Raw genomic sequence first — 55,406 nt, 5'->3', positions numbered from 1 at the left:
TATCTCGGCCTGGCGCTGGTCGAGGGCGACGACCTCCTGGTGCGCGACGGCCGCGTGTCGATCCGCACGGTGGCCGGCCTCAAGCGGGTCGACGTGCTGTGGCGGCGCATCGACGGCGACTTCGTCGATCCCCTCGAGCTCAACCCCGCCTCGCGCCTCGGCGCCCCGGGCCTCGTCGAGGCCCTGCGCGCCGGTGCCGTTGCGATGGGCAACATGCCGGGCACCGGGCTCGTCGAGAGCGCCTGGCTCGCCGCCTCGCTGCCGGCCCTGTGCTGGCGGCTGCTCGGCGAGCCCCTGCGCCTCCCGGGCCTGCCGACCTGGTGGTGCGGCGACCCCGCCCGGCGCGCGGCGGTTCTGGAGCAATTCGACTACCTGGCGTTCCGCCCGGCGGCGGCGCCGGCGCAGGGCGCGTTCACCAGCCGGGCCTTCGGGGAGGGCCGCGACGCGGCCGAGACCGCGCGCCTGCGCGCCGTGCTGCGCGACCGGCCCGGCGACCTCGTGGCGCACGAGCCGGTGCGGCTCTCCACCGCCCCGGTCTGGGACGGCACCCGGCTGGTGCCCCGCCCCTTCGTGCTGCGGGTCTTCGCCGCCGCGACGCCGGAGGGCTGGCAGGTGATGCCCGGCGGCTTCTGCCGCATCTCCGAGAGCCCCGACGTGCGCCCGGTGGCGATGGGGGTGGGCGTGCGCGCCGCCGACGTCTGGGTGCTCTCCCCGGGCTCCACCGCCGCGCAGGGGAGCCTGCTGCCCGCCAGCGACCGGGTCACCGTGCGCCGGGTGCCCGGCCTGCTGCCGAGCCGGGCCGCCGACAACCTGTTCTGGCTCGGCCGCCATCTCGAGCGGACCGAGGCGGTGATCCGCCTCACCGCCTGCCTGCTCGACGGCGCCGGCAGCGTCTCGATGGCCGAGGAGGACCGCGCCACCTCCGCCCGCATCCGCGCCCTGCTGCACGCCTGGGGCGCCGTGCCCTCGGCCACAGGGCCGGCGGCGCAGCTCGCCCTGCACGCCCTGTCGGACGGGACGCAATGGGGCTCGGGGCTCAGCCACGCCCTCTCGGCCCGGCGCAACGCCGCGGCCCTGCGCGAGCGCCTCTCGGGCGAGACCTGGCGGGCCTTGAACGCCCTGCGGGCCGTCCTCGAGGCCCCGGCCGAGAGCCCCGATTCCGAGGCCGCCCTCCTCGACCGGGCCGAGCGCGCCCTCTCCCTCACCGCGGCGCTGGCCGGCCTCGCCCAGGAGAACATGAACCGCGCCGGCGGCTTCGCCTTCGTCGACATGGGGCGGCGGGTCGAGCGGGCGATCAACACCTGCCGCTTCGCCCTCGATTTCGGCGCGGCCGGCGCCAGCACCGACGATCTCGGGGTGCTGCTCGAACTCGTCGATTCCCGCATCTCCTACGGCGCCCGCTACATCCTGGGCGTGGCGCTGGCGCCGGTGCGCGACATGGTGCTGCTCGATCCCTTCAACCCGCGCTCCGTCGCCTTCCAGGTCGAGCGGCTTGCCGAGCGCCTGGCCGGCCTGCCGCCCCTGCGCCAGGACGGCGTCGCGGAGGCGCCGGCGCGGCTGGTGGCGGGCTTGTCCGGCGTGATCGCCGGGGCGGAGGCCGGCAGCCTGCCGCTCGAGGCCGTGGCGGAGTGGGAGATGCGCCTGTGGGAGATCGCCGAGGCGATCGGCGCCCGCTATTTCCCGGGCGGGTCGGACGCCGCCCGGCCCGAAACCCTCGCCACCCTGGCGTGAGCCCAAGAATCCGAGCCCAAGAACCCGAGCCCAAGAACCCGAGCCCAAGAACCCGGTTCTCTCGCCGATGCTCTACCGCCTGCGCCACGTCACGGCCTATGCCTACCGCAACCCGGTCAGCTTCGCGCGCTGCGTGCTCCGCCTCGCCCCCGCGGAGGGGCAGGGGCAGACGCCCCTCTCGCACGAGGTCGTGGTCGAGCCCGCACCCCGGGCGGCGGCCGAGCGGACGGACTTCTTCGGCAACCGCACGGTGTCGCTCACCGTCGAGACGCCGCACCGCGACTTCCGGATCGATGCGCAGTCCCGCGTCCGGGTCGAGCGCCCGCCGCTGCCGGATTCGGGGACGGGCCTTGCCTGGGAGGAGGTGCGGGCGCGGGTCCTGACCTATCCGGGCCTCGGGGCCGACGCGCCGCTCCACTTCGCGGGCCCGAGCCGGCGGGTGCCGCTCCTCCCCGAGGTGACCGACTACGCCCGGGCGAGCTTTCCTCCCGGCGGCGGCGCCTATGCGGGGGCCTACGACCTGATGCGCCGCGTCCACGCCGACTTCGCCTTCGACGCCGCGGCGACCGAGGTCGGCACGCCGCTCGCCGAGGCCTTCGCGGGCCGGCGCGGCGTCTGCCAGGATTTCTCCCACATCGTGATCGCGGCCCTCAGGGGCCTGGGGCTGCCGGCCGCCTACGTCAGCGGCTATCTCCGCACCCTGCCGCCGCCGGGCCAGCCCCGCCTCGAAGGGGCGGATGCCAGCCACGCCTGGGTGGCTGTCTGGTGCGGCGAGGGCTGGATCGGCCTCGATCCCACCAACGGCATCGGCGTGCAGAACGACCACATCACGGTCGCCCGCGGCCGCGACTACGCCGACGTGGCGCCGGTCGCCGGCATCATCGCCGGATCGGGCGCGCAGAGCCTCAGCGTCGGGGTCGACGTGGTGCCGGAGGACGAGCCGGCCTGAGGGACGCCGAGGGGGGGGTCGCAGAGGGGGAGGCGGGCCGGGCTGTTGCGCTGAACGCGTGAGGAGGGAGGTCCCGGCCCGCGGGCGCGACACCGGCCGAGTGCCGTCGTTCGGACGGGACAGGGTCGGCGTGGCGAGGGGAAGACTGCGCCCGTTCCCGACGCCCGTCCTCAACTTGGATCAATGATCGGCGATTTCGGGGACGCCGGACCGCGCTGCGTCATTGCGGGTGCTCACGCTCGCGCGTGCGCGGCTGAGATTGGCTCGATGTCTTTCGGCCAAGCACGATTCGCCTCGCCCGCTTGGGAAAGGGGGGATCGACGATCCCGCACGGGCCTGAATGCCTGCCGGAGAATACCACCGGTCCTGAGCGATGCTCCAACCGTCCCGCTGCCAGCACGAAGCTCGCCGACAGTTCGAGCCACTCAATGGCATTGAGAGCCTGTTTGATTGCCGAGAAGGGCGTCGCATGGACCTGACTCATCCCATCCACGACCTCATCCTGAGGTGCGACTGAAAGGAGCCTCGAAGGAGGGCTCCAGAAGGCTCTGCGATCCCTGGAGCCCTCCTTCGAGGTCAGTCGATTTTTAATCGACTGACACCTCAGGATGAGGTTGAGGTTGGGATAAACTTGCCCGCCACGTCAAACAGGCTCTGACACCCACCGTGTCATTCCGGGGCCGCGGAGCGGAGCCCGGAATCCAGAACCGCGAATCGTGCAGGAAAAGGCGGGATGCGTTCCGCTCTCTTTTGGGCGTCCTGAGTATCTGGATTCCGGGCACCGCTCCGCGGCCCCGGAATGATTCGGAGGATTTCAAATCTGCCGTAGAAAACCAACAGGTTCTGACAGACGGGAGAGGGAATGCCGCGCCTCTCGTGATCTTGGTTTGCACAAAGTCATGCTACCCGCGCCTCACCGCGGCGCCCCGCGTCCCGGCTCGCCGGCGCCCGTCGCGCTGCCGCCGGCGCGCTCGCCCGGCGGCACCGCCGCCGCGCCGGTCGTGCCGGTGCCGAGGCTGCTGTGGCCGGCGCCCCTGCCGCTGTCCTGGCTGATGCCCGGCTGGCCGGCGGCTCCGGTGCTGTTCGGGCTGCCGGAGCCCGCGCCGAGCGCGCCGCCCCCGACGCCACCCCCACCGGAACCGCCCGCGCCCTGCGCCGCCGCCAGTCCGGCACCGCCGACGACGAGCGCGATTGCGATCGCCCCGACCTTGGTCATCCTGATCGTCATGCCCGGCTCCTTTCCGCTCGGTCCGCCCGCCTTGGGCGGGGTCGTCGGGTCAAAGGGTGGCAACGGGCGGCGTTCCGGGATGGCAGCCATGCCGGCAGCACCCGAACCAGTCCAGCGCAGCCTCGTTGCCCCATCATGGATCTCACGCTCCAGCCCGTGCGCGTCAGGACGGGGAGCGAGGACGAGCGCGGGTTGCTCGTCTTCGCCGACGGCGCCCTCGTGGCGGTGCTGGTCTGCCTCTCCGACGTGCACGAGGAGGATGCCGGCTTGTGGTTCCTGGAGACGGGGTTCGGGAGCCTGGCTTCGCTCCAGCCGGCGAAGTTCACCGATCTCGACGCGGCCGAGGCCTGGATCCGCCGGCGGCTTGCTCCGGATCTCAGGCCTCGTCGTCCTCCGTGACGGTGTCGGAGAACGGCACCGTCATCACCGGCCGCCCCTGCGCGTCGGTCACCTCGAACGCGCAGGCGAACCAGTCCGGCACGGCGTGCAGCCGCGTGCGGACGATCAGGTCCCGGGCGACGGCGAGCGCGCGGGCGCGGACCTCCGCGGGGCCGGTCAGGTCGTCGCCCTCCGGGTCGCGGGCCAGGCCGTCCGGGCCGGGGCCGTGCCGAAGGTGGAAGAAGTAGCGCGGCATCACCTGCCCTCGATCAGGCGGGCATACTCGGCCTCCGGCACGCCGTAGCTGCCGTTGGTGAGCGCCCTGAGCTTCTCCCGGTCGAGCACCTCGATGCGCCGGCGCTTGGCCCGGATGCGGCCGGCGCCCTCCAGGTTCTGGAGCGTCAGCGTGACGCCCGCCCGCTGGACGCCGAGCATCATCGACAGGAACTCGTGCGTGAGCGTCAGCTCGTCGCCGTCGACCCGATCGTGGCACATCAGCAGCCAGCGCGCGAGGCGGCCCTCGAGGCCCAAGGCGGCGTGGGCGTGGGCGGTCTGCGCGGCCTGGATCATCACCGTGTGGACGTAGCGCAGCAGCAGCCGGCGCAAGGCCGCGCTCGCCTCGACGGCGTCGCAGAACGGCTCCCGGCCGATGCTCAGCACCTCGCCGGAGACCTGCACGAAATGCAGGTGCGGCGTACGGTCGGCGTGAAGCAGCACCGGGGCGGCGCCGACCAGCCCCTCGCGGCCCACCATCCCGACCTCGATCCGGCTCTCGTCGTGTCCGGTGGTGATCGAGACGATGCCGCTCTCGACGAAGAAGAGCTCCTCCACCGGCCGGTCGGGCGCGATCATCGGCTCGCGCATCTGCACGGCCATGGTTTCGAGGTGGGGCTGGAGCCGCGCGAAATCCTCCGGGGCCATGGCCCGGAGAAGACGGTTGCGCACATTGGCCTGCTGCGGCTGCGGCACGGTCTGCTCCTGGGTCGAGAACGACCGTAACCTCCCGCTGGTACCGAAGTTCGAGGTTTCGCGAGCAGAATGTGAGAAAAACTCCAAGAAAATATATCACCAGTCATTTGTTAATAACAAATGATACTAAAAATAACACTCGATGCATTAACGAGAACATATAAATATATTTTGATAATGCGGGAACGTTCGTCTGTTGTGGCCATTGTTCGATACAACACCGAGATACGTCGATCTCTTACGGACGCGTCATGCCGTGCCTATAACCTTCGTGCGGCTCGCATCGGGAGCGACGGAAGGGGAGGGTCGATCGTGCAACAGGACGAGGGCCGGCCGACCGTGCTGCTGATCGAGGACGATCCGCTGATCGGCCTCGATCTCGGCGACGCCCTGGCGGAGGCCGGCTACCGCGTCACCGGCCCGCTCAGGACCCAGGCCGAGGCCGTGGAGTGGGTGGCGCGGAGCGCGCCCGACCTCGCGGTCGTCGATGTCCCGCTCCGGGACGGAGACGGCAGCCGGCTGGCACGGACGCTGCGCCGGAGAGGCATCCCGTTCGTGGTCCACACCGACGATGAGCGCGACGCCACGGCCTGCGCCGACTTACGCGCCGCGCCCCGACTGACCAAGCCGGCCTGGCACCGGGACCTCGTCCTGGTGCTCGACCAGCTCGCCCGCGAGGCGCGACCATGACCCTGACGATGACCCATCTCTCCCCCGCGGCGCCGTCCCCGGGCGGGCACCTGCTCCACCCGATCGTGCGCAAGCTCTCGGCCTTCGGTCGCTTGAGCGCGGAGGAGCGGGCGGCGCTCGCCGGCCTCGGCACCGGCGCGCAGCGTGTCGAGGGGCGGCTCGACCTCCTGGCCGAGGGCGCCGCGCCGGAGAGCGCCGTGCTGATCCTGGAAGGCGTGGCCTGCCGCTACCGGCACCGCCGCAGCGGGGCCCGCCAGATCACCGCCTACCTCGTGCCCGGCGATCTCTGTGACCCGGACATCCTGCATCTCGACCGGCTGAACCACAGCGTCGGCACCCTCGGGCCCTGCCGGGTCGCGCGGGTCCCCCGCGAGGCCCTGGCGAGCCTTAACCAGCAATACCCGGCCGTCGCCCGGGCGCTTCGCCTCGCCAAGCTCGCCGAGGAGGAGACGACGCGGGAATGGGTGATGAATGTCGGCTGCCGCTCGGCGATCGAGCGGGTGTCGCACCTCCTGTGCGAGCTGCACGAGCGGCTGCGCGCCGTCGGGTGGGCGACCAAGGCCGGCTACGACCTGGCGCTGACGCAGCAGGACCTCGCCGACACGACCGGCCTGTCGAACGTGCACGTCAACCGGGTGCTGCGGCAGCTGCGCCTGATGCGGCTCGTCGAGATGGGCGGCAAGCGCGTCGACATCCTCAACCTCCCCGCCCTGCAGGAGATCGCCGAGTTCCAGGCCGACTACCTGCGGCCGGCGGCCGGCTGAGAGCGGCGGTCAGCCGAGATCCAGCTCCACCGTCACCGGCACGTGGTCGGACGGCTTGTCGAGCCCGCGCAGGTGCTTCTGCACCGAGGCCGAGGCGAGGCGGTCGAGTCCTTGCGGCGACAGGAGCAGGTGGTCGATGCGGATGCCCTGGTTCCGCGGCCAGCAGCCGGCCTGGTAGTCCCAGAAGCTGTAGACGCCCGGCCTGCCGTCGCAGGCCCGCAGGGCATCGGTGAAGCCCTCGTTGAGAAGCGCGCGGAACGCCGCCCGGGTCTGGGGCAGGAACAGCGCGTCGCTCGTCCACTCCGCCGGGTTGGCGGCGTCCTCGGGCTCCGGGATCACGTTGTAGTCGCCCGCGAGCACCATCACCTCCTCGCGCGCCCGCAAGCCCACGGCATGGGCGTGGAGCCGGCGCAGGAAGGCGAGCTTGTAGTCGTATTTCGGCGTGCCGACGGGGTTGCCGTTCGGCAGGTAGATCGAGGCGACCCGCACCGGCACGGTCTCGGTCGGGATCACCGCCTCGATGTAGCGCGCCTGCTCGTCGTCGGCGTCGCCCGGCAGGCCGCGGCGGATCTCCTGGAGCGGCAGGGGCCGGCGGGCGAGCAGCGCGACGCCGTTGAACGCCTTCTGGCCGTGGGTCGCCACGACGTAGCCGGCCTCCTCGATCTCGGTGCGGGGAAACGCGTCGTCGACGCATTTCAGCTCCTGCAGGCAGACCACGTCGGGCTGCGCCTCCGCCAGGAAGGCCAGCAGGTGGGGCAGGCGCTGCTTGACCGAGTTGACGTTCCAGGTGGTGATCCGCATCGCGTCCCGCGCCGCTCGAACAGCCGGCGTTCGGCCGGACGGCCCGTCATCGGGGTTTCGCGCCGCCCTGGCAAGCCGCGGGCGGATGGGGCTTGGGGACCGGGCGATGGCGTCGGGATGGTGGGAGCCGGTGCGCGACTATTGCGAGCGCACCGGGCCGGAACTCTTCGCCGAGCCGCTGAACGCGGCCTCGAACGCCGCCTTCGTGGTGGCTGCGATCCTGCTGCTGCGACGCGGCCGGGCGCCGGACTTGGTCGCGGACGCCTTCGCCTGGCTGATCGGCGCCATCGGCATCGGCAGCGCCCTGTTCCACACCCTCGCCGTCCAGTGGGCGATGCTCGCCGACGTGATCCCGATCGCGCTGTTCATCCACGCCTACTTCTTCCTGGCACTCAGGCGCTTCCTCGGGGTCTCGGCCCTCCCGGCCCTCGCCGGCACCCTCGCCTTCGCGGTCGCGGCCGCTCTCTTCGAGCCCGCCCTGGCGGGGCTCGCCGGGCGGCCGCTCGGCCCCCTCAGCAACGGCTCGATCGGCTATGCACCGGCGGCGCTCGCCCTGTTCGGCGTCGGCGCCGCCTCGCTGCGGGCAGGGAACCGGGCGGGACACCGGGACGGCGCCGCCCTGATCGGGCTCGGCGTGCTGTTCCTCGTCTCGCTCACCGCCCGCACCCTCGACCCCGCCCTCTGTCCGCTCCTGCCGATCGGCACCCACTGGCTCTGGCACCTGCTCAATGCCGGCGTCCTGTACGGCCTGGTGCGGGCGGCCCGCCGCGCCGGCCCCGCCCCATGACGTCGCGGGAGCCCGCTTCCTTGCACGGGTCCGGAAACCGTTGCAGAAGAGCGCCGCCGCCGGACCGCGCCCTGTCGGTCCCGGCGCCTGCCTGCCCGGATTGCACGCCATGACACACCCCCTCCGCCTCGGCATCGCCGGTCTCGGCACCGTCGGAGCCTCCGTCGTCCGCATGGTCGCGCGCCGCGCCGAGGCGATCAGCGCCACCGCCGGGCGGCCGGTCCGGGTGACGGCGGTCGCGGCCCGGGACCGCTCGCGCGACCGCGGGCTGGATCTCCAGGGCGTGACCTGGTTCGACGATCCCGTCGCGCTCGCAAGCTCCGCCGAGGTCGATTGCGTGGTCGAGCTGATCGGCGGCGCGGAAGGTCCGGCCCGGGCCACCGTCGAGGCGGCGCTCGTCGCGGGCAAGCACGTCGTGACCGCCAACAAGGCGCTGCTCGCCCGCCACGGCCCGGCGCTGGCGCGGGCCGCGGAAGGCGCCGGCGTCGCGCTCGCCTTCGAGGCGTCGGCGGCCGGCGGCATCCCGGTGGTCAAGGCCCTGCGCGAGGCGCTGGCCGGCAACCGGATCTCCCGCGTCTACGGGATCCTCAACGGCACCTGCAACTACATCCTGAGCCGGATGGAGCTCGAGGGCCTGACCTTCGAGGCCTGCCTGAAGGACGCCCAAGCCCTCGGCTACGCCGAGGCCGACCCGACCTTCGACGTCGAGGGCTTCGACACCGCCCACAAGCTCGCGATCCTGACGAGCCTCGCCTTCGGCACCGAGCTCGACGCCGAGGGCGTCTCGGTCGAGGGCATCTCGGCGATCACCCCCCTCGACCTGCGCATGGCCGACGAGCTCGGCTACCGGATCAAGCTGCTCGGCGTCGCCGAGGCGACCGCGGCCGGCATCGAGCAGCGGGTCCACCCGACCATGGTGCCGAAATCCTCCGCCATCGCCCAGGTGATGGGCGTGACGAACGCCGTCACCATCGACACCGATGCGCTCCGCGAGCTGACCCTGATCGGCCCCGGCGCCGGCGGCGAGGCCACCGCCTCGGCGGTGGTGGCCGACATCGCCGACGTGGCGGCGGGGCGCACGCCCCCGGCCTTCGGCCGCCCGACCGCCGGCCTGACGGCGCCGGTCCGGGCCGAGATGCAGCGCCACGAGGGCGGCTACTACATCCGGCTCACCGTCCACGACCGCCCCGGCGTCGCCGCCGGCGTGGCCACCAAGATGGCCGAGCGCGAGATCTCGCTCGAGAGCATCCTGCAGCGCCGCTCCGAGAGCGCCGCGGCGCGCGACCGCCACGGGCGCTCCGGCCTGCCGGTGCCGCTCGTGCTCATCACCTACGCGGCGACCGAGGCGGCGATCCGCGAGAGCCTCGACGCCATGGCGGCGGACGGGCTCCTGTCCGAGCCGCCCCAGCTCATCCGCATCGAGCGCGAGTGAGGCCGGACGCCGGACCGTCATCGTCCCGTCGGCGACAATTGCCGCTCGCCGCGGCAGCGGATCGATCGGGAAACGATCCTGCGCAATCCACCGGTGAACGGGCGGCCACTGGGCAAAATTCATTTCAGCGGCGCCGGTTTCTCCTCTAAGACCCGGCGCCAGGGACCAGCACGAGGATCACGAACGCATGTCGGACGCCAAGAAGCCGGGACCGAGCCAGGTCATCGAGCGCATCCTGACCCTCGAGCTGGTGCGCGTCACCGAGCGGGCCGCCGTGGCGGCGGCGCGCCTGCGCGGCCAGGGCAACGAGAAGGCCGCCGACCAGGCCGCCGTCGACGCCATGCGCCGCGAGCTGAACCGCCTGCCGATCGACGGCACCGTGGTGATCGGCGAGGGCGAGCGCGACGAGGCCCCGATGCTGTTCATCGGCGAGACCCTCGGCAACGGCTCGGGCCCGAAGGTCGACATCGCGGTCGATCCCCTCGAAGGCACCACGCTCTGCGCCAAGGACATGCCGGGCTCGGTCGCCGTGATGGCGATGGCCGAGGGCGGCACGCTGCTGGCCGCCCCCGACGTCTACATGCACAAGATCGCCATCGGCCCGGGCTACCCGGCCGGCACGGTCCATCTCGACGCCAGCCCTGAGGAGAACATCCACGCGCTGGCCAAGGCCAAGGGCGTCCCCCCGGCCGAGATCACCGCCCTCGTCCTCGACCGTCCGCGCCACACCGACCTGATCGCGGCGATCCGCCGGACGGGGGCGGGCGTGCGCCTGATCTCCGACGGCGACGTCGCCGGCGTGATCTTCACCACCATGCCGGAGGAGACCGGCATCGACATCTATCTCGGCATCGGCGCCGCCCCCGAGGGCGTTCTGGCGGCGGGCGCCTTGCGCTGCATCGGCGGCCAGATGCAGGGCCGGCTGATCCTCGACACCCAGGAGAAGCGCGACCGCGCCGCCAAGATGGGCGTCGCCGACCCGAACCGCCTCTACGCCCTCGACGACCTCGCCCGCGGCGACGTCGTGGTGGCGCTCACCGGCGTGACCGACGGGGCGCTGGTCAAGGGCGTGAAGTTCGGCCGCAGCACGATCCGCACCGAGACGGTGGTCTATCGCTCGCATACCGGCACCGTGCGCCGGATCGAGGCCGAGCACCGCGACTTCGACAAGTTCCACCTGACATAGGATCCTCTGCCGGAGAGCCGCGCGGGAAGGCCGGCCGGCGACCCCTCGGCGTCCTGCCGGGTGCGCGGGCGTGTGTCGGAGGAGGCCGTCGAGGTCGGCGGGGTTGAGACCGGCGAGCGTTCCGCGGGCCTCGAGGCCGTGCCGCCGGTGGGGCGCGCATACCGGTCTGCGGCCGCGCGCGGTCGCCGTGGACGATGTCGAGCACCCGGTGCAGGCGGTTCGGTCTGCCGGTGTCGACCTGTGTCTCGACCCTGCCGATTCATCGCCGGACGGTGCCTCTTCGGCGCGTCGGAGCCGCGGTCGATCGCCCGCCAGTGCTGGCGCGGATCCTCAGGGCTGAGACGTGGTCGAGGATCGACAGCGATGACCGCATGCGGGCCTCGCCGAACGCCAGGCCCCCTGCCAACGACGATCCTGCACGGCGCGTCGCTCGAGCCAGTCCGGGCCCGACGCGATCGCCCTCGGTTTTCGCGCCGGTCCGGTTGACTTTTCGGCCCCTCGCCGGGTAAGTCACGCGCCTCCGCACGGGCGGTGCTCCGCATCGCCCGGCGTCGGCGTTCGTCTTGGACTTTTGCCTCGGGATTTTGTCTTGGGCGTCGTCTGGGGCGTTCGCCGCAAGCCCGTTTTTCCATCCGCGCCCGGGCGTTCCGGCGCACCGACGTGAGACAGACCGATGAAGATCCGCAACTCGCTGAAGTCGCTCCGCGGCCGGCACCGTGACAACCAGCTCGTGCGCCGCAAAGGCCGGGTCTACGTCATCAACAAGACCCAGAAGCGCTACAAGGCCCGCCAGGGCTGACGCCGCGCGGGGCTCGCCGGCGGCTCGGAACCGCGGCAAGCCATCGCGTTGACGGGACTGCGCCGGCGCCGGACAGTGCCGGCATGCGCCGTCTCTCTCTTCCGATCCGCATGATGGCCGGCCTCTTCGGAGCGCCGGCTTTCGTCGTTCTGGCGATGGTGCCGCTGGCGATCGTGCCGGTCGCCGCGGCGCAGGATGCGCCCCGTCAGGACGGATCCCGCAAGGACGCGCCGAAGGACGCTCCGCGGGCGCCCGTCACCCTCGACGACCTCTTCGCGCGCCTCAAGGCTGCCAAGGACGATGCCGAGGCCCGTGGCGTCGCCCAGCTGATCGAGCGCCGCCTCGACCGCTCCGGCAGCGACACCGTCGACCTCCTGGCGAGCCGCGCCGCGGAGGCGATGCAGGCCAAGGACTACCCGCTCGCCGTCGAGCTCCTCGACCGGGTGACGGTGCTGGAGCCGGGCTGGGCCGAGGGCTGGAGCCGGCGCGCCACCGCCTTCTACCTGCTCGAGGACCAGGCGAGCGCGCTCGCCGACCTCCACAGGACCCTGACCCTCGAGCCTCGCCATTTCGAGGCCTGGGCGGCGCTCGCCCACATCTACATGGCGAGCGACGACAAGAGCCGGGCGCTCGCCGCCTTCCGGCGCGCCGAGGCGATCTATCCCCGCATGGGCAAGGTCCACGAGGCGATCGAGCGTCTCGCCCCGGACGTCGACGGCCGCGACCTGTGACCGGCCATCCCTCGGCCCGGCCGCATGCGCCGGCGTGAGCGGCGGATCGCCCGCGTGCTGACCGTGATCGCCGGCCTCCTCGGCGGCCTGGTGCTGGCGCTCGTCGCCGCGGGCCTGCTCGCGACCTGGATCATCACCCTCGTGATCGAGGCGCGCTATCCCCCGGCGGGTCGGCGGGTCGCGGTGGAGGGCGGGCACCTCGCGGTGCTGGAGGCCGGCCCCGGCGAGGGCGCGCCGAGCCGCGGCACCGTCGTGCTCCTGCACGGGGCGTCGGCCAACGCCATGGACCCGATGCAGGCGATCGGCCGGCGGCTCGCCGGCGACGGCTTCCGGGTGCTCTCCTTCGACCGGCCCGGCTTCGGCTACAGCGACCGCATCGCCCCGGACGCCGCCTCGCCGGCGGTGCAGGCGCGGCTGATCAGCGAGGCGCTGGCGGCGATGAAGGTCGGCCCGGCCCTGATCGTCGGCCATTCCTGGTCCGGGGCGCTTGCCACGGCCCTCGCCCTCGATCACCCGGAGCGGGTCGCCGGCCTCGCCCTCCTCGCCCCCGTGACCCACCCGTGGCCGGGCGGCTCGGTCGGAGGCTACGCCGCCTGGTACCGCTCGCTGCCCGGGCGGATGCTGCTGACGCTCGCCACCTACACGGTCGCGGCGCCCCTCGGCCTGGCCTATCTCGACCGCTTCGCCGAGGTGGTCTTCCGCCCGCAAGGCCTGCCGGAAGGCTACATCGACGGCGCGCGGGTGCCGCTGGTCCTGCGCCCCTCGACCTTCGGGGCGAACCTGCGCGACCTCGACGGCCTCTACGCCTTCCTGCAAGCCCAGAGCCCGCGCTACCGCGCGATCACCGCCCCCACCGTCATCGTCGCCGGCGACGCCGACCCGGTGGTCAAGACCGACATCCATGCCGCGGCGCTCGCCCGCGAGGTGCCGGGGGCGAAGCTCGTGGTACTGCCGGGCATCGGCCACATGCTCCAGTACGTCGCCGCCGACACGGTGGTGGCGGAGATCGAGATCCTGGCGGCGCGCGAGCGGGCGGGGGCGGAGTAGGGGGCGTTCAGGCGCCGATGGTCCAGACGTCCAGCGTGTGGCCCGCCCGCGACGCCGTTCCCGTCCGCACGCCTCCGAGCTTCACCGCCACGCGCGCCGACCCGTCGTTGCGCGGGTCGATCTGCGCCAGGACCGGCATCGTCCCGTGGGTCGTGCGGAGCCATCGCAGGAAGGCGCGACCGCCCTCCGTGGCGTAGCCCCGGCCCCAGCCGCGGCGGCACACGGCGTAGACCAGGAGCGGATCCGCCCCGCCGGGCGGGTGAACCAGCCCGAGACGCCCGACGAACCCCTCGGCATCCTCAAGGCCCATCATGCCGTAGCCGCGCAGGCTCCAGTACCGCCGCGCACCCGCCACCCGGGCGGCGATGTCCGCCCTCGACGGCGGATCGCCCTCATGCATGAAACGGCTGACTGCCTCGTCATGCGCGAGCGCGTACAGGTCGGCGTGATCCGCCTCGGCGAGGGCGCGCAAGGTCAGCCGGGCTGTACGGAGGATCGGGATCGCGGTCGTGTCCATCGGTCATCGGGCCTGGGCCACGCGGAAGGCCCGGCGCGGGCGGGTTTGCGGGCCGCGTGGATGCCGTCAGGACAGGCGGCATGCACGATGCCGTCACCACCGCGGTCGCGCCGTTGATCGGCCTGCCGTGCTGGTGCGTCAAGCGCGGGCAGGGGAGCATCCTCTCGTTTCAGTTCGGATCGCCGCGTCTCTCCGTGCGCGAGCCCTATGTCTCGACCTCGTCCTCCGCCAAGCTGCGGCATCTGGCGGCACGGCGCGTCGTCAAGCCGGTCGGAGAGTGGAACCTCTTCGTCTTCTGCTGCCAGTGGCACGTCACCGCCGCCGGGGAGATCCTGGCGACCGATGACAGCCCTGCCGCGCAGATCGAGGCCGCCGCGCATGAGATGGACGGGCAGAAGCTGATCGCATTCACGCTCGATGCCGCCTCCCGGCAAGCCGCCTTCTCGTTCGACCTCGGCGCGACCCTGACGACATGGCCATCACCGGACGAGGCGGACGACGAGGAGCTTTGGTCCCTCTATCTGCCGGACGAGCGCGTCCTGACCTACCGGGCCGACGGCCTCGTCAGCCTTGGTGCCGGCGATGAGGAACCGGAGCAGGAGATCTGGCAGGCCCTCGCGCGGAACGTCGGCATCCCATGACGCCATTGCTCCGCTGGTTCGTCCTTGTCCTGGCGGGCTTGGCGTTCTCATCCCGTCCTCGATCGCCTGGGTGGTCTGGATGATGGGCTATCACTCGTTCGGCGAGATGGACTTCGATGGAGACGGTTCGACCTCCCTCCGCGAGATCTTGACTGCGCTGGACGTGGTGAAGGTTCCCAGCCGGGAGCGGCCCGGCTCCATCGACCATCTCGACGCGAAAGGCGGCACGCACGTCCATGTCGTTCGCTGTCCGCCGGGTCGCTGAGGGATGAAGGCGGCGCCCGGCGGTGCCAGACCGGCAATCGCCGCCCGAACCTCACGCCTTCGCGGCATGCTCCGGCGTCACCGTCGCGATGCGCACCAGGTTCGTCGCCCCCGGCGTGCCGAAGGGCAGGCCCGCCACCACGATCACCCGGTCGCCGACGCCTGCGAAGGCTTCGCGCACCGCGAACTTGCAGGCGCGGAACGACATGTCGTCGATGTCGCTGGCGTCGTTGGTGACGATCGGGTGGGTGCCCCAGGCGAGCGCGAGGCGCCGCGCCGTCTCGCGCTTCGGGGTCAGCGCGATCACGGTGGCGTCGGGCCGGGCGCGGGCCAGCCGCAGGGCCGTCGAGCCGGAAGCGGTCCAGGCCATCACGGCGCTGAGCCCCAGCGTCCCGGCGATCTGGTGGGCGGCCTCCGCGATGGCGTCGGAGGCGGTCGCCTCCGGCACCGTGCGCTGGGCCGCGATGATCGACCAGTAGATCCCGTCGCGCTCGACCTGCTCGGCGATGCGGTTCATCGTCGAGACCGCCTCGACCGGAAAGGCGCCCGACGCGCTCTCGGCCGAGAGCATCACGGCGTCCGCCCCCTCGTAGACCGCCGTCGCCACGTCCGAGACCTCGGCCCGGGTTGGCACCGGGGCGGTGATCATCGATTCGAGCATTTGCGTGGCCACCACCACCGGCTTGCCGAGGCGGCGCGCCCCGCGGGTGATGCGCTTCTGCACGCCCGGCACCTGCTCCAGCGGCATCTCGACCCCGAGGTCGCCGCGGGCGACCATCAGCCCGTCGGCCACCGCCATGATCGCGTCGAGGGAAGCCACCGCCTGCGGCTTCTCGATCTTGGCCATCACCAGGGCCTTCCCTTGCGCCACCGCCTTGACCTCGGCGACGTCCTCCGGGCGCTGCACGAACGACACGGCGATCCAGTCGGCCCCGGCGGCGAGGCCGGCCTCGAGGTCGAGGCGGTCCTTCTCGGTCATCGCCGCGACGGGGATCGTGGTGTCGGGCAGGGACACGCCCTTGCGGTTCGAGATCTTTCCGCCGGTCACAACCCGGGTCACCGCCCGGCCGGGTGCCACCTCGGTCACGACGAGGCGCAGCTTGCCGTCGTCGACGATCACCGCGTGGCCGGGCTCGAGGGCCGAGAGGATCTCGGGATGGGGCAGGTGGACCCGGGTCGCGTCGCCCAGGCCGGGATCGTCGTCGAGGACGAAGGTCTGGCCGTTCTCGATCGTCGCGGCGTCCGCCGCGAAGCGGCCGACCCGGAGCTTCGGCCCCTGCAGGTCGACCAGCACGGCGATCGGGCGCTTCAGCTTCTGCTCGATACGCCGGATCGTCGCCACCCGCTCGCTCAGCCGCTCGCGGGGCAGGTGGCTCATGTTGATGCGAAACACGTCGGCGCCGGCGGCAAACAGCGCCTCGATCACCGCCGGATCCTCGGAGGCCGGGCCGAGGGTCGCGACGATCTTGGTGCGGCGGGCGCGCTTCATGAGGGCAAGGTCCGGGTGTGAAGGGGCGTCGAGGGAGCGCCCCTACCGAAAGCCGGTCGGCGGGCCCGGGTCAATGGGCGTTTCGGCCTCCGCGCCCGGCCGGGCGATCCCGGTCCGGGGATGCCGGCGCGCCGGTCAGTCCCTCTCGCCGGTCCGCGCCGTCAGCTCGTCGATCAGCCCCTGGAGCGAGGCCGGCACCGCATCGGGCACCCGCTCGGCATACATCGCCCGCAGCAGGCGGCCGATCTCGCTCAAGGAGACGCTGCCCTTGACGATCACCCGCTCGGTGTCGCGGCCCAGGCGCTCCTTTTCGGCCGGGGTGATGTCCTTGGCGGTCAGCACCACCACCGGCACGTCGGCGCCGTCGGGCCGGGCCCGCAGCCGCGTCAGGAAGGCGAAGCCGTCCATCACCGGCATCATCAGGTCGAGGAGGATCAGCGAGGGCCGGCCCTCGTCGAGGCGCACGAGGCCCTCGGCGCCGTTCTCCGCCTCGCGCACGGTCCAGCCGTCCCGGGCGAGGCTGCGGCGCAGGCGCTCGCGGGCGTCGGAATCGTCGTCGACGAGCAGCACCGTGCCGGGGGCGTCCGACGGGCGGTAGCGCTCCATCAGGCCCTTGAGGTGATCCCAGTCGATCGGCTTGACCAGGTAGTCGGTGGCCCCGAGCGCCCGCCCGAGGCCCTGCTCGTTGACCACCGAGGTGATGATCACCGGCGTCGCTGCGAGATCCGGGTCGCTGCGGATGGCGTGCAGCACCGACCAGCCGTCCATCCGCGGCATCTCGATGTCGAGGAGGACCGCCCGGGGCCGGAGCGCCCGGGCGAGCGCCAGGCCCGCCTTGCCGTCGCTGGCGCTGCGGACACGGAACCCCTCGCGCTCGAGGAAGCGGGAGAGGAGTTCCCGGGCCGCCGGGTCGTCGTCGACGAGGAGCACCACGTCGTGGCGCTCGGCCTCCTCCCTGGCTTCGGCGAGCGCCCGCACCTCCTCAGGGGTCGGCTCGTCGTCCTGGTCCGTCAGCAAAGCCGGCAGCCGGATGGTGAAGGTCGCGCCCGCGCCGTAGGTCGAGGTCACGGTGATGTCGCCGCCCATGCGCCGGCAGAAGGCGCGGGTGATGGCGAGGCCGAGCCCCGTGCCGCCGAACTGCCGGGTGGTCGATTCGTCGGCCTGGGCGAACCGCTCGAACAAGCGGCCGATCTGCTCCTCGGTCAGCCCGATGCCGGTATCGGCGACCGCGAAGGTCAGCCACTCGGCCGCGCCCTCGTGGTCGCGCCGGGCCGAGAGCGTGATGGTGCCGGCTTCCGTGAACTTCGCGGCGTTGCCCAGCAGGTTGACCAGGCACTGGCGCACCTTGCCCTGGTCCTGGCGCATGGTGCCGAGATCGTCGGGGATGTCGAGCGCCAGGCGGTTGCGCTTCTTCCCCACCAGCGATTCGGTCGCCGCCACCACGTCGTCGAGCATCGCCTGGACGGCGAAATCCTCCGCCGCCACCGTCATGCGGCCGGCCTCGATCTTCGAGATGTCGAGGACATCGTTGATGAGGCCGAGCAGGTGGCGCGCCGAGGCCTCGATCTTGCGCAGGTCCGGCAGAAGCGCGGCCTGGCCGAGATCCTCCAGCTCCTCGGCCAGCATCTCCGAGTAGCCGATCACCGCCGAGAGCGGGGTGCGCAGCTCGTGGCTCATGTTGGCGATGAACTGGCTCTTGGCGCGGTTGGCCGCCTCGGCGGCGTGGCGGGCGCGCTCGATCTCGGCCTCCGCCTCCTTGCGCTCGGTGATGTCGACATGCATGCCGACCCATTCGCGCACGCCGCCATCCTCGGCCGTCACCGGCGCGGCCCGCACCTCCATGTGGCGCCAGGCGCCGTCGCGCCGGCGCAGGCGGTACTCGACCTCGTAGGGCCTGCGCGTCTCGACGGCGCGGGCCCAGGCGTCTGCGGCCCGGCCGCGGTCGTCGGGATGCACCGCCTCGACCCAGCCCCAGCCCTGCGCCTCCTCGTCGCTCTGGCCGGTATAGGCGGTCCAGCGCCACTGGCCGAGGGCCAGCTCGCCGCTCGCATCCGCCGACCAGATGATCGCCGCGGCGCTGTCGACGAGGGCGCGGAAGCGCTCCTGGGCGTGGCGCAGGCGCTCCTCGGTGGCGCGCCGCCGGGTGATGTCGGTGTTGGTGCCGTACCAGCGCACGATCCGCCCGGAGGCATCGCGAAACGGCTGGGCCCGGGACAGGAACCAGCGATAGGCGCCGTCAGCGCCTTTGAGCGGAAACGTGTCCTCCCACGGCTCGCCGCTCGCGAAGGCGCGGCGGATGCGGGTCACGACCCGCTCGACATGGTCCGGGTGGTGGACGGCGCGCCAGCCCCAGCCCCGCATCGCGTCGAGGGTGGTGCCGGTGTAGTCGTACCAGCGCTGATTGTACCAGACGATGGTACCGTCGGCCTCGGCGATCCAGGCGAGCTGCGGCAGCGACTCGGCGAGGTTGCGGTAATCGTCCTCGCGCAGAGGTTCCTCCCTCTCGGCCTCCCCGCTCATCGGATACGGCCGCGGCAGGCGGGTGGGGGCAGGCGGTCAGGCATCGGGGCGCTCCGTCGCGGGCCTCCTCGATGGCCCCGGGACGGATCTATGCGGGGAGGAGCCGGCTTCCAGTGCGGCTTTGGTTCCCCAGGGGGATCAGCCGAACTGCTCGCGCAGGATGCGCTCGTCCATGCCCTGGCCGGGATCGTGCAGCATCACGAGCTCGGTCGAGCGGTCGAGCTGGGTCTCGACCCGGGCGACGCGGCGGAACTCGGTGTGGTCGGCCACCGCCGCGACGGGCCGGTATTCCGGGTCCTTCACCTCGATGCGGATGCGGGCGTGGCTGGGCAGGAGCACGCTACCCTGGCGCCGCGGCCGGAAGGCCGAGATCGGGGTCAGCGCGATGAGCTGGGACGAGATCGGCAGGATCGGGCCGCCGACCGAGAGGTTGTAGGCGGTCGACCCCACCGGCGTGGCGGCCAGCACCCCGTCGGCGATCAGCTCCGGCAGCCGCACCTGGCCGTCGATCGAGATCTTCAGCTTGGCGGTCTGGTGGGTCTGGCGCAGCATGTAGACCTCGTTGACCGCCCGCGCCGTGTGGGTGAGGCCGACCACGTCGGTGGCGATCATCAGGAGCGGATGGACGACGCTGCGCTGCGCCACCTCGAGCCGCTCGATCAGGTCGTCGAGGTGGAACTCGTTCATCAGGAAGCCGACGGTGCCGCGATTCATGCCGTAGATCGGCTTGCCCGTGCCCATGAAGCGGTGCAGCGCCTGCAGCATCAGCCCGTCGCCGCCCAGGCCCACCACCACGTCCGCCTCCTCGGGCGGCACGTGGTCGTAGCGCTGCATCAGGAGTTCGGCCGCCTCGCGGGCGTCGGGCGTCGGGCTCGCGATGAAGGCGATCTGGTTGAAGCGCCGCGCCATAGGGGTGTCCCGACCGCCGAGAAAGGTCCTGCCGCGCCTGGATCCCGGGGCCGCCCCGCCTGTCGGGGGAGCCGCCGCCGGCCGCGTCGGGAGAGGCATAGCATGGAGCGTCCGCTTCTCGTCTACGCCACCGTCCCGGACATCGAGACCGCCGACCGACGGAGAGGCCCTGGCGCGAAAACTCCTCGCCGCCTGCCGCACCGTGCCGGCGAGGATGCGCCCGGTCCTGGCCTGGACCGGGCGCGGCAGGCTAAGGCGGCGATCCTCAAGAAGCGCACCGGCCCGTTGGATTGGAGGCCGGCTCGGGGCGTGGCGCCCGGACGAAACGGGTGGCGCCGGAGCCGGCCCGATCCGCTTCGGCGCCTGAGGGACCGTCGATCGTCGGTACCGCTCGCTGCGGCCGTGTCTCTGCCGCCATGTCTCTGCCGCCATGTCAGCGCGGCGGGGGGTGGCAGGATGCGCTCACTCGTGCGCTCACTCGGGCAGACGGCAGCCCGCACGGGCCAGCATGTCCGCGACGAGGAGCGGCGTGGCGGGCGTCTCGGCGCGGCGCTCCAGCGCGATCGCCCCGAGGACGCGCCGGGCCGCGCCGTCGTCGATGCCGAGCGCGGTTCGGCACAGACCGGAACTCCGCTCGCGCGGGCGGGCCGCCTGCACGACGGCCCCGGTCGCCTCCCCGACCCCTGCGAGATAGGCGGTGAGGGTCTGCCGCGCCGCCGGGTTGTGGGGCGCATCGTCGAGCATGGCGGCGACCTGCGCCACCGAGATGCGGCCCTGCGATGTCGAGGGCGTCCCGGCCGCCGCGAGAGCGCGAGCGACGGCCCGGAGGGCGGCGGAGAGGCAAGAGATGGGGCGCATGACGCCGCCCGACTCCGTCTCCACGCTCCGCCGTCAGCCGAGGCTGCGCCGACTCACTCGCGCGATGGCCGTGCTCTGCCTCGCCCTGTCCGCGGGATTGCCGCTCGCGCTCGCGGCCTTCTGGCTGGTGGCACCGACCCCCGCCATCCTGGCCAGGACGGGCCTCCCGAGCCCGGACGGCGGCGTGCTGGGCCTGACGATCCGGATCACCGCCCTCGCCGTGTCGCTGGTCCCGCTCACGGTCCTGGTGCGCGGCCTGATGCGCGCACGCGCCTGCTTCCGTGCCTTCGCGTCCGGGCGGATCTTCGCGACGGAGGCGGTCGAGAGCCTGCGCGGCTTCTCCGTCGCGGTCTTCGGCGCCACGCTGCTCCAGCCCGTCGCCGGGGCGGCGCTCTCGGCGCTGCTGAGCTGGGGCGGGCCGTCCGGCCGCGGCGCCGTCGTCGTCTCGCTCGGTTCGGACACGCTGCTGTCGCTGCTCTTCGCCGGCACGGTCGCCGTCATGGCAATGGTGCTGGCGGAGGCGCTCGTCCTCGCCGACGAGAACGCGCAGTTCGTCTGATCCGATGGCGATCCGCGTCCGACTCGCCGTGCTGCTCGCCGAGCGCGACATGAAGTCCAAGGACCTCGCCCGTCAGGTCGGCATCACGGAGGCCAACCTGTCACTGCTCAAGCAGGGCAAGGTGAAGGGCATCCGCTTCGAGACGCTGGAGCGGATCTGCCGGCATCTGGACTGCCAGCCGGGGGACCTCCTGCGCTACGAGGAGGATCCCCCGTGAGGGCGTTCAGCCCAGGCCGAGCCCCCATTGCAGCGGCACGAACTCGTAGGTCCCGCCCGCCTTGGCGATGTGCCCGGCGGCCGGGAAGGGGGCGTGATAGAAGGCCACCGGCACCCGCTCGTCGGCCAGCATGGCGAGCGTCTTGTGGCGGGTGGCGCGGGCCTGGTCGGCGTCCATGTCGAACAGGGCCGACCAGTCGGGGTGGCGCACGAACAGGGCCGGGTGGTTGGTGATGTCGGAGGCGATGATCAGCCGCCGCCCGCCGGATTCGAGCCGGAAGGAGGTGTGGCCCGGGGTGTGGCCCGGCGTGCCGAGCGCGGTGAGGCCCGGCAGCACCTCCTTGTCCCACGCATAGCGCTCGACCTTGAGGCCGGAGCCGAAGGTCTTCTGCACCGCGCCGACATTGGCCTTGAGCGCCTCCGGCGGATTGGCCACGCGGCCGTCCTCCGTCCAGAACCGCCACTCGGGCTCCGGCACCAGGACCTGGGCGTTCGGGAAGGTGGGCGTGCCGTCCTTGCGCTTGAGGCCGAGGATGTGGTCGGGGTGGAAGTGGCTGATCACAACCGCGTCGACCGACCCCGGATCGACGCCGGCCAGCGCGAGGCCGCGCAAGGTCCCGCCGGTGCCGGGTGGGCCCTGGTCGGCGAAGCCCGCATCGACGAGCACCCGCTTGCCCCCGAGGGTGAGGAGGAGCGGCGTGAAGGTGATCGGCAGGGTGTCGGTCGGCAGGAAGGCCTGGGCGAGCGCCCCCTGCACCTCGGGGAGGGGCGCATTGCGCACGAAGCTCGCGTCGAGCGGGCGCTTGACCCCGCCCTCGTGCAGGGCGGTCACCGTCGCCTCGCCGAGACCGTAGCGGTAGACCCCTGACAGGTCGGCGGCCGGCGCGCCGGCGGCGCTGGCGGCGCCGGCGAGGCCCGGCGCGCTGGCGAGGACGGGGCCGGCGAGAACGCCTCCGGCCATGAGGGTGCGGCGGGACATCGACATACCGGGGCCTCCCTTTTGCTTCTGACCTGTGCAGTTAGAGCGCGACCGGCGAAAGGGGAGCCGGTCGCGAAAAATCGAAATGCGGCCGACGATGCGGGGCACGGCGGGGTTTCGGTCCGGGCGGGCGCCGGCGCGGGACGTCGACCTCGCGGTACAGCGGCGCGGCGCTCTCGTGTACCGTGGCCGTGACCAACGGAAGGGCCCGCCATGCGCCACAGCTTCGTCTCGATCGGCAGCCGATTCCTCGCCGCATTCCTCGTCGTCTCGGTCCCGCAGGGGGCGGCGGTCGCGGCCTCGCGGGCGCCGGTCGCCGCCGAGCACGGCATGGTGGTCACGGCCCAGCACCTCGCCACGCAGGTCGGCGTCGACGTGCTGAAGCGGGGCGGCAACGCCATCGATGCCGCGGTCGCGGTCGGCTACGCGCTCGCGGTGGTCTACCCGGCCGCCGGCAACCTCGGCGGCGGCGGCTTCATGACGATCCAGCGCGCCGACGGCAGCCGGACCTTCCTGGATTTCCGCGAGAAGGCCCCGCTCGCCGCCACCCGGGACATGTTCCTGGGCAAGGACGGCAACGTCGTCCCGGGCCTCAGCACCAGGGGCTTCCTGGCGGTCGGCGTGCCCGGCACCGTGGCGGGCCTCGAGGACGCCCTGGCGAAATACGGCACGCGCCCGCGCGCCGAGCTGATGGCTCCGGCGATCCGGCTCGCGGAGGAGGGCTTTGCCCTCGAGCAGGGCGACGTCGACATCATGGCGACCGCCACCGAGGATTTCGGCAAGGATCCCGCGGCGGCCAAGATCTTCCTGAAGGAGGGGCGGCCCTACGGCGTGGGCGACAGGCTCGTCCAGCCCGACCTCGCCCGGACCCTGCGGGCGATCGGCGAAGGTGGCCGGGACGGGTTCTACAAGGGCGCGGTCGGCGACGCGCTCACGGCGTCGAGCCGGGCGCAAGGCGGCCTCATCGTCCAGGCCGACCTCGACCGCTACGCCACCCGCGAGTTGCCGCCGATCGAGTGCGACTACCGCGGCTACCGGGTGATCTCGGCCCCGCCGCCGAGCTCGGGCGGGGTGGTGATCTGCGAGATGCTGAACATCCTCGAAGGCTACGACCTCGCCAAGCTCGGCTGGGGCTCGGCGCAGGCGGTCCACTATGAGATCGAGGCGATGCGCCACGCCTATCTCGACCGCAACAGCTACCTGGGCGATCCGGACTTCGTGAAGAACCCGGTCGAGCGGCTGACCGACAAGGCCTATGCGGCGAAGATCCGGGCCGCGATCGACCCGCAGAAGGCCGGCATCTCCGCCGAGCTGAAGCCCGGCGTCCCCCCGCACGAGGGCAGCAACACCACCCACTACTCGATCGTCGATTCGCAAGGAAACGCCGTCTCGGTGACCTACACCCTCAACGACTGGTTCGGCACGCGGCTCGTCGCGGAGGGAACGGGGGTCCTTCTCAACAACGAGATGGACGACTTCACCGCCAAGGTCGGCGTGCCGAACATCTACGGCCTGCTCCAGGGCGAGGCGAACGCCGTCGCGCCCGGCAAGACGCCGTTGAGCTCGATGAGCCCGACCATCGTCACGCGTGACGGCAAGCCCGTCCTGGTGACGGGCACGCCCGGCGGCAGCCGGATCATCACGGTGGTGCTGCACAGCATCCTCAACGTGATCGATTACGGGATGAATGTGCAGGAAGCCGCCGACGCGCCGCGCCTCCACCACCAGTGGATGCCCGACGTCACCAACGTCGAGCGCTTCGCCCTCTCGCCGGACACCCGCAAGATCCTGGAGAGCATGGGGCACACGTTCGGCGCGGCCCAGCCGGCCAACCACCTCGCGGCGATCCTGATCGGCGCGCCGACGCTGGGCGGCAAGCCGGTGGGGCGTTTCCGCTACTACGGCGCCAACGATCCGCGCCGCAACACGGGCAGTGCGCAGGGATATTGAGGGCGGATCGGGGCGGGCGCGTCGCGGGGGGATGGGCCTCCTGCGGCGCGCGGGCCCGGTCGCCGGGACGCCGGTCCGTCCCGGCGGGCTCGGGCCCCGGTCGGTCACAGGCCGATCAGGGCAGCCCCCCGCAATCCGGGCGGGCCGGTGCCCCCGAGGCAGGGACGAGACAGCAACCGCACCCCCGGCACGCGCTCGGGATTCGAGCGCGGCCGGTTTCGGCATCGCGACAGCGACGGCGCGGCTTCTCGCCTGGAGCGATGATCCGGAGACCGCCGGAATGGCATCCGGACGTCAGGGCAGAGCGCCAGGAGCGGACGCACGCCGCTCGCTTGCGGATGCGCCCGCATCACGCGTCGGGGGGAGCCTCGAGCCTCGTTCCATGATCCTGCCCATGATCCTGGCTGATCGCCAGATCGCACACACCGCGGTCGCAGCGTGACCCCGGCCCGGCAGAGCACCGGGCCGCTCCCGTTCATGACGCCGATGGGACCATCCCGCGTCAGGCGAAGACGAGCTGATCCTGGATCTGGGCCACGGTGAAGTTCTGGACGATCACACCGCCATTGCCGCCCAGCTGCGTCGTGCTGACCAGGACGTCATTGCCCTGCTGCGTCACCTGCAGGCTCGACGGCGACATCCTCAGGAACATCAGGGCGTCGGTGTCGCCTGCCGCCTCATGGAAGTCGGTCACCCAATCGAACGCCCCGGCCTGGAAGTCGCTGGCCTGGAACGCGAAGGTGTCCGAGCCGGCTCCGCCGATGAGGGTGTCGGCACCATAGCCGCCATACAGGAGATCGTCGCCGGCCTGGCCGTAGAGCTGGTTGGCGCCGTCGTCGCCCTGGAGGTTGTCGGCGAAGCCTGAGCCGACCAGCCCCTCGATGCTGGTATAGCTGTCGCCGGCTGCCTCGCCGGTGTTGAGGGTTTGATTGTACAGCACCGCCGTGACCCCCGCCGTGGCGAAGTCGTAGCGGGCGAAGTCGAAGCCGGCGCCGCCGTCGAGTCGGTCGCCGGCGTCGCCGCCCCAGAGGCTGTCGCCGCCAGCGCCGCCGAAGAGCATGTCGTAGCCGGCCAGACCGAAGATCTGGTCATCGCCGGCCTGGCCGTAGAACTGGTTGGCGCCGGCGTCGCCCTGGAGGTTGTCGTCGAAGGCCGAGCCGACCAGACCCTCGATGCCGGCGTATTTGTCGCCCGCCGCCTCCCCGGTGTTGAAGCCGGGCAGGTAGAGCACCGCCGTGACGCCGGCCGTGGCGTAATCGTAGCGGGCCAGGTCGAAACCGGCACCGCCGTCGAGGCTGTCAGCGTCCTCGCCGCCCCACAGGTGGTCGTTGCCGGCGCCGCCGAAGAGCGTGTCCTGGCCGGCCAGGCCATGGAGATTGTCGTCGGCGGCCAGGCCGTAGAGCTGATTGGCGCCGGCGTCACCCTGGAGGTTGTCGCCGGAGGCGGAGCCGACCAGCCCCTCGATGCCGGCGTAGCTGTCGCCTGCCGCCTCGCCGGTGTTGAAGCCGGGCAGGTAGAGCACCGCCGTGACCCCGGCCGTGGCGTAGTCGTAGCGGGCGAAGTCGAAGCCGGCCCCGCCATCGAGGCTGTCGCCGCCCTCGCCGCCCCACAGGTTGTCGTTGCCGTCGCCACCCGAGAGAGTGTCCTTGCCGGCCAGGCCATGGAGATGGTCGTCGCCGGCCTGGCCGTAGAGCAGGTTGGCGCCGACGTCGCCCTGGAGGTTGTCGGAAAAACCTGAGCCGACCAGCCCCTCGATGCTGGCGTAGCTGTCGCCCGCCGCCTCGCCGGTGTTGGAGCCCGGCAGGTAGAGCAACGCCGTGACCGCGCTCGCGGCGTAATCGTAGCGGGCAAGGTCGAAACCGGCACCGCCGTCGAGGCTGTCCGCGTCCTCGCCGCCCCAGAGGCTGTCGTCACCATCGCCACCCCAGAGGGTGTCGTTGCCCGCCAAGCCGTGAAGCTGGTCATCGCCGGCAAGGCCGTAGAGCTGGTTGCCGCCAGCATCGCCCTGGAGGTTGTCGGCGAAGGCCGAGCCGACCAGGCCTTCGATGCTGGCGTAGCTGTCGCCCGCCGCCTCCCCGGCGTTGAAGCCCGGCAGGTACAGCACCGCCGTGACCGCGCTCGCGGCGTAATCGTAGCGGGCCAGGTCGAAGCCGGCGCCGCCGTCGAGGCTGTCCGCGTCCTCGCCGCCCCAGAGGCTGTCGCCGCCGTCCCCACCCAAGAGGGCGTCGTCGCCGCCTAGGCCAAAAAGCAGGTCGTTTCCGGCACCGCCCAGGAGGACGTCCATCCCTGCCCCGCCGAGCAGGGTATCGTCGCCATCCCCGCCGTCGATCTGGTCGCCGATCGTGAGTTCCGGGCCGGCCACGATGCGCTCGTCGCCGAGGCCGCCGCTCACCGTCTCGGATCTGCCGCGGGTGAGGGTGACGTCGACGGTCCCGGAGGTCGAGCCCGGGGCGGGATCGTTTCCGCCGCTGCCGGGATGGGCCACGCTGCCGGGAAAGCTCAGGTTCTCCTCGGTCAGGCTGGAGAAAGGGACGCCGGCAAGCGTGACGGTTTGCCCGCCATTTTCGACAATGAGATCGGGCCCTCGTCGAACAAAATTCAGGTTGATCGCAGAATATTCGAAAAGCGACAAAATACCTATCGCGGGGTCGAAGGCGAATTGCTGACCAATAAAACCGCTGAAATTGTACGCGGCCATTTGAGCGCCCTTCGCGAAAAAGACCGAGCCACTCGTGCGTTCAGTTTCGTGGCACGGCTTCTCTCCTCGTTCTAACAAGATATCGAATGTCAGATCAACGTTTTTGCCTCCGACGTTTCAGCCGACGTAGGATCTTCCGCCAGCGGCGCTCAGGGACGGACCGGTGCTCACGGATCGGATGCGGGAGCTGCGACGCCCCGCGACCATGCAGCCCGTCATGGTGGCGCGCGGGTCCGGCCGGGCCTCGCTGGAGCGAGACGGCTGACGCAGAGCGGCCGCCCCCCACCCGGCCGAAGGGCGCGACGATCCGGCAGGTGCGCATCGCCCCGGGTGCCGGCGCGTCGAGCTGCTGCCGCACGATGCGGAGCCGCTGCGCCGACGGACCGTGATCATGGACGAGGGCAGGGATGCACCGACGCGGCGGCTGATCGTCGAGGCCGACGCTCGGGAGACTTCAGGACCGGCGGACAGGCCTACAACGCAAAGCTCGCGACCGGACAGGTGCCGACGATCGCGTTTGCGGCCCGGCAGAGCACCGGGCCGCTCGGTTTCATGACGCCGATAGGACCGTCCCGCGTCAGGCGAAGGCGAGCTGATCCTGGATCTGGGCCACGGTGAAGTTCTGCACGATCACACCGCCGTTGCCGCCCAGCTGCGTCGTGCTGACCAGGACGTCATTGCCCTGCTGCGTCACCTGCAGGCTCGACGGCGACATCCCGAGGAAGAGCAGGGCGTCGGTGTCCCCGGCCGCCTCGTGGAAGTCGGTCACCCGATCGAACACCCCGGTCTGGAAGTCGCCGGCCTGGAACGCGAAGGTGTCCGAGCCGGCCCCGCCGACGAGGATGTCGGCACCCTGGGCGCCATACAGGAAGTCGTTGCCGGCCTGGCCGTAGAGCTGGTTGGCGCCAGCATCGCCCTGGAGGTTGTCGTCGAAGTTGGAGCCGACCAGCCCCTCGATGCTGATGTAGGTGTCGCCCGCCGCCTCCCCGGTGTTGAAGCCGGCATTGTACAGCACCGCCGTGACCCCGGTGGTGGCGTAGTCGTAGCGGGCGAAGTCGAAGTCGGCCCCGCCGTCGAGGCTGTCGCCGTCCAGGCCGCCCCAGAGGCTGTCGCCGCCAGCGCCGCCGAAGAGGGCGTCGCTGCCCGCCAGGCCGAAGAGCAGGTCGTCGCCGGCCTGGCCGAAGAGCTGGTTTGCGCCGGCGTCACCCTGGAGGTTGTCGCCGAAGGCCGAGCCGACCAGCCCCTCGATGCTGGCATAGCTGTCGCCTGCGGCCTCCCCGGTGTTGAAGGCGGCGTTGTTCAGCACCGCCGTGACCCCGGCGGCGGCGTAGTCGTAGCGGGCGAAGTCGAAGCCGTTGCCGCCGTCGAGGCTGTCGCCGTCCAGGCCGCCCCAGAGGCTGTCGCCGCCATCGCCGCCCGAGAGCGCGTCATTGCCGGCCAGACCGAAGAGCAGGTCGTCGCCCGCCAGGCCGAAGAGCTGGTTTGCGCCGCCGTCACCCTGGAGGTTGTCGCCGAAGGTCGAGCCGACCAGCCCCTCGATGCCGGAGTAGGTATCGCCCGCCGCCTCCCCGGTGTTGAAGATGGCGTTGTACAGCACCGCCGTGACCCCGGCCGTGGCGTAGTCGTAGCGGGCGAAGTCGAAGCCGTTCCCGCCGTCGAGCACGTCGCCGTTCAGGCCACCCCAGAGGCTGTCGCCGCCGTCCCCGCCCGAGAGGGTGTCGTTGCCGGCCAGGCCGTAGAGCTGATCGTCGCCCGCCAGGCCGAAGAGCTGGTTGGCGCCGCCGTCGCCCTGGAGGTTGTCGCCGAAGCCTGAGCCGACCAGCCCCTCGATGGCGGTGTAGCCGTCGCCCGCCGCCTCGCCGGTGTTGAAGCCGGAATTGTACAGCACCGCCGTGATTCCGCTCGCGGCGTAGTCGTAGCGGGCGAAGTCGAAGCCGTTGCCGCCGTCGAGGCTGTCGCCGTCCAGGCCGCCCCAGAGGCTGTCGCCGCCGTCGCCGCCCCAGAGAATATCGATGCCGGCCAGGCCGAAGAGCAGGTCGTCGCCGGCCAGACCGTAGAACTGGTTGGCGCCGGCATCACCCTGGAGGTTGTCGCCGAAGGCCGAGCCGACCAGCCCCTCGATGCCGGAGTAAGTGTCGCCCGCCGCCTCGCCGGTGTTGAAGGTGGCGTCGTACAGCACCGCCGTGACCGCTGCGGTCGCGAAATCGTAGCGGGCGAAGTCGAAGCCACCCCCTCCGCTCAGCGCGTCACTGCCGAGACCGCCCCAGAGATGGTCGTTGCCCGAGCCGCCGGTGAGCGTGTCGGTGCCGGCGTTGCCGTAGATCTCGGTGCCGAACGTGGCAGCGCCGACCAGACCGTTCGCTCCGCTGTCGCCGATGACCCGGATGATGTCCGACCCGGTCCAGTCCGTGAAATTGAAGCCTGCGATGGTCGCGTAACCGGTCCCCGAAGACTGAGCATAGACCTCGAGAATATTGGTGCCGCCACCCAGAAATCCGTCGATCAGAAGCCCGCCAGACATCTGGCTGGCATTGAACCGGACGGTGTTGCCCTCTGTGCCGAACTCGATCTCGGAATACGACGTGTACGTGACACTGACGTTGCGGAAATCGTACAGACCCGTCCCGTTGACCAATATCGTATTCGTTCCGCTGGAATCGACGATGGTCTCGCCGGCCTCGATGTCCGTTTCGCTATCGAATCGGAAGATGTCGTTGCCGGCGCCGCCGTTGAGCGTATCCGCCCCCGCACCCCCAATCAGAAGATCGTTGTCGTTGCCCCCGAAGACCGTGTCGTTGCCGGCCCCACCCCAGAGCGTGTCGTTGCCCCAGGACCCGTGCAGGACGTCGCCGCCGCCGTTGCCGTAGAGCGTGTTCGCGATCTCGTTCCCGATGATGAAATCAGACTGCCCGCTGCCGGAACCGATCTCGATGCCGGTCCCGGCCTGGTGCGCCGTGGTCGCGTATTGCCCATTGGCGATAGAATACCCACCCAGTGCCGCTACGCCGCTGTTGTTGTAAACACGCGAGAAGAAGCCGCCGGCGTGATAGTCGTTATTCGACAGATCGTCCTTCAATTCCTGCGAGAGGGCGGAATAGGCAGCCAATGGGGTGATGTCAGAGAGCCACTGCGTGACGCTCGCCGGGTCGCCGTTGACGTCGAGTGTCGCGGCGTTCAAGTTGATGAGCGCGTGGTTCACGCCGGCGTAGGAGATCGTGTCCGTGCCGCCGGTGTCCCAGATGCTGTAGAACGCACGCCCGATCGAGACCGTGCCGTCGCTTCCGTCGAGGTCGCGCCCGATCGTCGCCTGGTCGGTGAGAGCGTAAGAGGTACTGCCAGTATTGTTGGCTTGCGAGCCGTACATGCTCTGGATCGCGGCCACGTCCAGTGCCATCGGCGTGACCGCATAGCCGAAGCTCATGGACTGATTGTTGACGTCTAGCCCGCCGCGCTCATACGACATGACCGTATAGCGGTCGTTGTCGAGCGGGTGCTCGCCGGATCCCGTATTGTTGGCCGTCGTCCAGACGCTCGAGCCGTTGCCGGAATCGTGCGGATGACCGAGCCCGATCGTATGCCCGATCTCGTGGATGACCGTATGCAGCCGGTTGGAGCTGCCGCCCGTTTCCGGGTTCGTCGTCATCGACGAGACGTTGGAGTTGAAGAAGATGTATCCTTCGTAATCGCTTCCTCCCTCCGGACTCACATCCGTGCCCGGGAAGGTGCCCTCGCCGTTGATTCCGGAGAGGTTGTCATACGCGGCGATCTTGATGTCGATGCCGGTAGTCTGGATTGAGCTGTTCTCGGTGAAGAACATGTTCGAGACGGCCGACCAGCCGGCAAAGGCCTGGCGGACGTCCAGCTTCATCGACTGCTCGATCCCGGTGGTCGGCGCGAGCGAACGGAAGGTGCTGCCTGCGAGATCACCCGCGTTGATGCTGTTGTTCTGGATGTAGGTCGCGTCGGAGGTCGAGGTCGCGAAAGCGTAGGACAGGTAGACGCCTCCGGCCTCGGACCACTTCGTCGTTCCGGTAAGACCGGCGACGTAGAGGTTGCTCGGCTTTGTATTCGGCCCCGCCGGATCGTCGATCGATTGGTCATTGGATGACACGTCGTCGGCCTCGGCAGCCGCCACGCCATCGGCCCCCGGCGTTCCTTGCTGCTGGTCGACCGAACGATCGCCGATCGCGTCCGAGGTTTGCGGCGCTCTCGTGCTCACGACATCTCTGCTGGCGAGGGAGTAGCCGCCAAAATCACCCGGGAGCCAGTCGAACGAGATCAAGGCCGAGGTCTCGTCGTCCGTCGAGTCCTGACCGGGGGAGCGGGTGCTTGTCGGGTTCAACTTGCCGCGTGACACACCCATGGCAGCCTCCGAGTTACAAATCAAAGATCAATCAAAACCTGAACGGATTACAATCATTGCGGCATAGCCACGCCGGCGTCAAGGCTATTCCACGCCTTTTTAACAGTTCCTTACAGTTTAGATCGCAATCCTGTCTCCAGAAACATTGATTATATCATTTGGAATTGATCTAGCAAAAATCGAACCGCAAATAAACAGTTGTAATACGAGCTTTTAGAATAATTTAAGTAGATCTTGCCATGACGGATGTCACTGATCCTGTCTTTATCAGCGAGGGCGATGCCGAGGGGATGCTTGGTGTCCGGCACTGGCCGAACCGCGCCCTCTGTTGGCGTGAGAGGCGCCAGGCGACGTAAGGATCGCTGGTTGTGGCGCACACGCGAAGGGGCGCCGTTCACATGTCGTCAGGCGGACCTCCCCGGCCTGGCGCCTTCGCCTCGGAGCCGGCCCATGGGGCGCAACGCCCTCGCGCGGTGAACCGGCAGGCCCGTGGCGATGTTCGCAGCCGGCCCATCGAGGCCAGCTTCATCCGGCCCCTGTCCTCGTCCCGCGCGACGCCCTGCGCGGCCGCGACACCGGAGAGGCGCCCGTCGCGGCAAAGGGCGTCGACCTCGAGGCGGGTCGCCCCGGTCTCGGCCAGCACCCTGCCGGGACCGGGCGTGTCGCGGTCGCGCATCCGGGAACCCGCATCAACTGTCCGACGCAAAGTCCATCGATGCGCAAAGCGGCAGGAGCGGATTGGAGCGGCGCGCTCGTGCCGCCCGATCCCCCTACCGGTTGGCCCGCGCCAGGGCGGCGTGGAGCAGCAGGTTGACGCCCGGCAGGGTCGCCTCGAGGGCGATGTCCTCGGCCTCGTTGTGGGTGATGCCGTCCCGGCACGGGGTGAAGATCATGCAGGCGGGGGCGACGCGCGCGACGTGGTAGGCGTCGTGGCCGGCCTGGGAGCGCAGGTCCATGGTCGGGATGTCGAGGCGCGCGGCGGTCTCGCGCAAGGTGCCGATCAGCCCGTCGTCGAACGAGAAGACTCCGAAGCCCCATTCCTCGGCGATGGAGATCTGCGTGAGCGAGCGGGCGGCGCAGTCGGGCAGGGCGGCGCGCAAGGCAGCCTTCATGGTCTCGAGGGTCTCCCGTTGCGGCGCCCGCATGTCGATGAACAGCTCGGCATATTCGGAGAGGGTGCCGGGGAGGTTCGGCACCAGGTCGAGGCGGGCGGCGGTGGCCTTGGCGTCGGTGTCGGCATGGGCCCAGCCGATGTCGTTGACCGCCACCGCCACCATGGCGGCGCCGACGAGGGCGTTGTGGCGCTCGGCCATCGGGGTCGGGCCGGTATGGGCAGTGGCGCCCTCGACGGCGATGCGCATGCCGCAGCTCGGATAGCCGCCGGTGACGATGCCGACCGGCACGCCCGCCCGGTCGAGGGCCGGGCCCTGCTCGATGTGGAGCTCGAAATAGGCGTCGATGGTGCGGCCGCCGACGGGTTCGGGCCCCCGGTAGCCGATGCCGTCGAGGGCGTCGCCGAAGCGCACGCCGTCGCGGTCGCGCCGGTTCTCGACCCAGTCCGCCGTCGCTTGGCCGGACCAGGCCAGCGAGCACAGCATCGGCGGCGAGAAGCGGGCGCCCTCCTCGTTGGTCCAGTTCACCACCTCGATGGGACGGCGCGTCGCGATCCCGAGATCGTCGAGGGTGCGCAGGACCTCCAGGCCTGCGAGGACCCCGAGGATGCCGTCGAAGCGCCCGCCGGCCCATTGCGTGTCGAGGTGGCTGCCGATCACCACCGGCGGCAGGCCGGGCTCGGTGCCCTCGCGCCGCAGCACCATGTTGCCGAGCCCGTCGATGGTGAGCGGATAGCCGCCCTCGTCGGCCCAGCGTTTCAGCTGGTCGCGCATCACCCGGTCGGGCTCGGTCAGGGTCAGGCGCCGCAAGCCCCCCCGGGGCCCGGTGCCGATGCCCGCCGACACCATCAGGGTGTCCCAGAGCCGGTTGCCGTTCACGGAGAGGTTGGTGGTCATCGCTCGAGGCCTCACGCTGCACGGAAGGAAGCGGGCGCCAGCATGCGAGGGCCGTGCCCGGCGGACAAGCGCCGGGCGCGGGGGTGGGGTGTGCGCGAGGCGTTCGTGGGCACGACGACCGTCATCAGGTCGAGCGGATCGGCGCCGATCCGCTGCGCAGAGGCGACCAGCGAGGCACGGCAGGCGCCGGCTCCGTCGGATCCTGAAACAACGAAGGTCGCCCCAATCGACGCCTTTCAGATCCCGGCGCGCACGCCTGGGGCGGTCGAGAGTTCCGACGGGCCGCCCGTCGGGCCAACCGGCGAAGCGGTCGGCAGATTCCCGCAAGCTATCGATTCCCGCCTGAGTCTGATCGACGACGAACGCGCGAAATTGACGGCGAACGCCTTGGACCGGGCCTCGATGGCATGCGTGACGGTCGGGGTGGCCGGCCGATCGCCGCGTCCCTCTATGGTGTGGGAGCGACGGCGGCCGGGTGCCCATGATATCGTCCTGGCCGTCGGAAGCGTCTTCTGGCTGGTGACCGCCGGTGGGCTGAACGCGATGGCGTGGCGGACGCTCGGGAGGCTGACGCGACGGGACTCCGGCTCTACGCCGACGTGGTGCTGCTCCTCGTCGTCCTCGCCATGGGGTACGGCGCAATGCGCTTCAACGAGCGTCAGACACGGCCCGGTCCGGCCGAGTGATCGGAAGCCGCCGGGATTTGCGGATCGGGAGGGATTTCTCGCCTGAACGCCCCGTGGAAGAGGCTTTGCTGTGATAGGATCTTGAGTGCTGTCGCGGCGTCTCAGAGCCTGTTTGGCTGCCGAGAAAGGTATCGCATGAGTCTGATCTATCCCATCCGAGACCTCATCCTGAGGTGCGACTGAAAGGAGCCTCGAAGGAGGGCTCCAGATACCACAGTGATGGCTGGAGGCCTCCTTCGAGGTCAGTCGATCTTCAATCGACTGACACCTCAGGATGAGGTTGGGGGTGGGATAATTTTACAAGGCACGTCAAACGGGCTCTCAGGGGACTCTCTCGACCCTGTACGCGTGCATCGTCAAGAGCCGGCAGGTGTGACCTGGAGCGTTGCCGGAAACGGACGGTTTGCACTGTCGAGCGCAAACTCCAGCGCCCTCACTCAAGACGACAGCGTGAGCCCGGGAGCCTCAACCCGGCCCGCCTCACGGCCCCGCCCGCCCCGGATCGGTGAGCTGGATGGTCCAGCTCTTCTGCTCGCCGGTATCGACCTCGAAGAAGCCGTTGCGGTCGTAGCCGCGGGCGAGGCAGTCCTCGACGCCCCGGATGGTGAACTCGCGGTCCCGGGTGCACATCAGCGAGCGGCCGCTCCACTCGCCGCCGCGGTCGTAGTCGACGGCGAAGACGTAGTAGTAGCGGGCGGCGAGCGCCCCCTTGAGCAGGGTCTCGCAGCCCTTGGCGGAGAGGTTCCACCAGCCCTCCGTGACCCAGCCGCCGGAATCGCGGTAGCCGAGCGCGATGCCGATGCGGCTGCCGGTCATGTTGCACATCCGCAGGTCCGCCCGCGCCGGCCCGGCGCCGAGCACGGCCAGGAGCAGGAGCAGGACCAGGAAGGCGGCGCGGCGAAGGCGGGAGGCGGGGAGATCAGCCGACCAGGATGATGCGGAGGTCATTGACATTGGTGCGGGTGGGGCCCGGCCGGACGAGGTCGCCGAGCCGGTCGAAGAACGGTGTCGAGTCGTTCTCTCCCAAGCTCGCCCGCGCGTCGAGCCCCGCCGCCGCCGCACGGGCGAGCGTCGTCGGGTCGATCAGCGCGCCGGCCGGGTCGGTGGCCTCGCCGCGGCCGCCGTCGGTGCCGTCGGTGTCGGCCGAGAGCGCCGCGATGCCGGGGGCGCCGTCGAGGGCCAGCGCCAGGGCGAGCGCGTATTCCTGGTTCGGCCCGCCCTGGCCCTCGCCCCGGATCGTCACGGTCAGCTCGCCGCCGGAGATCAGCGCGGCCTTGCGCCCGGCCGCCGCGAGATCGCGGGCGAGGCGGGCGTGCACGGCCGCCACCTCCCGGGCCTCGCCCTCGAGGTCCGCCCCGAGCAGCACCGGGTCGTAGCCGGCCTCGGCCGCGGCGACGGAGGCGGCGTTGAGCGCGTCGATCGGCCGGGCGACGATGCGGAATTCGGTGCGGGCGAAGACCGGATCCCCGGGCTTCGGGCTCTCGTTCGCGGGGTCGCTCAGGAGCGCCTCGGCGGAGGGCGGCAGGGCGATGCCGCGGCGGGCGCAGATCGCCCGCGCGTCGGCCAGCGTGGTCGGGTCCGGCACCGTCGGGCCGGACGCGATCACCGCCGGGTCGTCCCGGGGCACGTCCGAGATCGCGAGGGTCAGGAGCCGGCCGGCGTTGCGGGCGGCCCCCGCCAGCCGCCCGCCCTTGATCCGCGAGAGGTGCTTGCGCACGCAGTTGATCTCGTCGATGGCCGCCCCCGAGCGCAGCAGCGCCCGGGTGATGCCCTGCTTCTCGGGCAGCGTCAGGGCGCCGGCGGGCGCGATCCAGTTCGCCGAGCCGCCGCCGGAGAGCAGCACCAGCACGAGGTCGTCCGGGCCGGCCGAAGCCGCGAGGTCGAGGGCGGCTTTCGTCGCCGCGATGCCGGCCGCGTCGGGGACCGGGTGGCCGGCCTCCACCACCTCGATCACCCCGGCCGGCTCGCCGTAGCCGTGGCGGGCCACCGCCAGGCCTGCGATCCGGGCGGGATCGACCCCGTGCGCCCGGTAGTGGCGCTCGGCGAGCGCCGCCATGCTGGCCCCGGCCTTGCCGGCGCCGAGGATCACCAGCCGTCCGGCCGGCACCGGGGGCAGGTGCGGCACCAGGCAGCCGCGGGGATGGGCCGCCGTGACGCCCGCGTCGAGCAGGCGCAGCAGCAGGGCGCGGGTCTCCGGGGAGGGGGCATCGGTCACGGGGCGGCTCCTCGCTTGCTAAGGTCACGCGGCTCGCTGTGGTCACGCTTCGGGCCGGCTTCGTGCCGGTCTCGTTCTAATCTGTTAGAGCTAGGCATCGCGTGGCGTCCGCCGCGGCCGGGCGGTCGCGATGCCGGCCAGGATCAGGCCGCCGCCGAGCACCTGCAGGGGGCCGAGGGCCTCGCCGAGGAGGATCCAGGCCAGGATCGCGGCGGCGACCGCCTCCAGGAAGATCACCAGGGAGGAGAAGCCGGCGGGCAGGCGGCCGAGCGCCACGGAGAGCAGGCCCTGGCCGCCGGCGTGGCTGACGAGGGCGAGCGCCAGAAGGCCCGCGGCGGCACCGGGGGTCTGGGGCAGGATCGGCCGCGTCTCGAGGAGCGCGACGGCGCCGAGGAGCACCAGCGCGGTGATGCAGGAGGCCACGAAGGTGACGCGGGCGGCACCCAGCCCCCGGGCCCGGGCGCGCTCCACCGTCAGGAAGTAGAGGGCGAAGAACACGGCGGTGATCACCCCGTCCCGGTCGCCGGAGAGGCGCGCCGGGTCGACCTGCACCGACTGCCCGACCAGGGTGGCGCCGCCGACGAGGCAGACGAGGAGGCCGATCAGCGTGCGGCCTGCGGGCCGGCGGCGAAGGCCGAGCCAGGCGAACAGAACCACGAAGACCGGCGCCGTGGTGGCGAAGAAGGTGGCGTTGGCCACCGTCGTGCCCAGGATCGCCAGGTGCCAGAACAGGAGGTCGCCGGAGAAGACGAGGCCGGCGAGCAGGGCCGAGGGGGTGAGGACGCGGCGCAGGTGCGGCGCCCGGGCCTCTTCCCACCGCATCCATCCGTAGAGCACCGGCAGCGCCAGGGCGACGCGCCAAAACGCGCTGGCGAAGGGCCCGACCTCGGGGCTCACCACCCGCACCAGGACCGGCGAGAGGCCCATCGCCACCGCGCCGGCGACGAGGGCGAGGAGGGCGGGCCGGAGATCGGCCGCGGTCCCGGCGGGAGAAGCGGGGGCGCCGGAGGCCGCCAGTTCGGGCAGGGGGGTGCGGGACATCGGCGGGGCCTCGGGCGCTCCCGGTTCGGGGCTCGGTCGACCCCGTCACTATGGCAAGTCGGGTCCGGCGTCACGGACCGGATCCACGCGTGCGGATGGAGGCGGCTCCGCCATTTGGGTATGGAGCAGGGGACCATATCAGCGATCGCCCAATGACAGCCGACGCCTCTCCCCGCCATCCGCCCCAGCCCGTCGAGACGATTCCCGGCGATCCGGCCTGCGGCCTCCTCCTCCTGTGCGACCACGCCTCGAACGCGGTGCCGCCGGACCTCGACCATCTCGGGGTCGCGGCTCCCCATTTCGAGCGGCACATCGCCTACGACATCGGGGCGGCGGCGGTGACGCGCTCGCTTGCCCGCCGGCTCGGGGCGCCGGCCCTGCTCACCACCTTCTCGCGCCTCATCATCGACCCCAATCGCGGCCGCACCGACCCGACCCTGGTGATGCGCCTCTCGGACGGGGCGATCGTGCCGGGCAACGCCCGGATCGGGCCCGACGGCATCGCCGAGCGGCTGGCGCGGTTCTACGACCCCTACGACCGGGCGATCGACGCCGCGGTGGCGGCGGCGATGGCAGCGGGCGCGCCGCCCGCCATCGTGACGGTGCACAGCTTCACCCCGGCCTGGCGCGGGGTGGCGCGGCCCTGGCAGGTCGGCATCCTGTGGGACCGGGACGACCGCCTGGCCGGCCCGCTGATCGCGGGGTTGCGGGCGGATCCGGCGGGCTTCACGGTCGGCGACAACCAGCCCTATGGCGGCGGGCTGCCGGGCGACACGATCGACCGCCACGCCATGGCCCGCGGGCTGCCCAACGCGCTGATCGAGATCCGCCAGGACCTGATCGGCGACGAGGCCGGGGCCGAGGACTGGGCCGCGCGCTTTGCCGCCCTGCTGGGGCCGTTGGTCGCCCGCGCTTGACCGAGCGGGCGCCCGCTCCCCACCTCACGCCAACCGCTTGATCGAGGGACCAAAGATGGACGGCATCGACGAGACCACCCGCACCGAGCTCGAGGCCGCGGTCTTCCGCCGGCTGGTGTCGCACCTCCAGGGGCGCACCGACGTTCAGAACATCGACCTGATGAACCTCGCGGGCTTCTGCCGCAACTGCTTGTCGAACTGGCTCAAGGACGCCGCCGACGCCCGCGGCCTGGCCCTCACCAAGGACCAGAGCCGCGAGCACGTCTACGGCATGCCCTACGACGAGTGGAAGGCGCGTCACCAGAGCGAGGCGACCCCGGAGCAGGCGGCGGCCTTCGCGGCGCGGGCGGAGACGCACTGAGGGCCCGCCCGCGCGGATGCGGGCGGAGACGCACTGAGGGCCCGCCCGCGCGGATGCGGGCGGAGACGCACTGAGGGCCCGCCCGCGCGGATGCGGGCGGAGACGCACTGAGGGCCCGCCCGCGCGGATGCGGGCGGAGACGCACTGAGGGCCCGCCCGCGCGGATGCGGGCGGAGACGCACTGAGGGCCCGCCCGCGCGGATGCGGGCGGAGACGCACTGTAGGCCCGCCCGCGCGGCGCCCCCGGCTCGCGCAAGAACTCGGTAAGGTTGAGCATCTATCAAGATCCGGGACGGCGCGTCGCGAAGGCCGCCATCCGTCAGTGGGTTGGGGTGCCTGATGGCCGCGTCCGCCCGCGGCGGCACGACAACCCATCGGCCAGGAGACCGTGAATGAACGCGCACAGCATGCCGGATGCCGACGTCGCCTCGTCGGGCGTCGCCGCCGAGGAGCTCAAGCAGTTCATCGAGCGCATCGAGCGCCTGGAGGAGGAGAAGGCCGGCCTCCAGGGCGACATCAAGGACGTGATGCTGGAGCTGAAGGGCCGCGGCTTCGACGTGAAGGCGGTCCGCACCATCCTGCGCCTGCGCAAGAAGGACCATTCGGAGCGCCAGGAGGAGGAGGCCATCCTGGAGCTGTACATGCAGGCTCTGGGAATGGCGTAGGGGCGGCCGGGCCTCACGGATCACGGGATCGCACGGGGCGCGGGATCCCCTCCCACAAGGGAGGGGGGAACGCGTCCTTTCGTTGTTCCGCACTGCCTGTTGCCCGGGGGGCGAGGATAAGGGGTATGGTCGGGCAGGCGATCCTGCGGCCCGCCCAGGGGAGCCGGCGCCTCATCCACGGAGGTTTGGGACGGATGGAGATGGTGACAGCCCCAGCCCCCCCCGGCAGCTTCCGCTACGCCGACCTGACCCCGGCGACCGACTTCCTCAGCATCCTCGAGGACGCGCAGTATCGCCCGGTGCCGGACGGCTGGTGGGTGGCGGTCACCGACGTGGTCGATTCGACGGGCGCCATCGCGGCGGGGCGCTACCGGGCCGTGAACTTCGTCGGGGCGGCAGTGATCGCGGCCTTGCGCAACGCGCTGGGGCAGCGGGAGCTGCCGTTCGTGTTCGGGGGCGACGGGGCGAGCGTGCTGGTGGCGCCCGACGAGGCCGGGGCGGCGCGGGCGGCGCTCGCCGCCACCGTCGCCTGGGCCCGCGACACGATGGGGCTGAGCTTGCGCGCCGCCCTGGTGCCGGTGGCGGCGATCCGCGCGGCCGGCCACGCGGTCGAGGTGGCGCGCTACGCGCCCTCGCCGGACGTCGCCTACGCGATGTTCATGGGCGGCGGCCTCGCCTTCGCGGAGCGGGCCCTCAAGCGCGGCCTCTACGCGGTGGAGCCGGCCGCGTCCGGCACGCAGCCGGACCTCACCGGGCTGACCTGCCGGTTCGAGCCCGCCCGGGCGCGGCACGGCCTGATCCTGTCGGTCCTGGTCGTGGCCGCCGAGGGCGCCGACCGGGGCGCGGCCCGGGCGGCGATCGCCGACGTGGTGCGGCTGGCCGCCGGGGCGCCCGCCCGCGGGCATCCCCTGCCGCCCGGAGGCCCTTCCTTACGGTGGCCGCCGGCCGGGTTCGCCCACGAGGTGCGGGCCCGCGGCCCCCTCTGGGGCTCGCTCGCCCTTCGGCGCCTCCATCTCCTCGGGGCGACGCTCGTCGGCTACCTGATCTTCCGCTTCGGCCTGCGCCTCGGCGGCTTCTCGGCGCCGCGCTACCTCGACGAACTGGTGGCGAACGCGGATTTCCGGAAATACGACGACGCCCTGCGCATGACGGTCGACGGCAGCCCGGATCTCGCGGCGCGGATCGAGGCGCGGCTCGAGGCGGCGGAGGCCGCGGGCCTGGTGCGGTTCGGCCTGCACCGCCAGGCCGCGGCGCTCACCACCTGCATCACCCGGAACGCGTCGATGCGCGACCACGTCCACTTCGTCGACGGCGAGGACGGCGGCTACGCCCGGGCCGCCCAGGCGCTGAAGGCCAAGGTCCCGCCGGCCGACAACGCCGCGCGCGGATCCCCATCCGGAGGCGGACCGCCATCCGGAGGCTGAGCGCGGCGCCGAATCGGCCCGCGGCCCGGTTTGCGGCGGGAGCGTGGCCCCGGCCGGGGCGGGCAGGCGATCGGTCGCATCCCACCCTTGCGTCATGAGAAGGGACTTGGTGACGAGACTCACCGTATATCCCGCCGTTCCGATTCGAACTGGAACAGAGCCCCTTTGGAAATGAACGACGCGGTGTGGACGGCTGAGGCGACCGAGAAGGCGGTCGCGCTGTGGATCGAGGGACGTGACCCGGCGGAGATCGCCGGCGAGATCGGCACGACGGTCGCCGAGGTGATCGGCCGCGTGGCGCAGGCCGCCCTGGCGCGGCAGCAGGCCAAGGCCGCGGCGGTCGCCAAGCCCGCGGCAGCGGTCGCCAAGCCCGCGGCGGCGGTTGCGAAGCCGGCCGTCGCGAAGGCGGAGCCGGTCGCCAAGGTGCGGCCCGCGACGGTTCAGCCCGTGACGGCCGAGCCGGCGCAGGCCGCGGCGAAGGCGGAGCCCGCCAAGGCGCCGGCCCCGCGGGTCCTGACCTCCCGGATCCTGACCTCGACCCTGTCGGGCGCCGAGGCCCATGCCGCGCCGGCCAAGGTCCAGCCGGCCAAGGTTCCGCCCGCCAAACCCGCGGCCGAGACCGCTCCGGTCACCAAGCCGGCGGCGCCGGTCGTCGAGCCGGCGGCCGCCCTCCAGGGCGAGAAGCCGGCGCCCCGCGCCGAGGCCCCCGTCGCGGCGCCGGTGATGAGCGCGCGCGCCCTCGAGGAGGCCACCCGGGCGTTCCTCGCCGCCAACAAGGGTCCGGCGGCGAAGGCCCCGCCCGCCCGCAAGGCGGTGCCCGCCGCGCAACCGGCCCCGGCGGTCAGGCCTGAGGCACCTCAGGTCCGGACCTCTCAGACGGAGGCCCCGCTGCCGCGCGCCGTCGCGGCGCCGGCCCGTCCGGTCGTCCCCGTGCTCCAGGCGGTGCCGGCTCCGGCACCCCTGCCCGCGCTGGTCACGGCCGAGGCGACCGAGGGCGGCAGCGTCGTCGCCCTGCCGATGACGCGCCGGGTGGCCGCGGATGGCGGGGAGGGCGTGCTCTTCCTCAAGGCGGGCCTCCTCGACTGCACCTACCCGCTGTGGTCGGACGGCGACGGCACCGCGATCGAATCGAAGCGCGTCTGCGGCTGCCGCGTCCTCACCGGCAAGCGCTGGTGCCACACTCACTACGCCACCGTGTTCGAGCCGCCGAAGAAGCCCCTGCGGGCGGCCTGACCCCCGACCTGGGGCCCCTTCCGGGCCCCGGTCATCCCGGCAGCAGCACCATCACGTCCGGCTCCCGCCCGGTGGCGAGGGTCCCCTGGACGCGCCGTCCGTCGAGATCGACGATCGCGATCCGGTCGTCCTCCAGGGCCGCGAAGGCGAGCGGGCTCGACGGATGGCGGGCGAGCGCCACCGGCGCCCCGTCGAGCGGCACGACCGCCATCTCCTTCAGGGCGGGATCGAGGAGCGACAGGCTCTTCTCGGCATAGTTCGCCAGGATCAGGTCGCCCTCCGGCCCGCAATCGACCCGCACCACGTCGCCCCGGGTCGGGACGCTGCGGGTCACGGTCATCGCCTCGGTGGCGAGCGCGGTCAGCGTCGCGCTGCGGCGGTTGGCGACGTAGAGCGTCGCCTCGTCGGGGGAGAGCGCGTTGCCCTCCGGCCACAGCCCGGTCGCGGTGACGCGCGGGTTGTCCGCCGGCGCGAAGGGCCTCACCCGGCTGACCGTGTTCGACAGGATGTTGGCGACGAAAGCCGTCTCGCCGTCCCGCGACAGCGAGAACAGGTGGCCCTTGATGCCGCCGGTCGCCACCGCCCGATCCGGCCGCTCGGCCCGTTCCGGCGCGTCGAAGCCGAGCAGCACGTCGCGATCCTCGCTCAGCACGAACAGCCGGTCCCTGGCGTCGAGGCGCACCCCGTGCAGGCGCCGGAACGGCGCGCAGGCGATGGTGCGGGCAAGGCTGCGGGCCTGAAGGTCGACGACACAGACCGTGTCGCCGCCCGGACCCGGCGTGGTCGAGGACTTGGCGCCGTAGAGGGCGGCATAGGCCCGGGCGCCGGCCCGGTCGACGGCGAATTCGTGCGGGTACTCGCCCGGCAGTTCGACCCGGCCGGTGCGACGGCCGCTGGACAGCTCGTAGAAGCTCAGGGACCGGTCGCCCTTCTCCATGACCAGCAGGGTGTCGGAGCGGCCGGCCGCTCCTTGCGCCCGGGCGGGCCCCGTCACCGGGGCGAGGGCAAGCGCAGCGAGGCCCGACAGGCAGGCGCGGCGGTCGATGGCGGGGGACATGGCGGGTTCCTCGATCGTCCACGACACAACCCGGAGGTGACGCAGGGGTTCGCCTGCGACCGAGCGTGGCGCGTCCGCCACACCGGCCGGCGATCGTGCCTGGACGCATCGCAGGTCGCGGCACCGTCATGGAATAAGCGGCAGCCTCCCGGGGGCGTCTTGTAAGGACCTGGCCATGATGCACCGCACCCGCACGCCGTCGCCGTGCTCGCCGTCGCGCTGGCCGCTCGCCGCCCTCCTGCTCGCCGGCCTGACCCTGCCTGCCGCCGCGATCGAGGGGATGCCCGGCCCGTTCGGCGAGCGCCTGACCATCGACGAGAAGGGCATCACCCTGAAATTCCCGGACGACGCCGCGACGTTCCGGATCGGCGGGCGCCTGCAGCTCGATTTCGGCACCGGGCGGGTGCAGCAGCGCGGCTTCGGCACGGTGTTCGACACGCCGATCGCCGTGCGCCGCTCGTGGCTCGAGAGCTACCTGACGCTCGGCAAGGAGATCGAGCTCGCCTTCCAGTACGACTTCGCCGACCCGGTCCGGTCGGTTCAGGACGCGGTGGTCGCCTACAAGGGCTTCAAGGACGTCATCATCGCCCTCGGCAACATGAAGGAGCCGTTCAGCCTCAACCAGCTGATCTCCGACAACAACACCCTGTTCGCCGAGCGCTCGCTCGCCGACGCCTTCGCGCCGGCGCGCAACTTCGGCTTCGCCATCGGCACCCACGGCGACCGATGGACCGCGGTGACGAGCGTGTTCGGCGGCAACATCAACACCGGCATCGAGAACCAGGGCGTCGCCTCGACCACCCGCGTCACCTACGCGCCCTACCTGAGCGAGGACAAGTACGACGTCCTGCATGTCGGGCTGGCCGGCAGCTACCGCTCGCTGCCGAACGACGGCAGCGCGCTCACCCTGTCGAGCCGCTCCGAGGCGTTCCTGTTCGCGCGGCCGTTCGTGAACACCGGCAGCATCCGCGACGCCGCGAGCATCGGCCGCGTCGGGCTCGAGGCCGCCTGGCAGACGGGGCCGTTCCGCCTCCAGGCCGAGTACATCCTGACCGAGATCGGCCGCTTCGGCGGCGCGCCGTCCCTGACCTTCCAGGGCGGCTACATCCAGGCGGGCCTGCTGCTCAACAGCAAGGGCCGGCGCTATTCGATCGCCCCGAACTACGCCACCGAATACGCGGTGTTCAGCGGCGTGCAGGTCGAGGAGGCGCAGCGCGTCAGCCGCGGCGGCACCGGCGTGTTCGAGCTCGGCCTGCGCTACAGCGCCATCGACCTTCAGGACCGCGCCATCCGCGGCGGCATCGAGCACGACGTCACCGCCGGCGTGAACTGGTACCCCGACCGCAACATCCGCTTCGTGTTCGACTACGTTCGCTCCCACACCTCGCCCTCGCCGGCGAGCCTGAACTTCAACCGCCGGACCATCGACGCCGACGTGTTCATCGGCCGGGCGCAGCTCTACTGGTAGGACCTCACCCCAGCCGCTCCAGCCGCAGCCGGTGGCGCGCATCGGTGAGCCGGCGCGCCGCGAGAAAGACCGCTCCCGTCACCCCGAGGCCGCTCGCCCCGGCGAGCAGGAACAGGATCAGGATCTGCGCCGCGGCCGCACCCTGCGGGTCCTGCCCGGCGAGGATCTGGCCGGTCATCATTCCCGGCAGGGTGATGAGCCCTGCCGCCGCCATCTGGTTGAGCACCGGGATCAGCCCGGCCCGGATCGCGCTGCGGATCAGCGGCGCCAGTGCCTCGTCCCGGGTGGCGCCGAGTGCCAGGCGCGCCTCGATGGCCGCCCGCTCGCGCCTCACGCCGCCGGTGAAGCCGTTGAGGCCGATCGCGACCCCGCTCATCACCGAGCCGAGCACGATGCCGGCGAGCGGGATCAGGGCGTGCGGGTCCCACCACGGCTGCGGGCGCAGGGCCGCGAGGCCGACCGCGACGGCGATCACCGTCGCCCCCGCCGTGACGGCGCCGCCCAACAGGTAGCGCCAGGCGCCCCGCAGGGGCCGCTCCTGCCGGGCGCCGATCTCGTAGGCGGCGGCGAGCGCCATCACGGCGACGACGGCGATCACCGGACCCGGCGCCCCGAGGCCGAAGACGGTGCGCAGGACCAGCCCGACCAGGGTGAGCTGCGCCACCAGCCGGCAGGCGGCCACCAGCACCGTGCGGGAAAGCCCCAGCCCGAGGGCCGCCGACAGGCCGGCATTGACGAGCACGAAGCCCGCCCCGAGGGCGAGGTCGAGGGGGCCGGGCGAGGGGCTCACGCGGCCCGCCCGCCCGCCACGGCGAGCCGGCCGGTGGCCAGCCGCGCCACCTGGGCGGGGTCGTGCGAGACGAGGAGCACGATCAGCCCGGCGGCGCGGCGCTCCTGGATCACTGCCTCGGCCCCCCGGACGCTGACGGGATCGAGGGAGGCGGTCGGCTCGTCGAGGAGCAGCACTTTTGGCCCGCCCGCGAGCGCCCGCAACAGGGCGAGGCGCTGGCGCTCGCCGGTGGAGAGCCGCGCCACCGGCCAGCCGAAGACGTCTTCCGGCAGCCGCAGGGCGGCCCGCTCGCGCGCGAGGCTGGCGGGGGCGTCGGCAGAAAAATGCTCGGCCACCGTCTCGGCCCACCAGCCGGGCTCGGCGGCGAGATAGGTCACCCGCCGGCGCCAGAGCGGCGCCGGCACCGCGTCCCGGTCGATCTCGTCGAGGCTGACCCGGCCCTCGGACGGGTCGAGGTCGGCGATCATGCGGAGAAACACGCTCTTGCCCGACCCCGAGGGTCCGGTGACCGCGCAGACCTCGCCCGGCGCGAGGGCGAGGTCGAAGGGCCCGAAACGGTCGCGGCGGAGGGACTCGATGCGGAGCATGGGGAGAGGCGGTGCGTCGGGCCCGGTGTGGGGGAGGGCGACGCGGAACGCAACCGGCGCGCTGCGGTTTGAGTCTCCCACCGGCACCGGGCCCGGGCGGATGCGGGAGGATGCGAAGTGGCGGCAGGAGACTTGGCAGCAGGAGCGGGAACGGCGCGGGGCGCCGGGACGGGTGTGGTGCGCTCCGACGTGCCGGCCCGGATGGACCGGTTGCCCTGGAGCCGCTTCCACCTGCTCCTCGTCATCGCGCTCGGCATCACCTGGGTGCTCGACGGGCTCGAGGTCACCATCGTGGGGGCGATCGGCCCGGTGCTGCAGGACAAGCGGGCGCTCGGCTTCACGCTCCAGGAGATCGGCGCCTCGGCCTCGTTCTACGTCGTCGGCGCGGTTCTGGGCGCCCTCGTCTTCGGCTGGCTCACCGACCGGTTCGGGCGCCGCCTCGTCTTCTACGCCACGCTGATCATCTATGTCGGCGGCGTCATCGCCAGCGCGCTCGCCTGGAATTTCTGGAGCTTCGCGCTGTTTCGCCTCGTCACCGGGCTCGGCATCGGCGGCGAGTACGCGGCGATCAACTCGGCGATCGACGAGCTGATCCCGGCCAAGTACCGCGGCCGGGTCGACCTCATCGTCAATGGCAGCTTCTGGGTCGGCGCCGCGGCCGGCGCGGGCGCCTCGCTGCTCCTCCTCGACCCCAATCTCCTCGACCCGGATGTCGGCTGGCGCCTCGGCTTCGGCATCGGCGGCCTGCTCGGCCTCGGCATTCTCTTTTTGCGCCGCTACGTGCCCGAGAGCCCGCGCTGGCTCGTCACCCACGGCCGCGAACAGGAGGCCGAGCGCACGGTGGCGGAGATCGAGCGCACGGTCGAGGCAGAGACCGGACAAAAGCTCCCGAAGGCGGAGGGCATCCTCGAGGTCCACCCGAAAAAGAGCTTCGGCTTCGGCGAGATCTTTGCCTCGATGGTGCACAAGCACCGCGGCCGCAGCATCCTGGCGCTGGTGCTGATGGTGGCCCAGGCCTTCCTGTTCAACGCGGTGTTCTTCACCTACGGGCTGGTTCTGGCCAAGTTCTACGGCGTGCCGGAGAACCGGGCCGGCATCTTCCTGGTCCCGCTCGCCATCGGCAATTTTCTCGGGCCGCTGCTGCTCGGCCACTTCTTCGACACGATCGGCCGGCGCCGGATGATCGCCGGCACCTTCGCGGTGAGCGGCGTCCTGCTGCTCGCGACGGCGGTGGCGTTCGGCCTCGACCTGTTCACCGCCTGGACCCAGACCTTCGCCTGGATCGCGATCTTCTTCGTCGCCTCGGCGGCCGCCAGTTCCGCCTACCTCACGGCGAGCGAGATCTTCCCCCTCGAGACCCGGGCGCTCGCCATCGCGGTGTTCTACGCGCTGGGCACCGGCGCCGGCGGCGTGATGGCGCCCTGGCTCTTTACCCACCTGATCGAGTCCGGCCAGCACTGGGCGCTCGCCGGGGGATATGCAGGGGCGGCTTTGCTGCTGGTGCTCGCCGCGGTGACGGAGTGGAACCTGGGGGTCGATGCGGAGGGGATGTCGCTGGAGAGTATTGCGGATCCGTTGTCGAAGGCGGGGTGAGGGATGGGGCGTCAGGGGGTGTCGGGGTCGGGGGGTTGGGGGAGGGCAGCGGTCAGGGCGTCGATCTCGGCGGCTTCCCCTTCGCGGCCGAGCCGGAGGGAGGCCGCAGCCGCGCGGGTGAGGACGGTTGCGGCATCCGCCGTGGCTCCGATCCCACTCAGCACTTGCCCGAACAATGCCCCGACCGCTCCGCTCGCATCGACGCAACCCAGTTGCTCGTCGAGTTGCTAAGCCCGCACCAGATCGTCCATGATCATCCGCGCGGCCTCCTGGTCCGTGACCCCCCCGTGCGAGGCGAATTCGCGCCATGTTGAAGTACGCGTGGCACAGATCATCACCACCGCCCGGGCGCTCGTAGACAGCACACAGGACCGCCATCGGTTTCCGCCCGTCGCTCCGCGCGCCGGCATTAGGATGGCATCGGGGCAGAGCCATCGCCAGGGGGGAAGATCTTTCGGTCTGTCGCTCTGGTGCCCGCTGCGGCGATTCATCAATTCGGCTTGCCTGGAGAGTGACGGCCTCGTGCGGCGTCGGTAAGCCTCCAGGCGAGGTTCGCTGGAGGCGAGAACCCCGTATCCATGGCCGCTGACGCTGAAAGGTGAGGTCGTGGACGTTCCGCCTCGTCTGGCTCCGACAGCGGTCAGGGGTCCCGGGTTACGCCGCGCGGCGCCGGTCGAACCACTCATGCGACCGGCGTCGGCCCCATCGAACAGCCTCGCAAGCCGGCATCACCCCGTCAGTGCAGGGCCGCCGGCCGCTCCGCCTCCGGCGGCACCACCGCCTCTTCCAGCAACGCCGCCCGGGCGCGGGAGAGGCGGGCCTCGGCCGCCTCGTGGCGGGCTTCCGCATCCGCAGCGGCGGTACGGGCGGCGGCGGTGTCGGCCATCACCTCGGCCAGGCGCTCCTCCAGCCGACGCACCCTGGCCCGCTCGGCCGACAGCCTGGCCTCCGCCGCCCCGAGGCGCGCCTGCGCCTCCCCGGCGGCGTGATGGGCCTCCCCGGCGGCCTGATCGGCCTCCGCCGCGAAGCGTCGCGCCTCGGCGGCCTCGGCCGAGGCCGCCCGCAACGCCTCCTCGACCCGGCCAAGCAGGGCGCCGACCTCGCGGCCGAGCCGTTCGGCCCGGGCCTCGGCCGCAACGGCGCGGGCGGTGGAGGCGCGCACCTTCTCGGTCGCGCGCCGCAGCAGTCTCAGGATGGTGCCGGTGTCGATGGGGGTGGGCATGGGGTCCGGGACGTGAGGGTCGGGCCGTGCGGGATTCGGGCGGCGGGGCCCCAGGGGGGCCCGGCCGCAGGCCGCGGTCAAGGGCCGGCGCGCCGCTTCCCACACTCCCCCGTCCCCTGCGGCCCCGGGGCCGCAGGCCCGCCTGCGACCGATGCGCCCGAATTCCAGGCGCGCCCGGAACCTAACATGCATCAATCAGATACCCTCCGGGACTATCCCCGACCGGAGTGCCGTGCCCATGTTCATGAGGATCGACCGCCTGCAGGCCGAGCTGCCGCAGCCCAAGAGGCCCGACCCGAACGCCGCCGCCGCCCTGCAGGAGCTGCTCGGGGGCAAGTACGGCGAGATGTCGACGCTCGGCAACTACATGTTCCAGAGCTTCAACTTCCGCGACAAGTCCAAGCTGCGACCGTTCTACAGCCTGGTCTCGAGCATCTTCGCGGAGGAGCTCGGCCATGTCGAGCTGGTCTCGACTGGCGTGGCGATGCTCAACAACGGCCCGGGCGATCCGACGCCGGACGTCGACGTGTCGAAGGCTCCGTTCCACGACATGCAGGACATCCGGCTCGCCGGCAGCTTCCTCAGCAACGGCGGCGGCGCGATGCCGATGAACTCCAATGCCGCGTCGTGGAACATGGACATGGTCACCACGACCGGGAACATCATCATCGACCTCCTGCACAACTTCCACCTCGAATGCGGCGCGCGGCTGCACAAGCTGCGGGTCTACGAGACCCTGACCGACCCGACCGGGCGCGAGGTCTGCGGCTACCTGCTGGTGCGCGGCTCGGTCCATGCCCACGCCTACGCGCTGGCGCTGAAGAAGCTCACGGGCGTCGCCATCGAGCAGATGCTGCCGACGCCCAACATCAACCTCGACCGCATCCCCGAATGCCAGAAGTACCTGCAGGAGGGCAGCCACCGCCGGCTCTACACCTTCTCGCAGGACTATCCCGAATCGGCCGGCGTCTGGTCGAACGACGAGGTGGCGCTGCCGGGCGATCCACCGGGCAACCTCGAGGTGGTCGACGGTGCGCCCGAGGGCGGCAAGATCCCGGAGCTCGACGGCAATTACGGCGCCTTCGCGCCGAACTACAAGCCCGAGGAGATCTTCGAGATCGCCAGCAAGCTCTACAAGAAGAGCCGCTGACGGATCCGGGTCGGGGCCGGTCAGGCCGGCCCCGTCTCCCCGACGGCGTCGAGGGCGCGCAGCACCGCGTCCATGCCTGGACGCGCCGCCGGGTCGGGCCCGGCGCAGATCTCGGCCAGGGCGGCGAGGGCCGGATGGGCGAGAGCGGAGACCGCCCGCAGCTCGTCCAGCAGCAGCCCGAAGGCCCGCACGTCGAGCCGCTGCAGGAAGGCGCCGTCGGGCCCTGGCGGCAGGGCGGAGGCGGCACCGAAATCGCTCAACACCGCCTCGCCGCGGGTGCCGTCCCACAGGATGTTGTGGGCGTAGAGGTCGCCGTGGCCGAAGCCCCGCGCGTGCAGGTGGGCGGCGCCCGCCGCGACGCCGCGGGCAAGCCGCAGGGCTGCACCCGGCGCGAGCCGCAGGGCCGGGTCGTAGACGTCGCGGCTGCAGCTCTCGAGGCTCGGCGGCGCGGCAAGCACCCGCCAGCCCTCGGGGAGGAGCGGCATCAGCAGGCCGTCGGTGCCGTCCGGATGGCCGGCGAGGCGGCCGAGGCCCCCGGTCAGGTGCGGATGCGTGCCCGCCGCCAGGCAGGCCGCCATCTCGCGCTCGGGCAGGCCGTCGCTGGTCATCGCGCCCTTGAACAGCTTGAGGGCGACGATCCGCGTCTCATTGCCCCGCCGCCAGCCCGCCCGCATCACCCACCCGGAGGCGCCCTCGCCGAGGAGCGGGCCGAGGGCGAGGTCGCCCCAGGCGACCGTCTCGGTGGCGGAAGGGGGACGCGGGACGCGGTCCTCGAACGGGTTGCCGGCCCAGGACAGCCAGGCGAGGCGGGGCAGGGCGGCGAGGCAGCCGGGCAGGGCCTCGAAGCCGTTGGCGGCGATGCGCAGGAGCTCGAGGTTGTCCGCTCCCGCGAGGCTCTCCGGCAGGGCCCGCAGGCGGTTGCCCGCCAGCATCAGCTTCTGCAGCCGCGGCCGGGCGCCGAGCGCGGCCGGGACGGTCGCGATGCGGTTGTTGGTGAGGGTGAGCCAGCGCAGGGCCGGGGGCAGCGATTCGGCCGGGATCTCGACGAGGCCCGAGCCGCGGAAACCGACCTGGCTCAGGGCAGCGCAGTCGCCGAGGACCGGCGGCAGCCGCTCGAACCGGTTGCCGGAGCAGAACAGCACCTTCAGCCGGTGCAGCCGGCCGAGATCCGCCGGCAGGCCGGTCAGGTCGTTGTGGCTGAGATCGAGGAATTCCAGCGTGTCGGCGAGGCCGAGGATCTCGGGCGGCATCGTGGTCAGGCGCCCCTTGGGGCCGCCCGGAAGACGCAGCGCCCGGGCCCCGGCGAGGTCGCCCCGGCGCAGGGCCGCAAGGCTCGCGTGGGTCGGCGGCGGCAGGCTCATGCCGCCGGCACCGGGTCGAAGCGGAGGGGCAGTGGCATCGTTGTCTCCCGGCGGCGCGCCCGGCTCCGTCGCCGGGCGTTCGTCGCCGGGAACGACGCCCGGATCAAGGGCTTCCGGGAGAGTGCCGCCTCAGTACGGGTAGCCGTAATAGGGCGGCGGCGGCGCCGCGCGATAGGGATAGTACCCCGCCGGCGGACGGCCGTAGGTGCGCAGGTAGGGATCGTAGCGCGGCTGCCGGTAATTGCCGTTGTTGATCCCGGCCGAGCGGTCGTTGCCGCTGAGGGCGGCATAGGGCGACAGCCCGCTGCCCGCATCGCTGTTGCGGGCGAGCGCCGTGCCGGCCGTCCCGAGGACGAGGGCTGCCGCGACGGCCACCCGGATCGCTGAAGCGCGCATGGGAAGACTCCTTCGTGTCATCGGCGCGAGGATGAGGCGGGATGATCGAATCAACGGGGGCACGCGGTTACGGTTCCGGACCGGCGGGCGCGGCCATTCGGCGCCGCCTCCGGTCATGAGGCAACCGGGCGGTACGGGTGATCCTGCGAAGTCGCGGATCGCCCGGTGTGCTGCCGCATCCGGCGACCCGAACGCCCGGCGCGATCGCCGCCCGTGGCACGATAATGCCGGCGCCCGCCGGCAGCCGCACGATTGTGCTTGTCGGTCCTGGGCGGTTCGGCGACTAGCCGGCGCACAAAAAAGGCCACTCGCGAGTGGCCCGAAGTCTAGGGAGGAAACGCCCAAAGAGGGCTGCACCGCCGCGACGCCATCGCGGCGGTACGAAGCTGTCGTGTCATGCTGCCGTGCACAACACAACGGGGCTGCCCCGCGAGTCGGCCATGCCTGCAGCGCATATTCGGCGAGGGCATGCTCGCTGGCGCTCCTCGACCCGCCGGCATCACGAGACCGCTATCGCCGCAGTTCCATGCTCCGCAGGCCCCAGCGGGTGAGCAGGGCGGCCGCGACGACGAAGGGCGCCGCCCCGATCACCGCGGCGAGCGGCTCCGAGCCGATGAGCGTGCCAAGACCCTTCACGACGGCCATCAGCAGCAGGAAACCGCTGACGCAGGCGAGGAGCACGACCGTCCCGATGCCCAGGGCCCAGGCCGAGACGGTCCGGGCCAGCCGGTCGACCTCGCCGCTGAACAGCGCGATCTCCTTGACCGCCAGTTCGCTCGCGAGGCGGACCGCCTCGGCGATCATCCTGATCGTGCTCACCTGCCGGTCCGACCGCACGTGCCGACGCTCCCCGCTTCGCCGACGGTCGAACACCGCGGCGGCGAGCGGAAACGCCCGACCTTGGCCGTCGTTCCCGGACGTCGTTGCGTCGAGGCCGCCTTGTCGGGGGCCCGTTCTTGAGCGCTTGTTCCAGCGCGATCAGGCGGGCTTGAGCGGGCAGCTCTGGCGGGCCAGCAGCCGCCAGGCTCCGCCCTCGTCGGCGCCGGCCTCCTTCAGCCAGACCTGCAGCACCGCGATATAGGAGCGGCCGGTCTCGCCGTTGGGCAGGATGTCGGCGCCGTCCCAGACGTGCCGGACCAGGGCATTGTCGCCGACGACCTGGATCCACTGCTCCGAGAACACCAGCGACTTGTAGTTCGTCTTGCCGGCGAGGCTGGTGATGAACGCGGCCTTGGTCTCGATCTTGCGGCCGCTCGAATGACCGTAGCTGAGCTGGGGATGGGTGAGGGCGTCCAGCGCCTTGGCGTCGCCATCCTGGATCGCGACGCGCAGTGCTTCGAGCCGGCGTGCCACCGCCTCGCTCCCGTCGGCGGCAAGCGCCGCCCCCGCGCCGGCGGCGAGCAGGGGCGCCGCCATTCCGACCATCATGCCCGCCAGCAGGCCCCGCCGCGAGCAGCCCTCCGTCTGGGTCTGGATCATGCGTCTCCTCCCGTTCCTCCGGTCGCCCGCTTGTCGTCCCGCGAGCGCCGCGCCGTCTCGCGCTGTCCGAGCCTAATCCGGGTCCGGGTTCCCCGCCACTGGTCCCGCATGCCCGCGCGACCGGTCTCAGCCCCGCACGGCCCCCGTCGGCGTCACGCGGTGAACTCGGCGCCACGATCTCGGCCGCGGTTGACGCGCCGCTCCGCGCCGCCCTACAGAAAGTTGGCGGCCGAGCCTGCACCTCTGCGATCGGTTCGGAAGGGTGGCCGAGTGGTTTAAGGCAGCGGTCTTGAAAACCGCCGTGGGGGCGACTCCACCGTGGGTTCGAATCCCACCCCTTCCGCCAGATGTTTCAATGACTTAGGCGGGACTGACCGACGCGAACCTCGTCGGACTCCGCCGTGTTTGTGCCCAGGCTTGTGCCGAGCTTCGCCATTGCACGGTGGAGGTGGTCGGTGACGAGATGCGAGTAGCGCATCGTCATGGCCACGGTCCGGTGACCGAGGATCGCCTGAAGAGCGGCGAGGTCACCGGTTTTCATCAGGAAGACCGAGGCGAACCGGTGGCGGAGATCGTGACATCGCCATGGTACGCCCGCCCGCTTCGCGATGTTGCGGTACTGACTGGCGAAGTGCGTGTACCGGCGGCCGTCGCCGTTCCAGAAGACGTGGTGCCGGGTAATGTGCCGAGGGGTACCGATCAGGACGGCCAGGGCTTCGTCGCTTAACGGCACGACGCGTGGGCTGGAGGTCTTGGTCTTCGTAAGGCGGATCTCGCGCCGCTCGATCGAGACCTGCGACCATTCCAGAGACACGGCCTCCTCCTGGCGCATGCCCGTGGCGGCCAAGAGCTGGATGATCCGCCCGACCATCGGTGAAGCGTGCGCGACGAGGCGTTCGACCTCGGCCTCGCTCGGAAAGGAAGTCCGCGGCGGCGCTTCCCTAATGTGCCTCTTGTCGAACGCCTTGACGGGGTTGAGGTCAATGTAGTCCCAAGCCACTGCGCAGGAGCAAACGCCGCTCAAGGTGGCGAGATCGCGCCGGATAGTCGCCCCCATAGCTCCGCCACGCCGCCGCGCGGTCACGTAGTCGCTCAGGCGGGTCTTGTTGATCTCGTCGAGGTAGCAGTCACCGAAATGGGGTTCGAGTAGCCGGAAACTGGACCGATACCGACGCTGGGTCGCGGGCCGGAGGGTCGGCATGAACTCGAACGCGAACCTCTCAAGCGTTTCCTTGTAGCTCCGACGTGGACGACCACCACGGTCGAGGCGGCGGTGCTCCTCTAGTACCTGCGCGAGGTACTGCTGGGCGACGGCCTTGGACGTCGTTCTCGCCGACCGTCGAACTTCTCGACCGTGCCATTGGAATCGGATCCAGTAGGTCTGCCCCCGCTTATAGACCGACGCCACCCGTTCTTCTCCCTCGCCAGCCGAAGCTCAGCAGGCGAGGGTCGCACAGGCTCAGAATCCGACAACTATTTTCGACGGAGCACTCGGCCGTGATCGTTATCGGACAAGTGACTGCACCGTCGAGCAACCGCCGGGGGGCATCGTTTAGAATATCGTCAAATAATTTGGGCGTCTAAGAATGACTTGAGCAAATACTTAAGTACGGTTTCATGAATGTTGACTTCTTGCTGTGAGACCATGCATGTAACGCTCAAAGAAAACCCTAACGGTTTGCGCGCTCGTGTATGAAGCATAAGCCTGCCATGAATCTTTCTTGTCTGGATCGGCAAAATCACAAACTGATTTGAAAGCGATAGCGTTGGGCTGAGGATTGGGTGCGTATGCTGCGGCATCATAAAGACCATAGGCTTCCATTTCTATGCCAACCAAATTACGATGCTGTAACTTAATGTCCTGGACAGCTTGCCCATCTGCAAGAACAGCAGATCCCGATGCAAGCGGACCTACTACTAAGCGCAGATCATGTTGCGGCGCACTTTGCCAGCCGCGCTTAATATCACTCCAAACCGATGCGTCGCGTCGAAGTAATTCAACTCTCGACGTTACGATATTGGGTGCGCTAATTTGCTTAGGAGCGATAGAAAACGATGTGACTTCTTTGTCTTTTACGCGTTTGCCACTCTGATAATCCCAAGTTGGATCAGCAAGTATCACGTCGCCGTAGTTTACCTTCCCTTCGACGCCTGCACAAATACCAGCCATCACGATGAAGCGTGGCCTGAAATGTGTTATCATTTTTGCTGCCAGTAGGGCTGGTCAGCCCCCAGCGGAGTGGTCCGGCCTGAAGTATGGCTTTGAGCCGACGGAGGACGGACGTGATGGGAACGAA

Annotated in this window: 52 protein-coding genes and 1 tRNA gene (1 of these 53 running past the window's edge); 26 read left to right on the top strand and 27 right to left on the bottom strand. The window is 71.3% G+C overall.

Going from position 1 to position 55,406, the window contains the following annotated elements:
• A protein-coding gene (locus tag EU555_RS30275) for a circularly permuted type 2 ATP-grasp protein (RefSeq protein ID WP_135419052.1) crosses the window boundary here: on the top strand, positions 1-1,731 show its 3' portion. 792 nt of this gene lie to the left of the window's left edge; 1,731 of the gene's 2,523 nt are visible here — the last part of the coding sequence; its start codon lies off the left edge, out of view; its stop codon occupies positions 1,729-1,731.
• A 67-nt stretch (positions 1,732-1,798) separates the two neighbouring features.
• Positions 1,799-2,680 (top strand): transglutaminase family protein, encoded by an 882-nt coding sequence (locus EU555_RS30270; protein WP_135419051.1) that lies wholly within the window; start codon positions 1,799-1,801, stop codon positions 2,678-2,680.
• Between the two features lie 220 nt (positions 2,681-2,900).
• Here EU555_RS30270 and EU555_RS30265 read toward each other — a convergent pair whose 3' ends face one another.
• The gene (locus EU555_RS30265) at positions 2,901-3,164 is read right to left on the bottom strand and encodes a hypothetical protein (protein ID WP_135419050.1); all 264 of its coding nucleotides are present in this window, start codon (positions 3,162-3,164) and stop codon (positions 2,901-2,903) included.
• A 429-nt stretch (positions 3,165-3,593) separates the two neighbouring features.
• The gene (locus tag EU555_RS30260) at positions 3,594-3,908 is read right to left on the bottom strand and encodes a hypothetical protein (protein WP_135419049.1); all 315 of its coding nucleotides are present in this window, start codon (positions 3,906-3,908) and stop codon (positions 3,594-3,596) included.
• Positions 3,909-4,043: 135 nt separating this feature from the next.
• Between EU555_RS30260 and EU555_RS30255 the strand changes: the two genes are divergently transcribed.
• Positions 4,044-4,307 (top strand): hypothetical protein, encoded by a 264-nt coding sequence (locus EU555_RS30255; RefSeq protein ID WP_135419048.1) that lies wholly within the window; start codon positions 4,044-4,046, stop codon positions 4,305-4,307.
• On the opposite strand, the gene EU555_RS30250 is transcribed toward EU555_RS30255, so the two are convergent.
• On the bottom strand, positions 4,285-4,542 hold the full coding sequence (locus EU555_RS30250; protein ID WP_135419047.1) for a DUF6894 family protein: 258 nt from the start codon (positions 4,540-4,542) through the stop codon (positions 4,285-4,287). The genes EU555_RS30255 and EU555_RS30250 overlap by 23 nt on opposite strands.
• Complete coding sequence (locus tag EU555_RS30245; RefSeq protein ID WP_135419046.1) at positions 4,542-5,255, bottom strand: Crp/Fnr family transcriptional regulator; 714 nt, start codon at positions 5,253-5,255, stop codon at positions 4,542-4,544. Before EU555_RS30245 ends, EU555_RS30250 begins: the two co-directional genes overlap by 1 nt.
• Before the next feature lie 312 nt (positions 5,256-5,567).
• Here EU555_RS30245 and EU555_RS30240 point away from each other — a divergent pair, with 312 nt between their 5' ends.
• Complete coding sequence (locus EU555_RS30240; protein WP_167858715.1) at positions 5,568-5,945, top strand: response regulator; 378 nt, start codon at positions 5,568-5,570, stop codon at positions 5,943-5,945.
• The gene (locus EU555_RS30235) at positions 5,942-6,709 is read left to right on the top strand and encodes a Crp/Fnr family transcriptional regulator (protein ID WP_245524573.1); all 768 of its coding nucleotides are present in this window, start codon (positions 5,942-5,944) and stop codon (positions 6,707-6,709) included. Before EU555_RS30240 ends, EU555_RS30235 begins: the two co-directional genes overlap by 4 nt.
• Positions 6,710-6,718: 9 nt before the next feature.
• Here the strand turns inward: EU555_RS30235 and xth are convergent, their stop codons facing one another.
• The gene (gene xth / locus EU555_RS30230) at positions 6,719-7,510 is read right to left on the bottom strand and encodes an exodeoxyribonuclease III (RefSeq protein WP_135419044.1); all 792 of its coding nucleotides are present in this window, start codon (positions 7,508-7,510) and stop codon (positions 6,719-6,721) included.
• A 106-nt stretch (positions 7,511-7,616) separates the two neighbouring features.
• Between xth and EU555_RS30225 the strand changes: the two genes are divergently transcribed.
• The 6 genes from EU555_RS30225 to EU555_RS30200 all read left to right on the top strand — a co-directional run bounded on the left by EU555_RS30225 (position 7,617) and on the right by EU555_RS30200 (position 13,492).
• Positions 7,617-8,297, top strand: coding sequence for a hypothetical protein (locus EU555_RS30225; RefSeq protein ID WP_135419043.1), 681 nt, complete (start codon positions 7,617-7,619; stop codon positions 8,295-8,297).
• A gap of 109 nt (positions 8,298-8,406) precedes the next feature.
• Positions 8,407-9,729, top strand: a complete 1,323-nt coding sequence (locus EU555_RS30220) for a homoserine dehydrogenase (RefSeq protein WP_135419042.1) — start codon at positions 8,407-8,409, stop codon at positions 9,727-9,729.
• Between the two features lie 187 nt (positions 9,730-9,916).
• A complete protein-coding gene (glpX, locus tag EU555_RS30215) occupies positions 9,917-10,915 on the top strand; it encodes a class II fructose-bisphosphatase (protein WP_135419041.1) in 999 nt (332 codons plus the stop codon).
• Between the two features lie 673 nt (positions 10,916-11,588).
• A complete protein-coding gene (gene ykgO, locus EU555_RS30210) occupies positions 11,589-11,714 on the top strand; it encodes a type B 50S ribosomal protein L36 (protein ID WP_012334921.1) in 126 nt (41 codons plus the stop codon).
• 113 nt (positions 11,715-11,827) lie between these two features.
• Entirely contained in the window at positions 11,828-12,445 is a 618-nt protein-coding gene (locus EU555_RS30205) for a tetratricopeptide repeat protein (protein ID WP_135419064.1), read from the top strand.
• A 24-nt stretch (positions 12,446-12,469) separates the two neighbouring features.
• A complete protein-coding gene (locus EU555_RS30200; protein ID WP_135419040.1) occupies positions 12,470-13,492 on the top strand; it encodes an alpha/beta fold hydrolase in 1,023 nt (340 codons plus the stop codon).
• A gap of 7 nt (positions 13,493-13,499) precedes the next feature.
• Here EU555_RS30200 and EU555_RS30195 read toward each other — a convergent pair whose 3' ends face one another.
• Positions 13,500-14,009 (bottom strand): GNAT family N-acetyltransferase, encoded by a 510-nt coding sequence (locus EU555_RS30195; protein WP_135419039.1) that lies wholly within the window; start codon positions 14,007-14,009, stop codon positions 13,500-13,502.
• 80 nt (positions 14,010-14,089) lie between these two features.
• On the opposite strand from EU555_RS30195, the gene EU555_RS30190 reads away from it, so the two are divergent.
• Complete coding sequence (locus EU555_RS30190; protein WP_135419038.1) at positions 14,090-14,650, top strand: hypothetical protein; 561 nt, start codon at positions 14,090-14,092, stop codon at positions 14,648-14,650.
• Between the two features lie 79 nt (positions 14,651-14,729).
• On the top strand, positions 14,730-14,915 hold the full coding sequence (locus EU555_RS30185) for a hypothetical protein (protein ID WP_135419037.1): 186 nt from the start codon (positions 14,730-14,732) through the stop codon (positions 14,913-14,915).
• A gap of 51 nt (positions 14,916-14,966) precedes the next feature.
• Here EU555_RS30185 and pyk read toward each other — a convergent pair whose 3' ends face one another.
• The 4 genes from pyk to EU555_RS30165 form a co-directional block, all read right to left on the bottom strand.
• On the bottom strand, positions 14,967-16,403 hold the full coding sequence (gene pyk, locus EU555_RS30180) for a pyruvate kinase (RefSeq protein WP_135419036.1): 1,437 nt from the start codon (positions 16,401-16,403) through the stop codon (positions 14,967-14,969).
• Positions 16,404-16,538: 135 nt separating this feature from the next.
• Positions 16,539-18,923, bottom strand: a complete 2,385-nt coding sequence (locus EU555_RS30175) for a hybrid sensor histidine kinase/response regulator (RefSeq protein WP_135419035.1) — start codon at positions 18,921-18,923, stop codon at positions 16,539-16,541.
• A 138-nt stretch (positions 18,924-19,061) separates the two neighbouring features.
• Positions 19,062-19,832, bottom strand: a complete 771-nt coding sequence (locus EU555_RS30170; RefSeq protein WP_135419034.1) for an NAD kinase — start codon at positions 19,830-19,832, stop codon at positions 19,062-19,064.
• A 474-nt stretch (positions 19,833-20,306) separates the two neighbouring features.
• Positions 20,307-20,690 carry a chlorophyllide reductase gene (locus EU555_RS30165; RefSeq protein ID WP_167858714.1) on the bottom strand — a complete coding sequence of 128 codons (384 nt, stop codon included), beginning with the start codon at positions 20,688-20,690 and terminating at the stop codon, positions 20,307-20,309.
• A 64-nt stretch (positions 20,691-20,754) separates the two neighbouring features.
• Here EU555_RS30165 and EU555_RS30160 point away from each other — a divergent pair, with 64 nt between their 5' ends.
• Entirely contained in the window at positions 20,755-21,249 is a 495-nt protein-coding gene (locus tag EU555_RS30160; RefSeq protein ID WP_167858713.1) for a DUF2975 domain-containing protein, read from the top strand.
• A gap of 4 nt (positions 21,250-21,253) precedes the next feature.
• The gene (locus EU555_RS30155; RefSeq protein ID WP_135419031.1) at positions 21,254-21,466 is read left to right on the top strand and encodes a helix-turn-helix domain-containing protein; all 213 of its coding nucleotides are present in this window, start codon (positions 21,254-21,256) and stop codon (positions 21,464-21,466) included.
• A 6-nt stretch (positions 21,467-21,472) separates the two neighbouring features.
• Here the strand turns inward: EU555_RS30155 and EU555_RS30150 are convergent, their stop codons facing one another.
• Complete coding sequence (locus tag EU555_RS30150) at positions 21,473-22,450, bottom strand: MBL fold metallo-hydrolase (RefSeq protein ID WP_135419030.1); 978 nt, start codon at positions 22,448-22,450, stop codon at positions 21,473-21,475.
• A 207-nt stretch (positions 22,451-22,657) separates the two neighbouring features.
• Here EU555_RS30150 and ggt point away from each other — a divergent pair, with 207 nt between their 5' ends.
• Positions 22,658-24,394: a gamma-glutamyltransferase gene (ggt, locus tag EU555_RS30145; protein ID WP_135419029.1), complete on the top strand. Its 1,737-nt coding sequence runs from the start codon at positions 22,658-22,660 to the stop codon at positions 24,392-24,394.
• 502 nt (positions 24,395-24,896) lie between these two features.
• Here the strand turns inward: ggt and EU555_RS30140 are convergent.
• The 3 genes from EU555_RS30140 to EU555_RS30130 form a co-directional block, all read right to left on the bottom strand.
• A complete protein-coding gene (locus EU555_RS30140; RefSeq protein WP_135419028.1) occupies positions 24,897-27,092 on the bottom strand; it encodes a calcium-binding protein in 2,196 nt (731 codons plus the stop codon).
• Between the two features lie 577 nt (positions 27,093-27,669).
• Positions 27,670-31,455, bottom strand: a complete 3,786-nt coding sequence (locus EU555_RS30135) for a matrixin family metalloprotease (RefSeq protein WP_135419027.1) — start codon at positions 31,453-31,455, stop codon at positions 27,670-27,672.
• Positions 31,456-32,225: 770 nt separating this feature from the next.
• The gene (locus tag EU555_RS30130) at positions 32,226-33,464 is read right to left on the bottom strand and encodes a Zn-dependent hydrolase (RefSeq protein WP_135419026.1); all 1,239 of its coding nucleotides are present in this window, start codon (positions 33,462-33,464) and stop codon (positions 32,226-32,228) included.
• Between the two features lie 548 nt (positions 33,465-34,012).
• Between EU555_RS30130 and EU555_RS36440 the strand changes: the two genes are divergently transcribed.
• Positions 34,013-34,150: a hypothetical protein gene (locus tag EU555_RS36440; protein ID WP_167858712.1), complete on the top strand. Its 138-nt coding sequence runs from the start codon at positions 34,013-34,015 to the stop codon at positions 34,148-34,150.
• 480 nt (positions 34,151-34,630) lie between these two features.
• Here the strand turns inward: EU555_RS36440 and EU555_RS30125 are convergent, their stop codons facing one another.
• The 3 genes from EU555_RS30125 to EU555_RS30115 form a co-directional block, all read right to left on the bottom strand.
• Entirely contained in the window at positions 34,631-35,104 is a 474-nt protein-coding gene (locus EU555_RS30125) for a DUF1036 domain-containing protein (RefSeq protein ID WP_245524571.1), read from the bottom strand.
• Complete coding sequence (locus EU555_RS30120) at positions 35,070-36,365, bottom strand: glycerate kinase type-2 family protein (protein ID WP_135419025.1); 1,296 nt, start codon at positions 36,363-36,365, stop codon at positions 35,070-35,072. The genes EU555_RS30125 and EU555_RS30120 overlap by 35 nt, the downstream gene beginning before the upstream one ends.
• A gap of 90 nt (positions 36,366-36,455) precedes the next feature.
• Positions 36,456-37,406 carry a DMT family transporter gene (locus EU555_RS30115; protein ID WP_135419024.1) on the bottom strand — a complete coding sequence of 317 codons (951 nt, stop codon included), beginning with the start codon at positions 37,404-37,406 and terminating at the stop codon, positions 36,456-36,458.
• A gap of 152 nt (positions 37,407-37,558) precedes the next feature.
• Here EU555_RS30115 and EU555_RS30110 point away from each other — a divergent pair, with 152 nt between their 5' ends.
• From EU555_RS30110 to EU555_RS30090, 5 genes are all read left to right on the top strand, one after another.
• Positions 37,559-38,323 (top strand): N-formylglutamate amidohydrolase, encoded by a 765-nt coding sequence (locus EU555_RS30110; protein WP_135419023.1) that lies wholly within the window; start codon positions 37,559-37,561, stop codon positions 38,321-38,323.
• Between the two features lie 55 nt (positions 38,324-38,378).
• A complete protein-coding gene (locus EU555_RS30105) occupies positions 38,379-38,684 on the top strand; it encodes a DUF1244 domain-containing protein (protein ID WP_135419022.1) in 306 nt (101 codons plus the stop codon).
• A 407-nt stretch (positions 38,685-39,091) separates the two neighbouring features.
• Entirely contained in the window at positions 39,092-39,349 is a 258-nt protein-coding gene (locus tag EU555_RS30100; RefSeq protein ID WP_236012505.1) for a DUF2312 domain-containing protein, read from the top strand.
• Between the two features lie 200 nt (positions 39,350-39,549).
• Positions 39,550-40,773 (top strand): DUF3095 domain-containing protein, encoded by a 1,224-nt coding sequence (locus EU555_RS30095; protein WP_245524570.1) that lies wholly within the window; start codon positions 39,550-39,552, stop codon positions 40,771-40,773.
• A gap of 171 nt (positions 40,774-40,944) precedes the next feature.
• Positions 40,945-42,006, top strand: a complete 1,062-nt coding sequence (locus EU555_RS30090) for a hypothetical protein (protein ID WP_135419020.1) — start codon at positions 40,945-40,947, stop codon at positions 42,004-42,006.
• 31 nt (positions 42,007-42,037) lie between these two features.
• On the opposite strand, the gene EU555_RS30085 is transcribed toward EU555_RS30090, so the two are convergent.
• The gene (locus EU555_RS30085; protein WP_135419019.1) at positions 42,038-43,063 is read right to left on the bottom strand and encodes a YncE family protein; all 1,026 of its coding nucleotides are present in this window, start codon (positions 43,061-43,063) and stop codon (positions 42,038-42,040) included.
• 175 nt (positions 43,064-43,238) lie between these two features.
• Here EU555_RS30085 and EU555_RS30080 point away from each other — a divergent pair, with 175 nt between their 5' ends.
• The gene (locus EU555_RS30080; protein WP_135419018.1) at positions 43,239-44,531 is read left to right on the top strand and encodes an OprO/OprP family phosphate-selective porin; all 1,293 of its coding nucleotides are present in this window, start codon (positions 43,239-43,241) and stop codon (positions 44,529-44,531) included.
• A 4-nt stretch (positions 44,532-44,535) separates the two neighbouring features.
• Here the strand turns inward: EU555_RS30080 and EU555_RS30075 are convergent, their stop codons facing one another.
• Both EU555_RS30075 and EU555_RS30070 read right to left on the bottom strand, forming a co-directional pair.
• Positions 44,536-45,321 carry an ABC transporter permease gene (locus tag EU555_RS30075; RefSeq protein ID WP_135419017.1) on the bottom strand — a complete coding sequence of 262 codons (786 nt, stop codon included), beginning with the start codon at positions 45,319-45,321 and terminating at the stop codon, positions 44,536-44,538.
• A complete protein-coding gene (locus EU555_RS30070) occupies positions 45,318-45,908 on the bottom strand; it encodes an ABC transporter ATP-binding protein (RefSeq protein WP_167858711.1) in 591 nt (196 codons plus the stop codon). The genes EU555_RS30075 and EU555_RS30070 overlap by 4 nt, the downstream gene beginning before the upstream one ends.
• Positions 45,909-46,109: 201 nt before the next feature.
• Between EU555_RS30070 and EU555_RS30065 the strand changes: the two genes are divergently transcribed.
• A complete protein-coding gene (locus tag EU555_RS30065; protein ID WP_135419016.1) occupies positions 46,110-47,501 on the top strand; it encodes an MFS transporter in 1,392 nt (463 codons plus the stop codon).
• A 736-nt stretch (positions 47,502-48,237) separates the two neighbouring features.
• Here the strand turns inward: EU555_RS30065 and EU555_RS36435 are convergent.
• Positions 48,238-48,723, bottom strand: a complete 486-nt coding sequence (locus tag EU555_RS36435) for a hypothetical protein (RefSeq protein ID WP_167858710.1) — start codon at positions 48,721-48,723, stop codon at positions 48,238-48,240.
• Between the two features lie 238 nt (positions 48,724-48,961).
• On the opposite strand from EU555_RS36435, the gene EU555_RS30055 reads away from it, so the two are divergent.
• Positions 48,962-49,873: a manganese catalase family protein gene (locus EU555_RS30055; protein WP_135419015.1), complete on the top strand. Its 912-nt coding sequence runs from the start codon at positions 48,962-48,964 to the stop codon at positions 49,871-49,873.
• A 20-nt stretch (positions 49,874-49,893) separates the two neighbouring features.
• On the opposite strand, the gene EU555_RS30050 is transcribed toward EU555_RS30055, so the two are convergent.
• From EU555_RS30050 to EU555_RS30035, 4 genes are all read right to left on the bottom strand, one after another.
• On the bottom strand, positions 49,894-51,234 hold the full coding sequence (locus tag EU555_RS30050) for a leucine-rich repeat-containing protein kinase family protein (RefSeq protein ID WP_135419014.1): 1,341 nt from the start codon (positions 51,232-51,234) through the stop codon (positions 49,894-49,896).
• A gap of 129 nt (positions 51,235-51,363) precedes the next feature.
• The gene (locus EU555_RS30045; RefSeq protein WP_245524569.1) at positions 51,364-51,630 is read right to left on the bottom strand and encodes a hypothetical protein; all 267 of its coding nucleotides are present in this window, start codon (positions 51,628-51,630) and stop codon (positions 51,364-51,366) included.
• A gap of 510 nt (positions 51,631-52,140) precedes the next feature.
• Entirely contained in the window at positions 52,141-52,449 is a 309-nt protein-coding gene (locus EU555_RS30040; protein WP_135419013.1) for a phage holin family protein, read from the bottom strand.
• A gap of 159 nt (positions 52,450-52,608) precedes the next feature.
• Positions 52,609-53,109 (bottom strand): nuclear transport factor 2 family protein, encoded by a 501-nt coding sequence (locus tag EU555_RS30035; RefSeq protein WP_205821026.1) that lies wholly within the window; start codon positions 53,107-53,109, stop codon positions 52,609-52,611.
• Between the two features lie 256 nt (positions 53,110-53,365).
• Here EU555_RS30035 and EU555_RS30030 point away from each other — a divergent pair.
• Positions 53,366-53,455, top strand: a tRNA-Ser gene (locus EU555_RS30030).
• A gap of 6 nt (positions 53,456-53,461) precedes the next feature.
• Here EU555_RS30030 and EU555_RS30025 read toward each other — a convergent pair.
• Positions 53,462-54,517: a tyrosine-type recombinase/integrase gene (locus EU555_RS30025; RefSeq protein ID WP_135419012.1), complete on the bottom strand. Its 1,056-nt coding sequence runs from the start codon at positions 54,515-54,517 to the stop codon at positions 53,462-53,464.
• 207 nt (positions 54,518-54,724) lie between these two features.
• Positions 54,725-55,324, bottom strand: a complete 600-nt coding sequence (locus EU555_RS30020) for a 5'-methylthioadenosine/S-adenosylhomocysteine nucleosidase family protein (protein WP_342636505.1) — start codon at positions 55,322-55,324, stop codon at positions 54,725-54,727.
• Positions 55,325-55,406 lie beyond the last annotated feature (82 nt).

The sequence above is a fragment of the Methylobacterium nonmethylotrophicum genome, assembly GCF_004745635.1.
Lineage (GTDB): Bacteria > Pseudomonadota > Alphaproteobacteria > Rhizobiales > Beijerinckiaceae > Methylobacterium > Methylobacterium nonmethylotrophicum.
This window is presented reverse-complemented; position numbering and strand designations above follow the sequence as displayed.

What these genes read in the sequence shown, in the direction of transcription:
- EU555_RS30270 (WP_135419051.1), top strand. Translation starts at nt 1,799, where the DNA reads ATGCTCTACCGCCTGCGCCACGTCACGGCCTATGCCTACCGCAACCCG.
- EU555_RS30165 (WP_167858714.1), bottom strand. Translation starts at nt 20,690, where the DNA reads ATGCGCCCCATCTCTTGCCTCTCCGCCGCCCTCCGGGCCGTCGCTCGC.
- EU555_RS30155 (WP_135419031.1), top strand. Translation starts at nt 21,254, where the DNA reads ATGGCGATCCGCGTCCGACTCGCCGTGCTGCTCGCCGAGCGCGACATG.
- EU555_RS30070 (WP_167858711.1), bottom strand. Translation starts at nt 45,908, where the DNA reads ATGCTCCGCATCGAGTCCCTCCGCCGCGACCGTTTCGGGCCCTTCGAC.
- EU555_RS30200 (WP_135419040.1), top strand. Translation starts at nt 12,470, where the DNA reads ATGCGCCGGCGTGAGCGGCGGATCGCCCGCGTGCTGACCGTGATCGCC.
- xth (WP_135419044.1), bottom strand. Translation starts at nt 7,510, where the DNA reads ATGCGGATCACCACCTGGAACGTCAACTCGGTCAAGCAGCGCCTGCCC.
- EU555_RS30225 (WP_135419043.1), top strand. Translation starts at nt 7,617, where the DNA reads ATGGCGTCGGGATGGTGGGAGCCGGTGCGCGACTATTGCGAGCGCACC.
- EU555_RS30160 (WP_167858713.1), top strand. Translation starts at nt 20,755, where the DNA reads ATGGCCGTGCTCTGCCTCGCCCTGTCCGCGGGATTGCCGCTCGCGCTC.
- EU555_RS30175 (WP_135419035.1), bottom strand. Translation starts at nt 18,923, where the DNA reads ATGAGCGGGGAGGCCGAGAGGGAGGAACCTCTGCGCGAGGACGATTAC.
- glpX (WP_135419041.1), top strand. Translation starts at nt 9,917, where the DNA reads ATGTCGGACGCCAAGAAGCCGGGACCGAGCCAGGTCATCGAGCGCATC.
- EU555_RS30100 (WP_236012505.1), top strand. Translation starts at nt 39,092, where the DNA reads ATGCCGGATGCCGACGTCGCCTCGTCGGGCGTCGCCGCCGAGGAGCTC.
- EU555_RS30235 (WP_245524573.1), top strand. Translation starts at nt 5,942, where the DNA reads ATGACCCTGACGATGACCCATCTCTCCCCCGCGGCGCCGTCCCCGGGC.
- EU555_RS30220 (WP_135419042.1), top strand. Translation starts at nt 8,407, where the DNA reads ATGACACACCCCCTCCGCCTCGGCATCGCCGGTCTCGGCACCGTCGGA.
- EU555_RS30110 (WP_135419023.1), top strand. Translation starts at nt 37,559, where the DNA reads ATGACAGCCGACGCCTCTCCCCGCCATCCGCCCCAGCCCGTCGAGACG.
- EU555_RS30260 (WP_135419049.1), bottom strand. Translation starts at nt 3,908, where the DNA reads ATGACGATCAGGATGACCAAGGTCGGGGCGATCGCAATCGCGCTCGTC.
- EU555_RS30090 (WP_135419020.1), top strand. Translation starts at nt 40,945, where the DNA reads ATGAACGACGCGGTGTGGACGGCTGAGGCGACCGAGAAGGCGGTCGCG.
- EU555_RS30140 (WP_135419028.1), bottom strand. Translation starts at nt 27,092, where the DNA reads ATGGCCGCGTACAATTTCAGCGGTTTTATTGGTCAGCAATTCGCCTTC.
- EU555_RS30050 (WP_135419014.1), bottom strand. Translation starts at nt 51,234, where the DNA reads ATGAGCCTGCCGCCGCCGACCCACGCGAGCCTTGCGGCCCTGCGCCGG.
- EU555_RS30135 (WP_135419027.1), bottom strand. Translation starts at nt 31,455, where the DNA reads ATGGGTGTGTCACGCGGCAAGTTGAACCCGACAAGCACCCGCTCCCCC.
- EU555_RS30080 (WP_135419018.1), top strand. Translation starts at nt 43,239, where the DNA reads ATGATGCACCGCACCCGCACGCCGTCGCCGTGCTCGCCGTCGCGCTGG.
- ggt (WP_135419029.1), top strand. Translation starts at nt 22,658, where the DNA reads ATGCGCCACAGCTTCGTCTCGATCGGCAGCCGATTCCTCGCCGCATTC.
- EU555_RS30150 (WP_135419030.1), bottom strand. Translation starts at nt 22,450, where the DNA reads ATGTCGATGTCCCGCCGCACCCTCATGGCCGGAGGCGTTCTCGCCGGC.
- ykgO (WP_012334921.1), top strand. Translation starts at nt 11,589, where the DNA reads ATGAAGATCCGCAACTCGCTGAAGTCGCTCCGCGGCCGGCACCGTGAC.
- EU555_RS30115 (WP_135419024.1), bottom strand. Translation starts at nt 37,406, where the DNA reads ATGTCCCGCACCCCCCTGCCCGAACTGGCGGCCTCCGGCGCCCCCGCT.
- EU555_RS30170 (WP_135419034.1), bottom strand. Translation starts at nt 19,832, where the DNA reads ATGGCGCGGCGCTTCAACCAGATCGCCTTCATCGCGAGCCCGACGCCC.
- EU555_RS30185 (WP_135419037.1), top strand. Translation starts at nt 14,730, where the DNA reads ATGATGGGCTATCACTCGTTCGGCGAGATGGACTTCGATGGAGACGGT.
- EU555_RS30255 (WP_135419048.1), top strand. Translation starts at nt 4,044, where the DNA reads ATGGATCTCACGCTCCAGCCCGTGCGCGTCAGGACGGGGAGCGAGGAC.
- EU555_RS30125 (WP_245524571.1), bottom strand. Translation starts at nt 35,104, where the DNA reads ATGTCAATGACCTCCGCATCATCCTGGTCGGCTGATCTCCCCGCCTCC.
- EU555_RS30065 (WP_135419016.1), top strand. Translation starts at nt 46,110, where the DNA reads ATGGACCGGTTGCCCTGGAGCCGCTTCCACCTGCTCCTCGTCATCGCG.
- EU555_RS30195 (WP_135419039.1), bottom strand. Translation starts at nt 14,009, where the DNA reads ATGGACACGACCGCGATCCCGATCCTCCGTACAGCCCGGCTGACCTTG.
- EU555_RS30045 (WP_245524569.1), bottom strand. Translation starts at nt 51,630, where the DNA reads ATGCGCGCTTCAGCGATCCGGGTGGCCGTCGCGGCAGCCCTCGTCCTC.
- EU555_RS30085 (WP_135419019.1), bottom strand. Translation starts at nt 43,063, where the DNA reads ATGTCCCCCGCCATCGACCGCCGCGCCTGCCTGTCGGGCCTCGCTGCG.
- EU555_RS30205 (WP_135419064.1), top strand. Translation starts at nt 11,828, where the DNA reads ATGGCCGGCCTCTTCGGAGCGCCGGCTTTCGTCGTTCTGGCGATGGTG.
- EU555_RS30035 (WP_205821026.1), bottom strand. Translation starts at nt 53,109, where the DNA reads ATGATCCAGACCCAGACGGAGGGCTGCTCGCGGCGGGGCCTGCTGGCG.
- EU555_RS30190 (WP_135419038.1), top strand. Translation starts at nt 14,090, where the DNA reads ATGCACGATGCCGTCACCACCGCGGTCGCGCCGTTGATCGGCCTGCCG.
- pyk (WP_135419036.1), bottom strand. Translation starts at nt 16,403, where the DNA reads ATGAAGCGCGCCCGCCGCACCAAGATCGTCGCGACCCTCGGCCCGGCC.
- EU555_RS30265 (WP_135419050.1), bottom strand. Translation starts at nt 3,164, where the DNA reads ATGAGTCAGGTCCATGCGACGCCCTTCTCGGCAATCAAACAGGCTCTC.
- EU555_RS30250 (WP_135419047.1), bottom strand. Translation starts at nt 4,542, where the DNA reads ATGCCGCGCTACTTCTTCCACCTTCGGCACGGCCCCGGCCCGGACGGC.
- EU555_RS30105 (WP_135419022.1), top strand. Translation starts at nt 38,379, where the DNA reads ATGGACGGCATCGACGAGACCACCCGCACCGAGCTCGAGGCCGCGGTC.
- EU555_RS30095 (WP_245524570.1), top strand. Translation starts at nt 39,550, where the DNA reads ATGGTGACAGCCCCAGCCCCCCCCGGCAGCTTCCGCTACGCCGACCTG.
- EU555_RS36435 (WP_167858710.1), bottom strand. Translation starts at nt 48,723, where the DNA reads ATGCCCACCCCCATCGACACCGGCACCATCCTGAGACTGCTGCGGCGC.
- EU555_RS30130 (WP_135419026.1), bottom strand. Translation starts at nt 33,464, where the DNA reads ATGACCACCAACCTCTCCGTGAACGGCAACCGGCTCTGGGACACCCTG.
- EU555_RS30055 (WP_135419015.1), top strand. Translation starts at nt 48,962, where the DNA reads ATGTTCATGAGGATCGACCGCCTGCAGGCCGAGCTGCCGCAGCCCAAG.